The following is a 53,089-nucleotide window of genomic DNA, read 5'->3' as shown; positions in this document are numbered from 1 at the left end:
CAGCGAAGCCGCCGCCCTCAGGCGCTTGTTGTAGCCGGGTTGCTGGGGCAGGTAGGGGAACAGGTGGCGCAGTTGGGCGCGGGTGTGGCGCAGCCGGCGGGCCTCGCTGGTCAAGCCGAGCAGGGCCTGCATCACCGCCAGGGTGACCAGTTCAGCGTCGCTGGGTTTGGGTGCTATGCCCACCTTCGCTCGCCACGGGCCCAGGTGCGGAGCTGCTTTCAGTAGGCCGGCGGTTCTCACGCAGAGTGCGGTTAGATGTTGCCGCAGAGCCCGCGGTTGTCCTGACGCCGATTCACTTTGCGTCCTTTTTACGCCGGTTTCCCTACGCCGGCCGCACACCGGCCGGTGTGCGGAAACCGGCGGACGGAGCCCGCCCGGGACAGGGCAGGGCCCCGGATTGGAATCATCCGATCCGGGGCCACCGGCGCCGCCTCCGCGCCGGGATCCGCGGTCCTGGGCCAGCCCCGTCGGGGGATTACGGGGCTGGCCGGTTCTGGGGGGCGCCGTCAGTCGCGCCCGGCCTTCGGCAGCTTCAGCGCGGCGAGACCGCTGATCAGGCCGCCGGCGACGACGAGCATCGCGGTGACGTGGATGGCGTGGGCCGACGTGGCCGGCGCGTAGTCGCCCGCGCCGCTCAGGTACACGCTGCCGTAGGCGGCGATCCCGAGCACCTGGGCGATCTGCGCGGACGTGGTCATCACACCGCTGGCGTCCGCCGCGTCGGCGGGCAGCACCTTGGCGAGGGACACGGTGAGCAGCGGGCTCGTGATGTACCCCATGCCGATGCCGACCACCAGCTGGAGCACCGGGAGCGCGAGGCCGCCGTGGCCGCCCGAGCGCATGTCGAAGCCGATGCCGAGGTAGCCGACGGCCGCCACGGCACAGGCGGTGACGATCATCGGCCGGTGCAGCCGCTCCGGCACCTTCTGCCAGGTGAGGCTGCCGGTGGCGACCCCGATGGCCAGCGGCGCGAAGGTCAGGCCGGTACGGGTGGCCGACTCGCCGAGCCCGGACTGCATGTGCTGGGAGAAGGAGAACAGGAAGCCGGCGTATCCGGCCATGGCGAAGAACATCGACAGGGCGCCGGGCGCGAGACCCGGGGTCTTCAGCACACGGCCCGGGACCAGCGGGGCGCCACCGCGGCGCGCCACCGCCCGCTCGACGAAGCCGAACACCACGAACATCGGGACCGACGCGACGAGGAAGACGCGCATCCACACCGGCCAGTCCTGCTCGTGCCCCATCACCAGCGGGACGACCAGAAGGAGCAGCGCCGCGGTCAGCGTGATCAGGCCGGGGGTGTCCAGACGCTTGGGCGTGGCGGGCCGGCCCTGCGGCAGCACCCGCAGGCCTGCGATCACCAGCACCACACCGATCGGCACGTTGATGAGGAACACCGGCCGCCAGCCGGTGCCGAACAGGTCGGCGCTGACCAGCAGACCGCCGAGGACCTGCCCGACGACCACGCCCAGGCCGATGGTCGCCGCGTACAGGCTCAGCGCCCGGCCGCGCGCGGCGCCCTCGAAGCGCAGCTGGATCAGGCTGTAGATCTGCGGCATCATCACGGCCGCGCCGACGCCCTGGGCCACCCGCGCGGTGATCAGCAGCGCGGAGCCGGACGCCAGGCCGCAGGCGAGGGAGGCCACCGTGAAGGTGGTCAGACCGAACAGGAACATGGTCCGGTAGCCGTTGCGGGCACCGAGCCGGGCGCCCGTGACCAGCAGCGTGGCGTAGGCGATGGTGTAGCCGGAGACGATCAGCTGGAGCGCGGAACCGGTGGCGTCGAGGTCCGTGCGGATGGTCGGCGTGGCGACGTTGACGATCGTCGAGTCCAGCAGGGCCATGAAGACGGCGCCGAGCATGACCGTCAGCATGCGGGTGCGCTGCCGCTTCTCCGCGGCGGCGTCGGCGCTCGGGGCGGGTGCGGCGGTTCCCGGGCCGATGACCTGGGCCCGATTCTGTGTCGTCTCGCTCATACAGCCGATGGTGCCGACCGCCATGTCCGGGTACCAGATACCCAGTTGTCCCGGTACTGGGGGTATCCGGATACCGTCCGCGTCGTACGGCACACTGGGGGCGTGACGTCTCCAGACCACTCGCACCGGGCGAGCCCTCCGCCGGGTGCCTCCGCTGCCGACGTCCCGAACAGCCAGGCGCGCCGGCGTGCCGAACTCGGCGCGTTCCTGCGGCTGCGCCGCGAGCGCGTGACGCCCGAGGAGGCGGGCATCGAGCGCGGCCCCCGGCGCCGTACGCCCGGGCTGCGCCGCGAGGAGGTCGCCCAGCTCTCCGGGATCGGGGTGGCCTGGTACACCTGGCTGGAGCAGGGGCGGCCCATCAACCCCAGCGTGCAGGTGCTCGACGCGATCGCCCGCACGCTGCGGCTGGACCCGACCGAGCGCAACCACCTCTACCGGCTGGCCGACGTCCCCAGCGTGCCGCTGGACGCGGCGGCGGCGCGCGACGGCCAGCCGCCGGAGCACCAGACCATCCTGGACGCGCTCAGCCCGTTCCCGGCGTGCCTCGTCACCGCCCGGTACGACGTGCTGGCGTTCAACGACGCGTACGGGGCGCTCGATCCGGCGATCATGCTGCGGCCGGAGGCCGAACGGAACATCCTCTGGCATCTGTTCACCAGCGACGAGCACCAGCAGCCGCTCGTGGAGTGGGAGCGCGAGACCTCGCTCATGGTCGCCCAGCTGCGGGCGGAGTCGGGGCGCCGGCTGGCCGATCCGCACTGGACCGAGTTCATCCAGCGGCTCTCCGCCACGAGCCCGCGCTTCGCCGAGATGTGGGCCCGGCACGAGGTCGCCGCGTCGGACACCCGGCGCAAGTCGTTCCGCACCGTCGACGGCGAGCTGCTCGCCGTCACCACGACGGCCTTCACGGTGGCCGCGGCGCCCGACACGAAGATGTGGATCCACACGCCCGCCGACGAGCGCACCCACGCGTTGTTCGTCGAACTGACCGACCGATACCGGGCGTTGGGCCCCGCCGAACTCCTCCGGCGGGGCACGCGTACGGGCGGGGACCGGCCGCCGCCGGGCCGGTCCCGCGACGTCAGGTCCGTACGGCCTTCGGGTAGCGGCCCGGAAACTCGCAGCCGGTGAGCATCAGCAGCGGGGCGGCCTTGACCGCGGTCTCCTCGAACTCCTCGGCGGCGTCCGACAGCGCCACGATCGCGCCGCCGACGCCGTACCGGACGCGTCCGGGGTGACGACGGCCGTGCGGATGGCGACGCTCAGGTCGGCGGCACCGGGGAGCGAGAAGTAGCCGATGGCGCCGGAGTAGACGCAGCGCGGGCCGGCCTCCAGACGGTCGATGATCTGCATGGTGCGCAGCTTCCCCGCGCCCCCGCCTCGGGGCGCCCACGACCACGGACAGGAGCAGTCCGCCGCACACGGCCCTGTTCTCCCGAAGCTACGGCGGAGTGACAAGTAGGTCTCTGTAATCAGAGTGACGCTCGGTGTCGAGCCCCTCCAGGGTCGACTCCCGGATGTTCTCCCGCTCGGTCTCCGCCATCGCCGCGAAGAACGCGAACAGCAGCTTCCCCGGCCCGGTGGGGTCGTAGATGCCGGGCAGGGGTCCGGCGAGTATCTCCAGGACCAGGCCGTGGGCGGTGAGGTGGTCGGCGAGTGCGGTGAGCTCGGCGGCGTCGCGGCCAAGCCTTTTCATCTCGTACACGGTGAAGATGACCCGGCAGTGCGGGGCGTGCGTTTTGACCTCCCGCGCCGTCCTCAGCGCCTCCTCGAGCCGCGGGCGCTCCCGCACCCGGGTGCTGATCTTCTCGCTGAAGATCTTGTCCCTCGGGATGTCGTGCTTGCTGAGCGCGTCGAGCTGGGAGTCGAGTTCCTGCCCGAGCGTCGAGCATCGTGCGTAGCCGATGCGGATGTCCGCGCTCGGCAGGTCCGGGTCGATCGGCGTCGGCAGCGGGGTGCCCGGGCGCCACCGTCTGCCCGGGCCGCGGTCGGCGGGGGTGGGCACGCGCAGTGCCTTCTTCAGCCGGGGGACCAGGGCGAAGCGGCGGGTGTGGTAGGCGGAGGCGACCACGCCGCCGCGCGAGCGGCACGGTGATCCGGGCTGGGCGTCGCACTTCGGACAGGTGTGCTGTTCGACGTCGTCGGCGTCCAACCGGTCGGTTGGGGGAGGGGGCTGAGGGTCCGTCATGGGCCCGGATTCGCACAATGCAAGTCTCAGAAGGGGGCCCGTCCCACTTTTGAGTGAGAACGGGTTGTGAGAACGAATCCGGGGTCGGCGGGGGTTCGGTGGACCGTTGTTGATCTTGCTCGCGCAAAGGACCGTTTGTGAAAGCTGCTGTGAGTTGCGCCTGATCTTTGTCCGCAGGTCGTCGGCGGGCTTCCGCGCGGAGGGCAACGTCCAGGTGTCGGTGTTCACGCCCCGGCGCTCCCGCTGCCCCGCTCGACCGGGATCCACAGCTGGGAGTCGGTCTCCACACCGATCTCCACCGGCTGCGTCCGCAGGAGCTCTGGACCTGTCCGGCTCGTGTACGGGTTCGAGGGGAACCACTGCGTGAACACGTCTCGCCACAGCTCCTGGAGGGCGCTCGGATAGGGCCCGTGGTTGTCGAAGACCGCCCAGGTCCCGGTCGGCACGTCGAGGGCGTCGAGCTCCTCGGCGGCCACCTCAGGACCGGTCACCACGCCGATCCAGTAGTCCGCCTCGGCGCCCTCTTCCCGGCTGTCGGTCAGGTACACCACCGCCGACAGGATCCCGTCCGGCTCCTGGCCGGCCAGCTCCTTCATCCGTACGATTGCCTGCTTATCCAGGCTTTCCATGTGCGCCGCGGCGGCCGCGTTCACCCCCTCGCGTACGAGCGGGAGCCGGGCCTTCTTGCCGAGGACCCGAAACGACTCCTTCTCCACGATCCGGTAGCGCATGGTCGTACTTCCTTCGACGACGACACGGAAGGACATGCGCGGCTGTGCCGTGAGCACCGCACCCGTGCGCCGGGCCTCGCCCGGCCCGATGCCATGCACCGATCGGAATGCCCGGGCGAACGCCTCGCCCGAGCTGTACCCGTACCGCACTGCGACATCGAGCAGCGTCAGGTCCCCGGCCAGCACCTCGGCCCCGGCGAGCGTCATTCGTCGCCGCCGCACGTAGACCGGGAGCGGCATCCCGGCGAGCGCGGAGAACAGCCGCCGGAGGTGGTACTCCGACACCGCGGCGATCCGGGCTACCTCGGCCATGTCGACCTCCCGGTCGAGGCAGGCCTCAAGGTGGTCCAGCGCCCGATTCAGCCGCTCCAGCACGCGTATCCGTCCTTCCTTCTTGCGTCTCCACGGAGGAACGCCCACCCTGCCAAACAGCCGCACGCAGTGCCGCAGGAGCCACAGCGGCCGGCCCCCGAGCCCAAGCCGGAGTCGCTCGCCGCGCGCGGTGCCTTGGCGGTCATCGGCGCTGCGGTCTGGGACGCCGACCGGGCCATCAGACACCGCCCAACGTCTTACCGCGCCATTAGGAGCGGTGGACCGGCGGCCCGACCGGCGGCCATCAGGCCGCCTTGCTGGAGTATCGAAAACTTGATCGCGCCCCGCCCGACAAAACCAGTGCGGGAATTGTTGGGCAGGAAGCCCTGGCGTTACCTGAGGCTTACCCCCATGACTGATGTTAAGGGGTTTTGCGAGCCGCGGTTTGAGGCAGTCCGGGCGGCCCTTGCAGCTTTGCTCGGCAAGGACGACGTGGGTGCCTCGGCGGCCGTCTACGTTGACGGCGAGCCGGTGGTCGATATCTGGGGCGGGTACGCCGATGCGGACCGCTCCATCAGCTGGGAGCGCGACACCATCGTCGGCGTGAACTCGACGACCAAGAACATGACCGCCCTGTGCGCGCTGATTCTGGCCGACCGGGGCGAGCTCGATCTGTCCGCGCCGGTCGCCGCCTACTGGCCCGAGTTCGCCGCGGCCGGTAAGGAGGACGTGCTGGTGCGGCACGTGCTGTCGCACACCGCGGGGCTGCCGGACCTGTCCGGGCCGACGACGGTAGAGGAGCTCTACGACTGGGAGAGCGTGACGGCAGGGCTGGCCGCGCAAGCGCCCGAATGGGAGCCGGGAACGGCCGCCGGCTATCACGCGCTCACCTTCGGCTTCCTTGTGGGTGAGATCGTCCGCCGCATCACCGGCCGCAGTCTTGGCGAGTTCTTCGCCGAAGAGGTGGCCAAACCGCTGGGCGCGGACTTCCACATCGGGCTCTCCACCGAACATGACCACCGCGTCGCACCGCTCATCCCGCCGCCGTCACTGACCGACGAGTACGCTGCCAGCGCACCGCTCGGACCGGATGGCACGCGCCGGGAAAATACCGGTATGGCGATCCGGGTCAAGGACTCCAACTCCGTGGCCTGGCGCCGTGCGCAGATCCCTGCGGTAAACGGCTTCGGTAACGCCCGCTCTGTCGCCCTGGCTCAGTCGGTATTGGCGAACCAGGGTTCGGCCGGCGGCGTGCGGCTGCTGTCCCCCCAGGGTTGCGAGCCCGCGTGGCAGGAGGTGTTCCGGGGCGAGGACCGCTTGCTGGGGACACCGATGTGCTGGACGGTGGGTTTCGGTAAGTTCGGCAACACTTTCGGCTGGGGCGGCTGGGGTGGCTCGCTGGTCGCGAGCGATCCCGGCTCACGCCTGACGGTGGCCTATGTTATGAACCAGATGATCGACCGGGACCAGCAGGAGGACAACCGCGGCATGGAGATCATCATGGCCGCCTACAGCGGACTGCACTGACAGGCAACGGGGCAGTCTGGGCCCGCACAGGCGGAGCCCGTCGTTGATCTCGCGCCGCAGTTCCGCGTCGGCGAGGTAGTCGCAGATGAACGCCGTGCGCACCGCCCGGCCCAGTTCTTCGATCGCCCGGTACGTCGGATGCTTCGGGCCGCCGCGGGTGAAGCGCCGCAGGACCTGCTCGGCCTCGGCGGTGCCCATGCGCAGGGCGGTGGTGTATTTCACGATCTGGTCGTACCGCTGGCGGATCAGGTCCCAGTCGATCGTCTTGGTCGACAGCACCGGCGCCAGGTTCGGCCACTTCTCGTCTTGTCCGGCAGCCGGCCGGTACAGCCGCGCCGAGCCGACGTTCTTCAGCCGGGGCAGCAGGTTGAAGCCGAGCATGTGGGCGAAGGCGAACCCGATGATGGAGGCGCCGTGCGTGTCGGTGTACTGCCGGTCGAACTCCACGTCCGTGCAGTGCCGCAGCACCCCCTCGATCATCGCGGGCTCGAAGTCCGGCGGCAGATCGTCCTCCGGGTTCCGCCACCGGTTCGCCCCCGGCACCCAGATCTCCCGCCGCCGCAGCGCGTCCCGCAGCGCCACGAGCACAGCGGCCGGCCGAACCAGGCCCGCATCTGGTCCAGGTGCCCGACGTCCCCGCAGATGGTGCCGTCCGCCAGGCCCGCCGAGGCCCGCGCGAGCACGAACCCGGCAAGCACGTCGGTCTCGAACTGCTCCAGCTCCTCCGCCGAGACCGGATCCCGGGACTCGCGCAGGTCGCGTACGGCTGCCAGCGCCAACCCGAGCCTCCTCACCTTCACCCCGATCACAGATCGATCGGACAAAGTGAGAATGCTTCAAGAATCCTGAAGTTACGTCACCAGCTCGAAGGACACCCCCAAGGGGACAGAACACCCTGGCCACAGAGACAAGGGCTCAGCAGGGCTCAGGGGAACTCGCGGGATGTCGCACACACCGCTGCCGAACGCCCGGACTGCGAAGGCTTCTCGGCTTCGGAATGACCCGAGGTGCAACCGGCGAGCGGAACGAGCAACGCGGCACACGCGATGCTCAGCCCTGCCAAAGTCCGGCGGGACATGTCAGCCCTCCCAACGACAGACATCGCGCCGCGATCGGCTCCTCGCTCGCGACTGACGGGATCATGCCAGCGCCGAGCGCCGGACTGCCGAGTTCCGCCTCTTTCCTGAGCAAGACGTGAGCTTCCGTTCTGGTGAGGGGTTCCGTTCTGTGAGGGGGCACACGACGTCGTGAGGTGGTACTCCCGTCTCCGGGGTCCGAGGATGCTCGTATGAAGGTGCCGATCGGCCGCCCGAGTCTGCGGCCCTACCTGTCTTACCAGCAGAGCGCCGCAGCACACGGTGAGGGGCTGAGCGCTCACTTCCTGGGCACCAGTTCGGTGCTGCTGTCGGACGGGCAGACCTCGGTGCTCAGTGACGGGTTCGTCACGCGCCCGGGGATGCTGCGCGTGGGCATGGGCAGGATCGCCCCGGACCGCGCGCTGGTCCGTGCCGCCATCGAGCGGCTGCGGGTGGACACCCTCGCCGCTGTGGTGTGCACGCATTCCCACTACGACCACGCCCTCGACGCACCGGTGTGGGCGCTGGAGACCGGCGCCGAACTGGTCGGGTCGGATTCCACCGCCAACATCGGGCGCGGCCTGGGGGTCCCCGAGTCGTCCCTGCGGGTGGTCGGCGACGGCGACAGCGCCACCTACGGCGACTTCACGCTGACCTTCCTGGACTCCGTGCACAGCCCGGGCGACCACTACCCCGGTAGCGTCGACCAGCCGTTGGTCCCGCCGGCCCGCGCCGGCGCCTGGAAGACCGGCACCGCCTATTCCGTGCTCGTCACCCACCCGCACGGCCGCGTGCTGCTGCAGGCCAGCGCCAACTACCGGCCCGGCGCGCTGCGCGGTCACCGCGCCGACGTCATCTACCTGGGCGTCGGCATGCTGGGCAAACAGCCCGTCGAGTTCCTTCACACCTACTGGGACGAGGTCGTGGCCGCGACCGGGGCCAGGCGGGTCATCCTGGTGCACTGGGACGACTTCTTCCTCGGCCTGGACCGGCCACTGCGCCCCATGCCCTACCTGCTCGACGACCTCGACACCACCATGAGCCGTCTCCTGCCCCTGGCCCGCCGTGACGGCGTCGACGTCGTCCTACCCGTCTCCTGGCAACCCAGCGCTCCGCTCGCCGACCTCCCGTGAACAGGTGGGGTGCTTGACCATCTGGTCGTACTGCTGCTCAATCAGTTCCCAGCGGATTGGCCGGGTCAGCGAGGCGCTGAGCGTCGGCCAGCCGGCCGGGGAGTCGTCGGGGTGGTACAGGCGGATACTGCCGATGTTCTTCAGCCGAGGCAGCAGACGGAAGTTCAGCAGTTCAGTGAAGGCGAACCCGACGACGCTGGCGCCGTGCGTGTCCACGTAGTTGGACTCGATCTCGGCGTCCGTGCAGTGCCGCAGCAGTCCCTCGATCATCGCCGCGACCTCGGACGATGAACAGCTCTTGAGCCGGGACTATGCGCGAGCCGTCCGCGTCCCAGGCCGTAGCACGCCCGTCACTGCGCCCGGTCCTGCTCGCGGGACAGCCAGGGCACCGGGCGGGGAGGGGGCCCCGAGGAGGGGCGGATCCTGGTCACGGGGACAGTACTGGGTCGTTGGTCGCGGGTGCCGGTGGTGCGTGGGTGCTCTGGGTGTGGGTGGTGGTCTGGGGCGGTGAGGGCCGAGCGGTGTGTGGCCGCCGGTCGCTGACAGGTCGGTTGCCGGGCACCTCTGGCACATTTGACGCGCCACCGGGCTCGAGGGCCGATTTCCCTCCCGGCGGGACGCGTTCGAAGGTTCTTTCTCGGGCCCTGGGAGGTTCGGGGCGCCGCGCCGTGCAGCGCCCGCATCACCCTGTTCCGCAGTGATCGTCTGGCGTCGTGGGGATGGCGGCGAAGGGGATCACAGCGGGGCGGGAGCGCTACTACCGGCGCAACATCGCCCTCGGTGACGGTGCCCAGGGCAGCGCACTGACGGTGTCCTCCGCCGTCCCGGGGGTGCCACCCGGCGTGTGGCACGGGCAGGCCGCCCGCGCTCTGCTCGGCATGTAACCCGACGCCGAAGCGCTGGTGGCCCGGGAACTGAGCTGGACACGGCTTCGCATGCGACGGCTTCTTCACAGGGAGCAGCGGCAGGCGCAACGCGACCGGGCTCCCGGCGAGCGCATCCAGACACCCACGCCCGCGGCCGGCTCCCCGCACAGCGACGACCCTGCGGCCGAGCAGCAGCGGCACACGCAGCACGGGACGACACCGCAACCCGTCCGCGCCGCCTGACGCCACCAGGCTTTCTCTGCCGCAGCCATCGCCGAGAGCCGCTTCACGTATCGGAATCAGGATGCGCCCTCACCGCCGACGCTCCAGTCCCGAAACACGTGACATTGCCGTCCAGCCGCACCTCAGCGCCGCGGCGTCAGGACCCCACCCCGACCTTCTCTCCCTCTTCGCTCGCCGGGGTGTCAGCCGACTCGGCCGCTGCGGACGCCGTTGTGTCAGCGGCACCAGCCTGCTGGAGCGCGGTGTAATACACGGTGCTTCCCTGCTTCGTCCGCTCGACACGGCTCTTGGCGACGAGCCGCTCCAGTGTGTTGCGCACCGTGTTGATGTCACGAGCGCGCTCGGGAAACGTCTGCTCCAAGGCGCTGACGACCTCGCCGGCGGTGCGCGGCTCGCCGGGCTGCTTGGCCAGGATGAGCAAAAGGAGGTCGCCCAGAGGGGGCTCGCCGCTCCTGGCTGCGGTCTTCTTGACGGCCGCCTTCTGCGCGCTCTTCTTCGCCGGGTCCTTGGCCGTGGTCTTCTTCGCCGGAGCCTTGACGGTCTTCTTCGCCGTGCCCTTCCTGGTGCGGGCCGTCTGCATGGCAGGATCTGCTTCTTCCTGCCGCGGCTGCGGGACCGGCGCTTCCTCCTGTGCGGCCGGTGCCTGGGCGGACGACTGCGCCGCGCCGGCGGAGTCCTCTTGGACCTGAGCGTCAGGCAGAGAGCCCAGCACGCCGCGCAGCCACTCCTCCTCCGCCCTGAGCCGGTCCAAGCGCGCCTGGAGCTCTTGTTGTTCGGAGAGGATCTTCTCGAGGTCGGCGGCAATCTGAGAGGCGTACCGCTCCTGGATGGTGTCGGGCTTGTCGGCCACGGCAGTTCACGCTCCTTGGATCCGTGGTGTGTTGCGCCGGATGCTACCCATCTCAGCTGCACATGGCTGATGTCCCGCCCGAACGCACCCGTACGAGAACACACCAGTGATGGCTTCACCATGCGGGCTGGTCCAGGTCTTTGCTTCCCACGGCGTTGAGCAGACTGGACCCCATGAGCGTGGTGTTCGGTGGGCGGCGTAGGGTCGCTGAGGGAAGTTGAGGGGGAGCCATGACCAGCGCGCAATGGGTTGAGCTCGCGGCCTGCCGGAGCACCGACCCCGACGAGCTCTTCGCCCAAGGCGCCGAGCAGAACCGGGCGAAGAAGGTGTGCACGGGGTGTGTGGTGCGCACGGAGTGTCTGGCCGAAGCACTCGACCATCGCATCGAGTTCGGCGTGTGGGGTGGCATGACCGACCGCGAGCGCCGGGCCTTGCTGCGCCGCCGACCAGACGTTGTCTCCTGGCGGACGGTTCTGGAGGACGCTCGTCAGGCGTACGAGCGGTCGCCTGCCCGCTGACTTCCCCCCGGGGGCGCCCCTTTCCGCCGGTGAGTCCTTCCCCCACCGCGGCCGCCTGCGCAGCCACACGACCCCCTCCGTCCGTACACGCACTACCCACCGTCGCGCGGTGGGCTGTAGCCCGCCCCAGCGCGTCCACTGCCGTCTGACCCGCCTCGCGCCATGGCGGCCATCAGCGCGCAGGTTTTGAAGTCGACGCGAAAGTCACCAAGCTGCCGGCGGACCGGCACATCCGTACTGCGGACCGCTGCGGCCGATTGTGAAGCATCGGTTCCCGCCAGGGGGGAACGGACTGGGCAGCCGGACCTCGCCACCTCCTGCAGGGGCTGTCCTGTTGTGCATGAGGGCACACGACGGCGACTGCCGGAGGGCCGGCCGCTTCCGAAGCCGTGAGTACAGCGGGGGAGCGGCGCTGGATTTCCTCGCCCGGGCCTGGCCCGGCCTGGTCGCGCAGGACTTTGCCGCGACGGCGTACCAGGATCCGGCCTGGCTGCTGGCGTGGGCCCGGCAACTGCCCGTCGGCTGCGAGCTGTTGGTCCTGGCGATCCTGGACGAAGAGCAGCCCGTCGCTGCCCTGCGCTGGTCCGGGAGCTCACCCGCGGCGGACGCACCCGGATCACCCCGCTGGCCTGGCCCGCGTCCGAGCAGATCCGGCCCGTGGGCGAGAGCGCGGAGGCGGTGAGCACACTTGTCCACCGGCTGCCCGGCCTCATACGACGTGGTGGTAGCCGACCTGCCGGACAGCTCCCTCCTGGCCCGGCAGGCGGCGCACAGCCGGTGGGGCGATCCCGACTCCCAGACCCTGTACGCCACCGTCCCCTGCCCGTGGAGCTGGCGGCCCTGTCCCGGTCGACGCGGCGGGAGCACACTCGCCGCCGCCGGACCGTGCAGGCCCTGGGAGACCGGGTCGGATACCGCCGAACCGGCACCCGCACCGAACTCCTCGCCGCCTTCGATGCGCTGGATGACCTGCACCAACGACGCAACGCCCTGCGGATCCCCACCCCTCACGCACCGGACCTCAACCTGCCCTGGCGAGACGTCCTCAAAGAATGCGCCGGCATCGCCTTCATCGCCACGCTGACCCTGGACGCCCGGCCCGTGGCCCCCCAGCTGTGCCTGGCCAGGGGCACCCGTGCGTACTCCTTGATCACTGCCGTGGACGTCGCCCACCGCGACCTGTCACCGGGGCATGCGCAGCTGCACTTCCTGTGCGACGACCTGACCGAGGAGGGGTACACGGCACTGGACCTCGGCCGCACGACAGGCGAGGACGGCCAGCGCTCTTACAAGGCCTCCCACGGCGCCACCTGGACGACCCCCCGCACTGCACCGCCCCGGTCGGCAACCGCCCGGCCTGCCCGGCGACCTCCAGGACATTCCTGCCGCCTGCACGTCGGTCCCCGGCGAGTTGACGAAGCGTGCCCACGAGGCCCTGGCGTCGTACACCGGCAGTTCCCCGTCTGCCAGCGGCAGGATCCGGAAAGTCACGTGTTCCGGCCGCCGTTCCTCCGCGTCGAAAACCGCCTCATGGGCGAGGTCCTCGAAAGCCTCGGCTTCGGTGGTGCTCCACGCCGAGTCGTGCGGCAGGTTCCCGTAGCCGATGTGGTTGAGCAACATGTCGGCACGTATGACGGCGTCACCGCCGGCGTTGTGTACGAGGCGGTGCAGTCCGGGCGGGAGGAAGAGCCGCATCCCGCCATGCAGTTCGTGGAGCGCCGGGTCGGGTCCCTGGGCGTCGGGTTCACGGAAGTACGGGGCGTACTGCTGGGCCTCGGACTCCATGGGCTCGCCTGCGCCGGGCCGCCCTAATCGATCAAGTTCAGGGCGCTGTGCGGCGGGGCCCGGCGGCATCGACGCCCGGCGGTCCGCGTCGGGCGGGTGACGGCCTTCGGCATGGCGGCGGCCAACCGCGGATCACGTGCCGGAACCGGTGCCGCCTGCGCACCGGCGGATCAGGTCGGCACGCGAGGTGATACCCAGGCGCTCGAAGATGCGGCGCAGGTGATAGTCGACGGTGCGTGGGCTCAGGTACAGCCGGGCTGCCACCTCCTTGTTGGTCGCGCCTTGGGCGACCAGCCGGACGATCTGGTGCTGACGGGAGGTGAGTGTTCCGGACTGGACTTCAAGAGCGGGGCACTCGTTCTCCGCGGGGTCCCAGTCGTCCCCGGTGGCGCGCAGCTCGGCCCGGGTCCGGTCGAGCCACAGCCGCGCTCCATGCCTGCGAAAGATGTCGGCCGCCTCCCGGAGCTGGGCGCGGGCGTCCGAGCGCCGGCGCTCGCGGTTGAGGTACTCGCCGTAAAGCAGGCCCGTGCGGGCCAGTTCCAGTTCACGATCGCCGATCGGGTGCAGACGCAGAGCGCACCGGAAGTGTTCCTCTGTGTCGCCGGTTTCCAGCAGCGCGCGGCACCGAGCCGCCAGCGCGGTCGGCCACCCACGGCCGATCGCCTCCGCCCAAGGGGCGAAAGTCGCCGCGGCGCGCTCCGCCCGCGGCCGGTCCCCGGCTCGGACCGCGGCCTCCACGTAGCTGGGCACGGCCTCGATTGCGACACCGGGATGTCCGAGCCTCGTCCGGGCGACTCGGCGCAGCTTGGCAGCCGCCTCGGCCCAGTTTCCGGAGGCGAGATCCAGGTGGGCCAGGCCCCACAGGCCAAGGGCGGAGGCGAGGCCCAGGCCGTGCGCCTGTGCTTCTCCGACGACGCGGTCCGCGTACTGCCCGCAGGCCCCCGAGTCTCCGGTGATCCCGGCAGCGAGCATCAGTATCGCCATCAGATTGCGGACGCAGCTGAGCTGGCCCGTTTCGCGGGCGAGCCGCAGTGCCTCGGTGGCGGTGACCGTCGCGGCTTCCGGTCCGCTCAGCCAGCATTCCGGATACGAGAGGTACTGCATGGCGTGCGCCATCGTGGGTGTGTCCCCTGCCGTGCGTGCCAGCGTCACCGCTCGGGTGGCCAGCGCACGCGCGCGGGCATCGTCGGCGATGAACAGCGCACCGTGCGACGCCCATGCGAGCAGGAGCGGATCGTCGACCTGCGTCGCCGTGCCGAGGCGCTCGCGTAACCGGGGCACCGCGGCCGCGAGCCGTCCTTGCAGAGAATCGGCGACCGCGAGCAGAACATCGGCGGCCAATCGGCTCGACGGCTGATCCTCCCGCGCCGGGCTGTTGAGCACCGCCAGCGCGCGGCGGCCGGCCTGCACGGACAAGGCCGCGTTTCCCGCGTACAGGCCCGCCTCCCCCGCTGCCACCAGCGCCTTGATGGCCAGCGATGCGTTGTCACCGGCCAGTAGGTCGGCGGCGGTCAGGAGTCCGTCGTAGGCATCCGGCGCTGCGGCGTGTTGGAGGGAGATCACGCCTTTCAGGTATGCGATGTGCCCCCGTAAGGACGGCCGGTCCTCACCGACCAGGGTCTCCGCGCGTTCCAGCAGCCGGGCTGCGCGCCGCGGCTGTCCGGCGCGCCTGCTGCAGTCGGCCGCGGCGACCAGGCGGTTTCCCCGGTGGCCGTCCTCGTGGGTCAGCTGGGCCGAACGTTCCATGAGCGCCGCTGCCTTTGCCGGGCTGCCGTGCCGACCGGCGCGTGCAGCCTGACGTTCCAGCTCGTCGGCCAGTTCGGCGTTGGCCTCCGACAACAGGGCAGCCTCGTGCCAGCAACGACGATCGTCGTGCGTGTCGGCGAACGCTCGCGCCAGCATGTCGTGCGCCCAGTGCCGCTCGGCGAGATCGGATCCCTGGTAGACGGCCTGGCCAAGGTCGTCGTGCCGGAAGGAGATCACGGTCCTCGAGATGGTGAGCAGGCCTGCGGCCTCGGCCGATTTCAGGGCCGACGGCTCGATGCCCGTCCGTTGGGCGACACGGAAGAGTGTCAGGGGGTCCAGGCCCGGTTCCGCGGCCAGCAGCAACAGCAACCTCCGGCAGTCGCCGGGAAGTCGGCGGAATTCGGCGAGCCGGAGGCGGGCCAGGCGAGGTGCCAGTGGCAGGGGATCGGGCAGCCGGGACACCTGGCTCAGCTCCGCGGGTGTGAGCGTCCGCAGTAACTCCAGCAGAATCAGGGGATTGCCGCCCGCCGCATGGAGGAGCACCTCCCGAACCGGGGGCGCCACCGGAGAAGACCGGGTCCGTGCGATGAGCCGCAGGCAGTCCTGGTCGCTCAGACCAGCCAGACGGAGTACTGGCACTCCCGACACGGCGGCGCACCCGTCGCTCTCCGTCCCGGCCAGGATCAGGACCCGCTCGGTGCTGATCCTGCGGGCCACGAAGCCGAGGGTGTAACGGGACTCGGCGTCGACCCAGTGCAGATCGTCGACACCGACCAGCACCGGACTGTGGCCGCTCGCCCTCGCCAGGAGGGCCAGCACGGCGACGCCGATGAGCGATCGCTCCCCGGGCGAGGGGACGTGCCCGAGCAGCAGCCGCTCCAGCACCTCACGGGACTGCGGGGGCAGTTGAGGGATGTCGGGGACCAGCGGCCTGACCAGCCGCTGCACCGCCCCGTACACCAGGTTCTGTTCCGCCGGTACCCCGTCGGCCCTGACAGCGCGGAAGTCCTGGGCCAGGTGGGACGCGTACCGGAGCAGCGCGGTCTTGCCGATCCCGTGGTCACCGGTCAGGAGCAGGGCGCCGCCGTCCGCTCCGCGGCAGGCTTCCACCGCCGCCGCGAGCTGCCGGCGCTCGGCCTGTCTGCCGATGATGGGGGGTTGCTCGGTGCCGTACGTCATGACGCACGCCTCCCGACTCGACGCCTCAGGTCGAGAATAATGACTATTCTCGACCGTGAGCGCAATAGTGGCGCCACGCGAAGTGGTGTTCTGCGAGGGCCCCTTGGACCCTCCCTGCGCGGCTACGCTTGGGTCGTGGCAGAGCCTGATTCCCTCTCAAGGCAGTCCGGTGCCCTGATCCGTGACCGGCTGATCGAGGCAGCCGTTCACGAATTCGGCGAGCAGGGTTACGACCGTGCGCGGGTACAGGACATAGCCCGTCGTGCCGGGCTCTCCACCGGCGCGATCTACGGCAACTTCCGGAACAAGGCCGACCTTCTTGCCGAGGCGGTCGACCGTGGTCTGGCAGCTGCCGCGCGCAAGCTGGTTGAGGCACTCGACCGCGGGGCGGCCTCCACCGACCTGCTCGAGATGATCACCACCGACCTCTCCGACCCCCGTCGGCGAACGTGGGCGCCTCTGGTCAGTGAGGCGCTCACCGCCGCGCGGCGGGACGACGAGGTCGCCCGCAGGGTCCACGCTGCCTTGCGCAGGGCGGAGACCAAGGTGACGGAACTGGTCGAACTCGCCCAACAGGACGGCTCGCTCACCCCCGAGGTCGACGCCGCCGCCTGCGCCCGCCTGGTGCTGTGCGTGTCCCTCGGGGTTGACGTACTCACCGCCTCCAACTTCGAGGGCCCGGACCGCAAGGCGTGGACCGCGTTGGTGCGCAGGATCTTCACCGGGCTGGCCTCGGCCACCGTCCGCACCGCGACCGCCGGCCGGCGCTCGGCCGGGCGCCTTTCGTGGCGGAGCAGCGACTGAGTCACCGACGCACTGCGCGAATCGGTGAAGTCACCGGTGTTGCGCCGGCCCGAGGGGCGAGTATCCCGAGTAGGCGCTGGTCAGCAACTCAGCGGGAATTTCCCTGTTTCTGCCGCAGCCGGGACCGGTTGACAGTGGAAAGTCCGCACGTCACTCTACGGTCAGTCAAGCGAGGCAACTATCGGTGAGGGGGACCCCCTCGATATGCGCTGTCCGCTCTTGAGGCGTTGACCGTCATACGTTCCTGTCCAGATAACTACATCGCCTGCCTTCGCGATGTCGATCGGGTCTACCGACGCTCCCGCCATTGCGCGGCGAGGCGAACCGCGTCCAATTTCCTTGCGCATCGGCCGATTCCGAAGAACTTCTTTCCGGCAATGGAGGAGAACATGCTTCAGCGAAAACTCGCGCTGACCGCCGTCGTCGCCGCGGCACTGGCGGCCGGCGCCATGCCCGCGGCCGTCTCCGCAGCCGCTCCCGCCCCTGACACAGGGCGGCAGCACCGCGGCCCGCAGGTCACGACCGTACGATACGGGCCGTTCACCATCCCGGCCGCGTCCGGGCACGACCACGGGGAGACGGGCAACCGACTCTCCCTGAACGTCCAGAAGCCGTGCGACGACTGCTTCATCACCGGATTCAAGCCCAATCTCGTGTACGCGGACGGGTCGAACGCCAATGTCAACACCGGGCCCATGTTGCACCACATGGTGATGGGCAATCACTGGAAGAACGATGTCGTGTGCAACGGCCCGCAGCGAATATTCGCCTCCGGCAACGAGCGGGTGGAGAGCACCCTGCCCTCCGGATACGGCATCAAGGTCGGCAGGGGCGAGCGGTGGAACATGCTCTATGACCTGATGAACCACGCCCCACAGAACAAGACGGTCTACATCTCGGTGACGTACACCCATGAATCCGTCACTGGTTCGCGACTCAAGCCGGTGACACCGATCTGGATGGACGCGGGCGGATGCCTCGGCAGCACGTACGACGCTCCCGAGGGAGTCAGTGAAAAGACCCGGCGGTGGCGATCCACGATCTCCGGGACGCTGGTGCACATGCGCGGTCATCTCCACCATGGCGGTCACTCAGTGCGGACCGAGAACCTCACCACCGGCAAGCTCCTGTGCAACATCGTGGCGGAGGAAGGCGGCAGCCCCGAGTTCATCGACCTCCATGGACACACCGAGATCTCGGACATGCCGCCCTGCGGCGGTGATTCCCTCGGCGCGATCCACCGAGGGGATGTCCTGCGGATCACCAGCAGGTACGAAATCGACGGGCACTCGCACGACGACGTCATGGGGATCATGGCCGGCTGGGTGGCCCGGAACTGATCCGCCTCGGCAGGCGGTGGGGCGCGGGGATGCCGCCCCACCGCCTTACCACGGAGGTGATCGCATGAATCCGGGTCGGCCCGGCAGACCCCTGCACGGCTGGACGCTCATCGCCGCCGATGTGCTCATCAGCCTGGCATGGGCGGGCAGCGTGTGGGCGGCGTCACAGGTGGAGGCCGGCTCAGCGGTGCACATGGTCGCGCTGTTCCTGCATCTGGGGGCGCTGGTCATCGGACTGGGCTCGGTGCTGACCATCGACTACTACGGCATGCTGTGGCTGCTGGGGAGGCGGAGTCTGCGTCAGGCACTGGAGTTCGCCGGCCCGCTGCACGTGCCCATTTGGACTGGCCTGGCCGGCCTGGTGCTGAGCGGTATCGCCCTCGATCCCGACCCACGGGCACCTCTCACACGGGTCAAGCTGGTACTCGTTCTCCTGATCGCGCTCAACGGAGTGCACGCGCAAGCTCTGCACCGCACCCTGGTCGGTCGGGGAGGCGCACGGCCCCCGCGGCGGCTGCTCGTGCGTGGAGTGATCTCGGCCGTTCTCTCCCAACTCGGGTGGTGGGGGGCCGTGACGATCGGATTTCTCAACAGCCAGTCATGACCGGCGTGGGAGTGCGCTTCGTTGGCGGACAGGTCACGTGGCCAGGAGGACAGCCGCGGGGGAGGGCGATTTCGCACGGCGCCGCCACCAGGACCAGGCCGACGGCGCCCACCACCACGCCGACGCAGCCGCTTACTTACGCGGCCTGGGCGCCAGGGCGCGGCTGGGTATTTCCCCACCGCAGCCGTTCCGGTTCGCGGGGGTCACGCAGCGATGCCGCACACGAGGGACGTCGAGGCGAGCAGGAGAACGCCCGAGGCAGAGGCCACCACGGCGAGCGGATCCCTGGCCCGCAGGTGCGTCAGCACGGCGCCGAACATCAACGCGCACAGTCCCGCGCCGGCCGCGATGCCAAGCGGCCGGACCGCCAGCCCTCCAAGCAGCCCCAAGCCGCCCGCGGCCTCCAGCGCGCCGATCGCCCGCCACAACGAGGGCGACATGCCGAAGTGGTCGCGGTACTGCAGGGACCGGCGCAGCCCGTAGATCTTGATCCCTCCCGTGAAGACGAATATCGGGCCGATGGCTACAGCCAGGATGTTGCGCAGGACGTCCACAGATCGCCTCTCGAGCAGTGGGGCAGTCGCGGATGGGATACTGCTGGGGCGATGACCGATCCCACGACAACGACCGGCCCCCTCCCGACGATGCGCGATGACCAGAGGGAGGCCTCCCGGCGCAGACTGATCGACGCGGCGCTGGGGATCCTCGCCGAGGAGGGCTTCCGCGGCCTCACGGTGAAGAAGGTCGGTGATCGCGCCGGGGTCAGCCGGGGCATGGTCAACTACCACTTCGAGTCCAAGGCGGGTCTCGTCGAGGCGGTCATCAACGACATCCGCGAGGTCTTTGTCGACCGTCTCCGGGCGCTCCCCGGATACCACCGGATGACTGGGCTCGAGGCCGTGCTGGCCAAGCTGGAGCAGTACTTCTCACGTCTGGCCGAGCCGGGCCCCAGTGTCCGGGCACGTGCGCTGCTGGTGCTGCTCGTCGAGGCGGTCGGCAGCCAGGGGGACACCGCCAAGGGGTCCCTGGGCGGCCAACTCGACCTGGTCCGCACCGGCCTGGAGGACGACATCCGGCGTGGCGCCGCCGACGGCAGCGTCCGCCCCGACTGGACCCCCGCGCGCAGGCATTCCTTCTGGAGAGCCTGGCGCGCGGCGTACTGCTCCAGTACCAGCTGGAATCCTCGCGCGCACGCCTGGAGGAGATCGGCCGCGCGGCCCACGACATGGTGCTGCTGGCACTCACTCCGGACCGGAGGACCGGCTGACGCCGGCGGCCGGAGCTGACTGCGGGAGTCTGCCCGGGCACCGGCCGGATGGCTGCGCAACCGCGGTCAGACCGCACTCAGGCCGCCGTCCACCACCAGCTGCCGGCCCGTGATGTTGGGCACCCCGCCTCCCGGGTGCCGCGGAGCGGTGGTCAGAAGCCCGCGGAACCGCGCGTCCCAGCGGTCCTCCTGCAACGGCGCGACGCGGGGGAGGTGGTGGCCACCCGGGACGTTGTCGTGAGGTGCGTCAGGTACTTCCGTCGTGGCGTCGTCCATACACGCGGAGTAGAAACTGGCTGAACGCTTAGCAAGTGAAACAGTCGTTGGTGTGCAGAAGCCGGGCCGCCACGCCGAGGCGGTCCCGGCCATCGCTCACCCGCTCGGATCAAGATAATTGGCCGCGTCCGGGGGAGTGGCGCCGCCGGGCGCCACACGAGGACGGCGCCTCCCCCGGCCCGGAAGGGGTGTGGGGAGACGCCGCCGCGGCAGCTCCCGGTCCGGGTCAACGTTGCACGAAGACGTAGTCGGCCTGGTAGGGGACGCCGACGATCGTGCCCGGAGCGCACGAGCCGGTCGGAGCGACTCCGCCGACGGTGTTCAGCCGCAGGATCTCCGGGGTCCTGGCGAGCAGTCCGTGGTGCTTGCCCGACCGGGTGGCCTTGAGGTCGAGCTCGGGGATGTTGCCGTCGCCGTTGGGCGTCTTGCTGATCAGGGCACCTGTGACGGCGCTGCCGTCCGGCGCGACCCACTGCGGGGTGCCGGAGTTGGGCTTGACGAAGGAGTGCCGGATGTTGCCGCCGAGCAGGGCACTGACGTCCCGCTGGGTGAAGGAGTAACCGCCGTCGGCGGCCGGCTTGCACTCGTAGATCTGCTCGCCCCTGACCACGGACGCCTGGAAGCTGTGCGCCGCGTGGCCGAACTTGACGGCCGTGTTCACGTTGTGGAGCTGGCCGCGGACGGCGCCGCCCGGGAACTCGGCGGTGTGCAGGTTGGCGTAGAAGGAACCGGGGTCGGTGGTGAGCTTCTTGAGCAGGGCCGTGTCGTTCACCTTCACGGTGCCGGTGACGGTGTGGCCCGTGGCCTTGTCCAGCAGCTTGCCGAAGTCGATCTTGACACCGCCGTTGGTGCCCTTGGCGCCCTGGTGGATGTGGAGCGAGGTCGGCTTGCCGGTGTGGCGCCAGGCCACGGCGACGGACACCTTGTTGCCCTGGACCTTGAGGAACTCGAGCGCGGCGCCGTCCTTGTCCCCGACGGCGGGCCCGCCGGCGACGGGTACCTCGTTGGCGCCCCGCAGGCTTGCGGCGAGGATGGTGGCGGCCCTGCCGGCGTGGCCCGTGGTGGCCTGGGCCGGGATGGCCGTACCGGCGATACAACCGGCGGCGGCCACCGCGACTGCGGCGACGGTGAGGCTCTTGCGGCGTGCAGCGAACGTCGCGTTCGTAGCCATGATTCTCTTGTCTCCCCCTATGTGAGCCGACGCCCCCTGCGTCAGCTTCTGGGCATGGGTACGGACGCAATCTTGGGTTGGACTCAGTCCAGGTGTGTGATGTGCGTCGCACCGGCTGCCGCTGGAGCGCGGGCTCGGTGGCCGCGTGGGCGACGAGCCGCCTCGTCACGAAGGCCCAACTGCCGCCGAGGTCAGGGCGGATGAGTACGCTTCGGCACGTTCCGAAGGTCGCGGCGTGAGGAGGGGAGGCGCCGGGGTGGCTGCGTTCGAGGAGTTGACGACGGGCGATCCGCGACGGGTGGGCCGGTACCGGATCGTGGCCCGGCTGGGGGCCGGAGGCATGGGCCAGGTGTATCTGGGCCGGTCGCCCGGGCGTCGCGCGGTGGCGGTGAAGGAGGTGCGACGACCCGGACGTCCTCATCGTCGCGGACGCCGGATACGACGCACCCCGCCTGGCCTTCCTGCTGCAGGACCTGCCCGTGCAGGTGCTGGCCCGGATGCGCTCGGACCGCGTTCTCTGCAGGGCCGTTCCGCGCCGCAAGCCGGGCACGACGGGGCGGCCGCCCCGGCACGGCGGCGAGTTCGTCTTCGGCCAACCCGGCACCTGGGGCACCCCGGACACCGAGACCGTCACCGACACGCGCCTTTACGGCACCGCCACCGCCCGCTCCTGGGACCGGCTCACCCCAGGCTCACCCACCGCTCCTCCTGGGCCGCGGCCGATGGCACCCTCCCCATCGTCGAGGGCACCGTGATCCGCCTGGACATCGACCACCTGCCCAGCGGCGCAACACCCAAGCCGGTCTGGCTGTGCTGGTCGGGCACCGGCGCCACCCCGGCTGACACCGATCGCCTGTGGCAGGCCTACCTGCGGCGCTTCGACATCGAGCACACCTTCCGCCTGTACAAACAGACCCTCGGCTGGACAACCCCGAAGATCCGCACCCCCCAGGCCGCGGACCGGTGGACCTGGCTGATCCTCACCGCCTACACCCAACTGCGCCTCGCCCGGCCACTGGCAGCCGACCGGCGCCGACCGTGGGAAAGGCCGGTTTCCCCGGACAGGCTCACTCCCGCTCGGGTCCGCCGGGACTTTCGACACATCCGCCCCAAGGCCGCCTGCCCGGCCAGAGCACCGAAACCCTCCCGCCCCGGCCCCGGACGGCCACCAGGCCGCAAGAACACCCAGCCCACTCCACGCCACGACGTGCACACATCCCGCACGACGCATTCAACGAAACGACAAACGAAGAAGTCGGCTCTTCCCCGGCCCCGCCGCACAGGTTAAAGATCAAGCTAAGTGCTGTCCCGTAAATGATCTCCGGAGCGGTGGCTGCCTGCTCGCTGTGGTGGTTTCTGGGCACCGCTGGGGTGGGGCAGGGGCGGTGATGCTGACGCGTCAGTGCTGGTTGACCGGCCAGATGGCCGCCGGATCGCAGCGGGCCGGGCACGCCAGCAGGTAGACCTCGTTGCCCAGGAACAGCCAGTAGGTGTCGGCCCTGACGCTGTAGGGCTGTTCTGGCTGGCCGGGGTGGACAGCGAAGTCCATACCCTCAGGAACCTGGCAGACATACACCAAGTCCGCGCCGCACGCGCACCTGTAGTACTCGGGATCCTGCGCCCAGGAGGGGGTACCGCCCACCTTGAAAGTCTGGGCCCCGGCGCCCTCGTGGGGGGTATCCACGAAGGGCCGCAGAGCCAGCGGCAGCGCGCACAAGGACGGTTCGGCTTCCGGGTCCGGCAGCGCCGCGCGGCTCTGAATCAGTACACGCCAGAACGGAGCCGGGTAGGGCGGCTGCGGAGCGTCCCAGTACTTCGGTACGAGTCGGCCATCAGCAAACTGGGGGTCGGACGCGTCGTTGTGCGAACGGCAGTGAAAGACGAGGAGGTGGTCTCCGCCGAAAGGCTCCAGGTCCCAGGGGATGTCGAACTGGAAGAACAGAGCCATCCGCTCACCACAGAAGCACTCGGGCCAGTCCTGGGCCTGGTCGAGGAAGGGCCAGCCGCCCACCGAGTTCCGCGCCGGACGGACCAACGGTTCGGTTCCAACCTCGACCGTGTAAGCAGGCAGCACCGTCCGCATCCTCCTCGTATTGCGTTCGAAGATCCGCTCAGCCTAATAGCTGTCCTGTGACAGCTGGTCGCGGATGAGATGGTCTTGATGTGGCTGGTGTGATCACGGCGTCGGAGCCGTCTTGGATAGCCCCGTTCACCGGGCTGAGCCCTCGCTTGTTCGGCAAGCTGGTGGGACTGCTGCGGCGCGAGGGTGCGGATGCGGTCCGCAAGGGCCGACCGTGGGGCATTCCGCTGGAGGACCGGGCGCTGCTGGTCGCGGCATACTGGCGAACAAACTTGACGATGCGTCAGCTCGCCCCGCTGTTCGGGGTGTCCAAGTCGTCGGCGGACCGCGTCATCGATCACCTCGGGCCGATGTTCGCGCTCCAACCCCGCAAGCGGTTCGCCAAGAACACCGTCCTCATCGTGGACGGCACCCTGGTCCCGACCCGGGACCATGCCGTCGCCACGCAGTGGGTGGGTCATGTCCTCTGTGGTGGTGTAACCGCGTCGGGGGTGATGCCGCGCGTCCCCCACCCGATCGCTCACACAACACCAACGACCCAGAACCCAAACCATTCGGGATCAATAGGGCGTTGAGTTGCGCACAGAGCCCCGGGGGGTTGCTTCTGGGGTGTCTGTGTGCGCTCCGTACCATCGGGCCGTGACAGAGATCGACTACGCACTGTTCGCCGACCGCTTGGAGCGAGCGCGCCGGGGAGGGACCACGGCGCGCTGGGAGTTGCTGCGCGAGTTCCAGGAGGAGTGGGGGTACCGGCCCAGCGGCCGACCGCCGGCGGCGGACGACCCGGACGAGGAGCCGTCGGGGGGTGTGGACCCGGCGCTGCCGGTCCCTGCCGCGCTCGCCGAATGGTGGGACCTGCCGTACAACTCCTTCGTGGACCGGCCACGGCTGTACTGGACCAACCCGGAGTGGCCGCCCACCGTCCGCCCCGACCCGTCGGGTTACGGTGGCTCCGAAGGGCTGCCCCGGAAGAATGCTTTCGTCAGGCCGGACGAGGACCTGCGGGTCTGTGTGTTCATGGCCGAGAATCAGTACTGCAACGAGTGGGGTTACCCGGCGGCCCGCAGCGCTCTGGCCGACCCACCGGTGCTGGTCGCCGCCCATGACGACGACGGTGAAGACGGCTGGCAACCGCAGAGCCACTCGGTCTCCGAGTTCTTCCTGCACCTGGCCGTGCACCGGCTGCCCGCCTCCCTCGGCTGGACCGCCTGCCTCAACGGGCTGACTGGCGATACCGAGGAGCGGCTGCGTACACGGCTGCGTCCCACAGGTCTGCTGCCGTGGCGTGAGCTGGGCTCACGTACCGAACACTTCGGCGGACCGGACGTGCTTGTCGCGCACGACACCGGGTGGGGAGACTGGGAACTGACCGCGTATGGCCGCAGCCCACGGGCGCTGGAGCGGCTCGCGGAGACTCTCGGGGTGAGCTGGACGGAAGGCGTCTGCGAGCCGGAGGAGTCGTCCGGGCTGTTTCCGGAACGCCCGTAGCGAGAATGACGGCTCGGGGGCAGGCGGTCCCGGCCGGGAGGCGGCAAGGCGTTCGGCGGAGCCGTCGGCGCGGGGGGCGCGACTGCCGGACCCCGTAGGATGGCGCTGGGAAGGGGCGACTGTTCGGTGAAGCGCCCCCGCGTCGGCTGAAACGATCCACCACACGGCGTCTCACGCGGCCCGTGGAGGCGACGATGTCGCGCCCTTCGTCGTCCCCGGTCCGGCGATGCGCCGAGTTTTGAGACAGGCTTTACGCGACGCACGCAACTGCGGCACGCGCTCTCGCTGTCTGACAGGGAGCCGGGCTCGTCAGGGCCGGGGAGCGAGAGAGCGGGGCAGGTCTTGGGACGGCGGCGCAAGAGCGGCATAGGGATCGCACTTGTCACGGGAGCAATGCTGGTGGGCGCGAGTGCCTGCGGTGGGGGCGGCAGTGACAAGGCGAGGGGGGACGACCCGAAGGCGTCGGGCAAGCCGAGCGTGGGCGCCTCTGCGTCACCGACGAAGCCCGCGGGCCCGCCGATGCTGCTGGAGACGATCACCCCACAGACGGGAACCACGGTCGGCGTGGCCATGCCGATCTCGGTGGTCTTCACGGACCCGGTGGCAGCAAAGGCACGGGCCACCGTGGAGAAACACATGAAGGTGAGCGCCTCGCAGCCGGTGGTCGGTGCCTGGCACTGGTTCGGCGACAAGCGCGCCGACTGGCGGCCGGAGGAGTACTGGCCCTCCGGCACGAAGGTGAAGATCGACGTCGATATGAGGGGCGTCAACAACGGCAACGGACGCTACGGCGTGCGCCGCTACGCGCACGACTTCAAGATCGGCGACGACGTGCGCGCTGATGTCTCGGTGACCGGCCACACCATGAAGGTGACCCGGAACGGCAAGGCCGTACGCACCCTGTCGATCAACGCGGGCAGCGCCGAGTATCCGACGTGGAACGGCACGATGGCCGTCATCGACAAGCAGGAGAAGGTCCATATGACCTCCTGCAGCGTGGGCATCAGCTGCGACAAGGGCAGCCCCAACTACTACGATCTGACGCTGCCGTGGGACGTCCACCTGACCCAGTCCGGCACGTACGTGCACTACTCGACCGGCGACCCCACTCCGGGCAGCGGCAGCGCCCGCGGATCGCACGGCTGCGTCCACCTGTCCATGTCGGACGCCAAGTGGTTCTACGGCCAGGTCAAGCAGGGTGACCCCGTCACCGTCACCGGCTCGCCCCGTGCCAAGGCCGCGGCCGACAACGGCTACGCCGACTTCAACCTGGGATGGGGCCAGTGGCTGGCGGGCAGCGCGTCCGGGAAGGGGACCACCGGGCCGCTGTGATGTGCTGCGGTGGCGGCGCCAGTCAGCACTCGAGGATGCCGACCGCGAGGCCACCGTCGTACACGCCCTTCGGGCCGATCGGAAACGGCCCTCCGGCACACCCCACTCGTCCCACCGCTGGCCGAGGTCGCGAACAGCGCACAGAACTCCCCCACGAGCACCGTCGCCCCGGGTCGCCACGCCTGCTCCCGGCGCGGCTGGCCAGGAGCAGCACGGCGACCAGTGCTGCGGGTATGCGCCCTTGGTCGAACCGTGCGACCGCCGGGGCCACGAAGAAAGTTTTCCAGGACCGTGGGCAGCCATCCGACCGCATGCTGATGGGGCCACCAGGTGCCCAGGTGGGCATGGCAGTGGCTCACGCTGCGGCTGCCATACATTTGTTCCGACATCGCAAGCCGGACAGGGCAACCTCGTGGGCAGGTTGTGAGTCTTCTGGTCGATCACGCCGTGATCGGATTCACGAGGAGACCATCATCAGCGCCATACGCAAGACCTTGACCGCCACCGCCGTCGTCGGTGCCGTCCTCGCGGGCTCTGCCGCCTGCGGAACGGTGGAGCAGCTCTCCGCCGGCAAGAAGCTGGACCGGGCCTTCGAGAAGCTCGGCAAGAAGAGCACCCTCTCCTTCGAGCTCGACCTGGACACCGACGTCACGTCCCTGAAGGCGCTGGACGCCAAGTCCGAGCCTGCGCCCGGCGAGGAAATCCCGGATGACGCCGCCGAGCTGATCAGCGGCGCGAAGATCACTGTCACCGTGCAGTCGAAGAAGCCGATCGACGAGTCTGGTGAGAAGGACTTCATCGGCATGGCCATGAAGATCAGCAGCCCGGACGGCGACCTCGCCGAGTACCGGTTGATCGGCAACTACGCCTATGTCCGTGCCGACGTCGACACCATCGGCAAGATGATGGGCAGCCCGGTACCGGCCGTTGAAGACCTGCCTCCGGAGGCCGGGGCGTTCAAGGACGTCATCGAGGGCAAGTGGGTCAAGTTCGACACCAAGGAGATGGAGAAGGCCGCCGGCGAGGGCCAGGGGGCCCAGGGCAGTCCCGCGCCCGACCCGTCCCTCGACGCCAAGACGCAGAAGAAACTCGTGAAGGCCCTCCGCGAGGTCGTCGCCCGCGAGGTGAGTTTCAAGACAGCCGACGGCGGGGACGGCACCGAGCACATCACCGCCACGGCCCCCTTCCGCACGCTGATCACCGAGCTGTTCGGCGAGATCCGTCCGCTGGCGAAGGAGATGCCGCCCGGCATGGAGCTGCCGACGGACAAGGACCTGAAGGACGCCCCCGACACCAAGGTGACGGCGGACTTCACGCTCAAGAACGGTGAGCTGGCCGAGGTCGACGTGGACCTCGCCAAGTTGGCCGAGAACGCCAAGGTCAAGAAGCTGGTCCTGACCCTGCGGATGGGTGAGGGCACCAGGCCCACCGCCCCGGCCGGTGCCACGAAGCTGGACCTGCACGAATTCATGGAGGACTTCTTCGTCGGCCCGGGGACGAGCGATGCCGACTTCTCCGATAGCGACCTCGCCGACCAGGACTTCCCAGAGGACGAGCTCTGATCACGCCGAGCGCGTGAAAGCGGTCATGAAGCGACCCCCGTCACCATGGGCGGGCTGTGCGGAATGCACCGCCCGGCGTAAAGGGGGGGCACCCGTTGGGTCTCCACGGGCAGGTCGCCGTGCTGCTCCCCGCACGCGCGGGGAGAGGGAAGACGCCGTAATCGCCGTGCCGAACCCGAATGGAACGCACCCTGTCCCGGCTGAAGATCGCCGCACGCTTCTACCGCGGGCTCACTGCGCGCGGTGTGGCTTGTGCCGAGCGACGCGCAGTCGTACCTCGCTGGCCCAGTCGACGCCGGTGGAGCGGCGAGCGTTCTGCAGCGGGCCCGCGCTCAGCTCATGGAGTATGCGGCCGGGCGCACCGTGCGCAGTGAGGGTGACGTCGATGTGGTTCTTCGGATGGTGCGACGTGCCGGTGATACGGGCTTGCGGCAAGGCCTCGTTGGAACCCCTCGGAGGCCTTGCCGCTTCCCTGTCCTGCCGCGCGAGGGGTTCGGGCCGAACGGAGGGATCTGCCGGCTAGGCGACTGCGATCTTCAGCGTGCCGCCGGCCAGGGCGCTGACGCTGGCCGAGGTCCCGGGCGCAACGGTGACGCTGGCGCTGCCGCCACCGGAGAACACCAGGGTGACGTTGGTGTTGTTGGTCACCGTGGCGACTGCCGATACCTGGATACCGGTGTCGAGCGTGGTATCGGCGGAGAGCTTGAGGCCGGGAACGGTGATCGTGCCGCCCGTCGACAGGCCGATACTCACTGAGCCGGTCACGGCCGCGGTGGACTGTGTGTGGGCGATCGTGGTGGCCTGGGCGGGGGCTGCCGAGGCGGCGGGCTGGAGAGCGATCAGGGTGCCCGCGACCACGAGCGCGGCAGCGGCGATCTTGGCTGAGAGGTGATGGGTCGAACGCATGGGAACCTCCATGGCAGAAGACGAAGACCTCTGTTCCCAGACCGCGGCCGCGCCTGGCTGTACAGCTCTCACGTAACCGTATGTAGCTCTGCGGACGCAATGCGACTAATCACCCATCCGTGGGGCGCATGGGGGTGCCGGCCGGATCCCGGTCAGTGCTTGACCTTGCCCCGTTGTGACCTGCTGTTGCTCAGTTGTTCGTTTCGTGGCGGAGGCTTGTGCGGGGCCGAGGGGTCGGCGACAGGCGTTACATGCGTTGAGCTGGCTGTTTGTCCCCGGTAGCCGCGGGCCTGCATCTCCAGGAACAGCCGGGTGCCGCTGACCTCTCCCTGCGCCTCGGTGAAGCGGGCGTTCAGGTATACCTTGAACGGCTCCAGCACGCCGTTGGGACGGCGTTCGCGAGCGGAGGCGAGCAGTTGGTCGAGGTCGGTGTCGCGGAAGCGGCGGACCGTCTTGCGGTCGAGGTTCAGGCGTCGGGCGATCGCGCTGATCGTCCAGCGTTTCTCCAACAGGCGGTGGATGTCCTCGTAGCGGTGGCGGGTGCGCTCGATGATCTGTGTGCGGGGCAGTTCCGTGGGCGGTAACAGCATCGGGGCCACCTCGGGCGCCTCGGTCACCGTCTCCTCCTCAGCGCGTTTGCGCAGGCAGTCGCGGTGCTGGTGGCAGGCCTTCTCCACCGCGGCGGACAGGTTCTGAAGCAAATGCCAGCGATCAGCGACTTCGAGGGCATCGGGGGCGGCTTCCCTGACCGCCTTGGTGTAGGCGGTCGCCCGGTCCCGGCAGATGATCTCCGCGCCGGGATGCTCCTTCAGCCAGGCCGCGAACGTCTCGGAGGGACGGTCGGGCAGCACGTCCACGACCCGGCCGGCCTCGACGTCGACCAGCACGGTGCCGTAGGTGCAGCCCTTACGGAAGGCGAACTCGTCCACCCCCAGCGCCCGCGGGGCACGGTCCGGCACGCCGGCGCCGTCAGCAGCCTGAGCAACCGCGTCCGGCCCGCGGTCAGCCGCAACCGGCGGCACAGCCGTGCGGCAGGACGGCCGCCGAGCTCGATCGCGATCGCCCGCAGCCAGCCCACCAGCCCGGTGCTGGAACGGCGGTAGCGCGCGGACAACCCCGCGCCACCTGCTCGACGAACGTCGCGCGGGAGCAGCTCCCACGGTCGCAGAAGTACCGGCGCACCCGCAGCCGGACGATGACCCGGAGTGAGCCCAACGGCCGTTCGTCCAGGGTGCGTTGATACGTGCTGTGTACGCGGCGGGCCTGCTTGCGGCAGCTCGGGCACCGGCCCGGACGGGCCGTCGACACCGCCTCCACCACCAGGATGCCGGAGGAGTCGCTCACGCCCTCCACCCGCACATCGATCCCGGGAAACAGCACATCCTCAACTGTCTTGCTCACCACGGCAGGAAGTACGCTGCCGAAACGATCCCGCGTTCCCGCTGCTGACCTGGGGATTCACGGAACTGCGGACAGAGCCACTTTCAAATATCCCCGTCACCTTCCAGGCATCCGGTGCGCACGGCACCGACCTCCACGGCCGCCACGGCGCGTCCACTGGGCCTGGTTGCGGAGTCGGCCTATGAGGTCAGCTGGGCGGATTGCCGGTTTGTTCCGGCGTGGGCACGGCCGTGGTGGTGCTGGTCCAGCTGGCGAGTATGCCGAGTGCTTCGGCGGAAGGGGAGGCGGGTTCGGGGGTGTAGATGGCGAGGCTCTGCTCGGGGTCGTCTTCGGCGGCGAGGACGACGTAGTCGAGGGTGAGGTCGCCGACAACCGGGTGGTGGAGGCGTTTGGTTCCGGTGGTGTGGGCGCGGACGTCGTGGTCGGCCCAGAGCCGGCGGAAGGCGTCGCTGTGCAGGGACAGCTCACCGATCAGTTCGTTGAGCTGCGGATCATCGGCGTGGCGTCCGGCGTACAGGCGCAGGGCCGCCACGGTGTCGCGGGCGGCCTTCTCCCAGTCGGCGTAGAGGGCGGGAGCGGCCTGGTCGAGGAAGACGAAGCGGGCGAAGTTCCGGTCGCGGTGCGGGCGGGAGGCGAAGTCCGCGAACAGGGCGTAACCGAGCGGGTTGGCGGCAAGGACGTCCAGGCGCCGGCCCTGGACGACGGCGGGGACACTGAGCGCGTCCAGGGCCCGGTAGAGGGCGGGGCGGACTCTTTGCGGGGCGAGGGGGCGCTCGCGGCGGGCCCGGGCCACGGCCGTGGTGGGCTGGGTGAGGTCGAAGAGGTGGGCGCGTTCGGTGTCGTCCAGGTGCAGAGCGCGGGCGACGGCGTCTAGGACGGCTTCGGAGACGCCTTGGGTGCGACCTCGTTCCAGGCGGACGTAGTAGTCGACGCTGACGCCGGCGAGCTGGGCGACTTCCTCGCGGCGCAACCCCGGAACGCGGCGGGGCCCGGCGTGGGGGGTGACGCCGGCCTGTTCGGGGGTGATCCGGGCCCGGCGGCTGCGCAGGAACTCGCGGATCTCGCTGCTGCGGTCCATGCATCCACCGTACGGCGCACCCCTGGACCTGCCGGGCGGCGAAAGGGGTACTGCCGGACCCCCGGACGAACGCGCCCCCGTACGGGCCTCCGCAGCGCAACCCTCGATGGTTGCCTGGATAGCGGGCCTGCTGCACCGCACTGATCATGGCACTGGCAGGCCGACGGCCCTCTCACCAGCTGTGACACGCACGGTGTGGAACCACCTGCCCCGCGCAGAAGGAAGACCCATGGCTTCGAAACTGACCGGCACCGTCGCCCTCGTCACCGGCGCGAGCAGCGGTATCGGCGCCGACACCGCCCGCCAGCTCGCCGACCAGGGCGCCACCGTTGCTCTGGTGGCCCGCCGCAAGGACCGCCTTCGGACGCTGGCCGCCGAGATCATCGAGGCCGGAGGCACCGCGCCGGCGGTGGAGGCGGACATCACCGACCGGGACCAGGCCGAAGCAGCCGTACGTCAGACGGTCGAGCGGTTCGCGCGGCTGGACATCCTGGTCAACAACGCCGGGCTGGTGCTGCTGGGCCCGGTCGTCGGCGCGGATCCCCAGGAGTGGGAGCGCATGATCGCCGTCAACGTCCAGGGCCTGCTCCACACCACCCACGCCGCCCTGCCGCACCTGCTCAAGGCCGCCGAGGATGGCCCGCGCCGGGTTGCCGACATCATCAACGTCGGCTCGATCGCCGGCCGCAAGGCGTGGGCGAACTACGGGGTCTACAACCTCACCAAGTTCGGCGTAAACGGGTTCACCGAGTCGCTGCGCCAGGAGCTGGCCGGCCGCCACGTGCGGGTGGGCGTACTGGAGCCGGGCGCCGTCGACACCGAGCCGAACTCGCACAACAACGACACGATCCACGCCGAGATCCTCAACCCGTTCAACGAGCAGCACGAACGCCTCGTCCCCGCGGACATCGCCGACGGGATCACCTACATGGTGACCCGCCCCCGGCACACGGCCATCGCCGAACTCTGGGTCATGCCCACCGACCAAGCCTGACCACCGCACACGACACCACCACGGAGTACCTGTTGAAGCACGTACCGCTGGGCGGACTGGACGTCTCACGCATCGGCCTGGGCGCCATGACCATGGCCGGCACCTACACCACCGGCGGAGGACTCGACGACAGCGAGTCGATCCGCACCATCCACCGGGCACTCGACCTCGGAGTCACACACATCGACACCGCCGAGATATACGGCCCCTTCCACAGCGAAGAAGTCGTCGGCAAGGCCATCAAGGGCCGCCGCGACCAGGTCGTGGTGGCCACCAAGTTCGGACTGGTCTCCCACTCCGGCGATAGCCCGGCCACGGGCGTCACTGACAGCACCGCCGCCAACGTCAAGGCCGCCGTCGAGGGCTCCCTGAAGCGTCTGGGCACCGACCACATCGACCTGTACTACCAGCACCGCGTCGACCAGAACACGCCCATCGAGGAGACAGTCGGCGCCCTGGCCGAGCTCGTCGCCGAGGTCAAGATCCGCCACATCGGGCTATCCGAAGCCAGCCCCGCAACGATCCGCCGCGCCCACGCCGTGCACCCGGTCGCAGCCCTGCAGACCGAGTACTCGCTGTGGACCCGCGACGTCGAGGACGAGATCCTCCCGCTGCTGCGCGAGCTCGGCATCGGTTTCGTCCCGTACTCGCCGCTCGGGCACGGCCTGCTGACCGGACAGATCCGCTCCGTCGACGACTTCCCCGACGACGACTGGCGCAAGACCAACCCGCGCTTCACCGGCGAGAACTTCCAGCGCAACCTGGCGATCGTCGACGAGGTGCAGGCGATCGGCGCCGAGATCGGCGCCACCCCCGCGCAGACCGCACTTGCCTGGATTCTTACCCGCGGCGACGACATCGCCCCCATCCCCGGAACCCGGCGGGTCGCACGCGTCGAGGAGAACACCGCCGCCGACGGCATCGAGCTCACCCCGGCCCAGCTGGAGCGGCTGAACAACCTCACCCCCGCCGCGGGCGAGCGCCACGACGAGGTGAACATGGCCGCCATCGACCGCTAGCCCGCGCCAGCGGATCACTTCCGGCTGGGGCCGCCCGCCCGGCCGACACCGGGCGGGCGGCCCCCATTCGAACGACATGAAGGGAAGGCACCGTGAAGGGCTACGTCATCCAGGAGAAGGGGCGCGCCGACTGGCAGGAGGTCCCGGTCCCGGAGATCGGACCGTACGACGCTCTGGTCCGACCGACCACGGTGGCGACCTGCACAACAGACGTGCACCTCATCGGCTCCCTCTTTGTCTCGGTGCAGATTGATCGTCAGGCATGTTTGTCATGTGGCCCAAGGGGCCAGTGCCTGACACATATCAGCGGGTTGTTGAGGCACGTACGGCATGTTCGTGACGTAGGTGCCGACCCCAACGTCTGTTCGCCCGAACCGAAGTTGGGCGACCTTGTTTCGGCCGAAACAAGGTCGCGAATCGGGCAGGCGTGGGACTTCCAACGCTTCACGGTGTGTTAATCGGCGGCATTTGACGTAGTCAATCTGGTCTGCGGTACAGCTTGCACGGTGAAGCACCGTCGCCCCCGCCACCGCCTCGCCCTGGCCGACAGGATCTGCGGCGACTTACGGCACGGCGGCCGGGCGGGAGTCAGCGACCCTCGCCCGGCCGTGGCAGTTTCAGCTTCAGCGGGCCGCAGCCGAGGCGGGCGGCCTCGGCCTCGACATAGCGGGGGAAGAGGGTGCGCAGGTCCGCGCTCGCCCCGTCCCCATTGGCCTGTACGACGAATACCGTCTCGCCCGCCTGGCAACGGGCCTGGAAGATGCCGAGGTTTGGGCTGAGGCCGCCGTAGCCGGCGGCGGAGCGCACCCGGTCGCCCTCGTATAGCGCCATTCTTGTGAAGATCCCGGCCAGCCTCGGGTCCTCGACGGTCATCAGGCGCTGCTTCGGCTGTGAGCCGGTGATGTTCCGGTCGCAGGTGCGCACCGGGCCGTGCCCGTCGGTGATCATGGGGTACTGGTGCAGCTGGCGCTTCTTGCCCAGGGTCAGCCCTTTGATGCCGCAGAGCGCGTTCGGCTTCTCTGTGCGGGTGTAGCGGGCGGCCTTCGGCAGGCGGTCGACCGGATCGGCGATCGTGCCGGTGCAGCCCAGGTCCGCGCTGACCTTGTTGGCGAGCTTCACGACCATGCGGGCCATCCCGTCCCGCTCCTTGGTACGCGGCTCCATGTCGGTGATCCAGCTGCCCTGGGCGATGTCCACGACGGTCGGCCCGTCGAAGTCGCCGGGGCGCCCCAGGCAGCCGTCCGGGATGGCGAGCCAGGCGCGGTTGTCCGAGGCCATGCCCAGCAGGCCGCCGCCGAGCGGGGTGAGACGGGCGGAGAGGAACTCGTCGGCCCACTTGCCGTCGTCGCCATTGCGGTCGTCCAGTCGGTGCACCCGGGCGGTGAGCGCCCATGCGTCGCCGTCGCTGTTCGTCAACTGGCAACTGCCGGTGGGGCCGTCCATGGATCGCCCACCGTGCAGCACGGGAGCCTCGACCGCCTTGACGTCCTCCGGCTCGCGGAAGGTTGCGGCGAGGTCGTCGCGGGACAGGGCGCCCCAGCACACCTCGTCCGGCGCGAACGGCCCGGCCTGCGTCTGCCAGGCCATGCCGCCGGCGCCGAGCAGCATCCCGGCGAGACCCGCGGCCAGCAGCGGCCGGACCCGGCCGCGCAGCGGCCTGCGCCAGTGCCACCGGCGCAGGCGCCGTTCCCTGAGCAGTTCCCGCTCGGCGGGCAGGGGCTGCTCGTATCGGTTCGGCTCGTCCGCAGTGCTGCTCACCGGCCGGCTCCCTTGGGGGCGATGGGGGCGCAGCCCAGGCGGGCCGCGACCGCGTTGGCGAAGACGGCGAGGTGGCCGGGGTCGGTGGAGACGCCCATCAAGAAGATGACGGGCCGGCCAGCGCAGTCGGCCCGTACGATCGCGTGCTCCTTGCCTAGGGTGCCCGTGCCGCGCCAGTCACGGGCCGCGGGCCGCTCGCCCGCGATGCCGTCGAACACCGCGGCCAGCCGGGGCTGCGCGACCATCGCCAGGTCCAGGTATGGCACGCCGTCGCGATCGCCACGGACACTGCACGTCTGCAGGTCGCGGGTGACCGCGCCGATCTGGTACTCGATGTCCTCCGTGTCGAGGCGCAGGCCGCGGATGCCGCAGACGTCGTCAGAGGTGCTGAAGACGCGCTCCTGCTTGCCCGGCAGGTCGTAGAGCGGCGAGCTGACCCTCAGCGGCTCGTGCGGCGCGCAACCGGCCGCCGCCATCCCTCGGTTGGCCGCCGCGACGAGCAGCACCGCCGCCTGCCGGGCGCCGCCCAGGTCGGCTGGATCGTTCTGGGTGTACGAGGGGCCGTTGGCGTACGTGCCGGACGCGTGCATGGTGACGACGGTCGGCCGGCCGTCCTGCGTATCGCACGACTTCGGGAGCACCAGCAGGCCACCGCGCCCGTTCACCGTGCCCGGCAGGCCGTCCGGGAGAGGGACCATGTCACCGCCCAGGAAACCGTCCTGGACCATCGCGAGCCGGGCCTCCGCGGCCTTGGGGACCGGGCCGTACTCGACGGACACCTTCTGGTCGGTGGTGACCTTGTCGCCGTCGTAACTGCTCTTGTAGTCGCTGGCGATGGCGACCTCGCAGCTGCCGGTCGGACGCTCGCGGGTAGGTGCCGTCTCCCTGCCGGTGCGTGACCCGTCGTCATCATCGCCGAAGGCCTCGTCGCCGAGGAAGTCCGGACCGCTGTCCTCTTCCCAGGCGCCCCAGCAGTAGCGGTCCTTCGGCCACGGCCACGTGTCCGCCGCCCACGTACCGAGCCCGGTACCCGCAAGCACGAGCACCAGCGCGGATATCAGCAGCAACGGGCCGCGCCTGCTGTGCGACAGCGCCCGGCGCAGCCAACCAGGCTCCGCGGGCGCCTCGTCTATCTCACTCACCCCGTGATCCCCTCCGGCGCAGGAGTGTATCCACCGTCATCACTCAGGTGCAGCCCGCCCCGTACATGGGGATCTTGCCGTTCAGCAGGTAGTCGTCCGCGGCGGGCGCAACGCAGCTGGGGTGGTCCTACGGGCCGTGATCCTGGCCCATGTACGTCAGCTTCACCGTGGTCTTGCCGCCCAGTTGTTCCGCCGTGCCCGCGGCCCCCTCGTACGGGGTCTCTCCGGGGCGCCGGGGATAACACGCCGTGAAGCGTTGAAAGTCGCAGGCAGGCGGCATCCCCGCAGACAGGTACGCGGCGGCACTGCCCACTCGGCTCGCCAGTTGCTGTTGGCCTTTCAACTCCGGCCTCTCCTGCCACCGCGCTCGGCAGCGGCGGCTCACACGGTCGAGGCGGGTGCCGGCCGTAGTCGAACGGGAGTCCAGGAAGCGTTTCGGTCGAGACGCCTTACAGGAAGAGCCGCGGATACATTTCGACCGAAACGTTTCCGAACTTGCCTAACTTGCCTGACAACGGATGACCCCATCTGACCTGCGTGAAGTGCCTTCGCCCCCTGGATGACGATGACCTCCCCAACGCTTTGGGCAAGGTGATCGGCCACGAAGCTGTCGGACTCGTCGAACACGTCGGCGACCAGGTCACCGACTTCGCACCCGGGGACCGCGTCGTCCTGCCCGCCGGACCGGCCGACTGGCGCCACGCCGGGCCCAGCGCGGAGAGGGCAAGTTCCACCAGAGCAAGAGCCCCTATTTCTCTGACGATCCGACCAATGGCGGGTGGTTCTCCGAACTGGTGAGGTGCTTCGACGCCGACTCCAACCTGGCCCGCATTCCCGACGGTGTCACCGATGTCCAGGCCGTGTCGGTCGATGACATGGCCGCTACCGGCTTCACGGGCGTCGAGCGGATGGAGATCCAGTTCGGCGAGGTTGTCGTCGTGCTCGGCGTTGGCCCCGTCGGACTGATGGGAGCGGCCGCAGCCGCTCTGCGAGGGGCCGGCCGCATCATCGCCGTCGGCTCGCGATCCAACACGATGACCCTCGCCACGCAGTACGGGGGACCGATCTGGTCGACTACAAGAAGGGCGACGTCTACGAACAGATCATGGCGCTCACCGGCGGACAGCCGGTCGACAGCGTGCTGGTCGCCAGCGGAGGCAGCGCGAGCGACCAGATAGGCACGGCCATGCGGATGACGAAGTTCGCCACGAACCTGTTCACTTCCGCTTTCCATATTTCTTCAGGTCGAGGGACAGGAGCTGTTCCAGGAACCCTATGAACGTCGACGCGCGAAGTTGGAGGAGTTGTTCACCGAGTACGCGCTCGCGCCGCCTTGGACGCTGTGCCCTGAAACCGACGACGTCCGGGCTGCGCACGACTGGCTGACCTCCTGGACGGAGGTTCCTGGCGTCGAAGGGCTGGTGATCCGCGGGTAACCGCCTGCGCTGCACTAGCCGGTGCATGCCCCTGGCCCCTCAGGTGCGCTTGAGCCGCCGTGCCGCTTCAGCAGTGATCTCCTCGGCAAGCGGTGGACGCGCTACTGAGCAAGTCGCCAAGGACGATTTCCCGGCCCCTGCCGAGCGCAAGCGGCTGCGGGAGGCTGCCGGGCTCAGTCAGGCTCAGGTCGCGACCGCGTTGAAGACGCACCGAGAGACGGTCGCGTGGGGGCTGGCGTCAATCCTGGCGATGCGGGCCTCAACCTGGGATCAATCGCAATCGCAAAGCGTAGTCGTCTCGAAGGACTCGTAGCGTGCGGGAGGCCGAGGCAACATGGCCTACTTCGACGCGTGCTGATCGCTCGCCGTCGTGTACGAGGACCGGTCCGGCTATCGCGAGGAGTGGCGGCGGTAGCGCTGCGCGTCCAAGCCTCCGTCTCGCGGGTCGAGGCGGGGTCTTCGCCACGTCGACACGTAGGATCCCTGCACGTGGCACACACCTTCGAAGAACTCGTGGAGAAACAACGCGCCGCCGACCAGGCGCACGCGACCGTCCAAGCCCTACGCGACCGAGACGACCCGCCCGCGTACGAGACTGCATGGCAGGCATGGCGCGACCTCGCCCAAGACGTACAAGCCGCAGTCACCGAGCACGCGAAAGAGCAGAGCGCGATGCGGGCCGGCGTAGAGCTTGACGTGAAGAAGGCGGTCCGGCACACCGAGTAGCCAGTACGCAGCTGCGCCTCGGGCAAAGATGACGGCCGGACGCCTTGCTCTTTACCGGGGCCCAGTCATCCACGCAACGACGGCGAGTCCCGCAAGTAGCAGGCACCAGCCCGCCGGCCGGAGCGCGACCCTTCGCTGGACCCGGGCCCGCTCCCGCCGATCACGCTGCTGCGCCCTGATCGGTTCAGATTTGTCCGCACCCAGTGCAGTGCGCGAACTAGTACTCCAGCCGGACTTCTGTATTTCTCCTGGTCAACGGCTTGACGGTGGGGAGTGTAGCGGGGGCTCAGTGTGCGTGGGGCGGTCTTGGGCTGACCGTCCCACCAACGGGTGCCCGCGCCGCATGTAGTGACAGCGTCGGGCACGTGCTTGGTGGCGGCGCCTCCATCGGGACCAGTTCACCGCGTGGTCGCGGCGTGCAGCATGGCGACGGGGTTCAGTTGCCAGCAGACGACGGATTTCGGCTGGCGTGAGGTCCACGAGGTCGGGTGTGTCGGTCTCGTGACCCCCTTTTCGCGCTCCTGCACGGCCATCACGGCGAGGAAGAGGTGGGCGAGCATGGCCAACGTGATGTGCCGATACCAGCCCACGGAGCGGCGGACCTCGTACTGGTCCAGGCCGCACTCGTTCTTCGCGCTTTGGAAGTACTCCTCGATCTTCCAGCGGCAACCGGCGACGCGGACCAAGTCGGCGACCGTGGCCTCCAGCGGGGCGCAGGCGAGGTAGTAGGCGATCTCGTCGGGCTTGCCGATGCTGCGGTGAGCCAGCATCCACCGCTGCCGGGTCGCCTCGTGGCCGTCGGACTCGGCCGCGGCCGGCAGGCGGGCGGCGGCCCGATCGTACAGACGTTCGCCCTTGGCTCCCGGCCCCGCCGACAGGTGCTGCCATGCCTCGGGCGGCGCCTGAGCGATCGGATGGTCGATGCGCGGGCCGTGGACTTGCTGCTACTTGGGGACGGCGACGACGTAGGACAGCTGGGCGTCTTCCAGGAAGCGCCGGAAGTGGGAGTCCTGCCCGGAGGCGGAGTCCGCAGTAACCCAGGCCACAGGAAGCGGAGAGGCCAGGGCGCGGGATCATGTCGCGGGCGAGGTCGCTCTTGGTGGCGAACGTGCGGTCGTCGGGGATGCGGGCCGCTTGGCAGCGTTCCCGGTCCTCCGTCCAGGACTTCGGCAGGTAGAGCTCGCGGCCGACCAGGGCGTGGCCGCGGGTGGTGGCGTAGGCGGCAAACACGCCGACCTGGCAATTCTCTGTCCGCCCGGCCGTGCCGAGTACTGGCGCTGCACTCCGGCGGAGGTGGTGCCTTTCTTCACGAAGCCGGTGTCATCCAGGATCAACACACCTTCTGGTGTGCCGAGTTGTTGGGCCACGTACGTCTGCAGGTCGTCACGCAGGCCATCAGTGTCCCAGCGGCTGTGGGGGAGCAGGTGCTGCAGGCCGTGCGGGGTGGCGTGGCCGGCGTACTCGGCGAGCTGCCAGCTGTTCTTGCGGCCCACCGGGCCGAGCAGTCCGCGGACAAATTCCCGCATCCGCCGCCGGACCTCCACGCGGCAGAAGCGGGCTCCGGTCTTCAGGAAGAGTTCTTCGAGTTCCAAGTCCCAGGCATTCGTCGGTACATCGTGGATCACGACAACGGACTGCTCGCCGCGCTGTCACTACATGCGGCGCGGGCACCCGTTGGTGGGACGGTCAGCCCAAGACCGCCCCACGCACACTTAGCCCCCGCTACACTCCCCACCGCCAAGCCGTTGACCAGGAGAAATACAGAAGTCCGGCTGGAGTACTAGGCCATGGCGAAGCCGCGATCACAAAACGGACTGCACGCTGTGCGTGCTGATCGGCATACTTCCGTCTACGTCCGACCTGGACGATTCCTGCTTCCTCCAAGGACAGCCGTTGACTTGGATCTACCTCTCCCCGGCGATCTCGCGCTGGACCCCCAAGAGCGAGGGGGACCTGGCCGCGGCGATATCCGGCGGTCTCCTCGAGGAGTCGCACTACCTCGACCTGAAGGAGCAGACGGATCCCGGCAAGGCCGGCAACAAGGAACTCGCCCGGGACCTCGCGTCGTTCGCCGTCGATGGCGGCATGCTGATCATCGGCATCCGTGAGGACAAGGCCAACCGGACCTTCCACCTTGGCGGGCGAAGTCCGGGTCGCCGTCCAGGTGGAGGAGACCGATCTGCTCCAGGTCGATGATTCGCGTCGGTGACGAGGACGGTCAACACCAGACCGAACGTGTCGTGCGGCCGTGAACCCGCACTCAGGTCTTTACGGTGTCGTGAGCCCGTCGAGCACCGCCTGGAACGCGAGCGCCCAGCGGCGGTCCCTCGAGGCATTCGAGGTGCCTAGCCAACCCGCGGTCTCCTGTGCCGCCAGTCCCTGTGCGAGCGCGAGGAGTACGTGTGCGATGTCCGTCTCGTCGCCGGCGATGAGTCCGACGTCGACGCATCGGCGCACGTGTCCGACGATGTACTCCCGCACCGAACGGTTGGCGCGCAGCTCGGTCGGCCGAGGATCGAAATCGGTGAACGGCCTGGAAAACATCACCTCGGCCAGGATCGGGTTCTCCCGGACGAACGATCGGAGAACCCCGAAGATCCGGATCAGGTCGGCGCGCGGGTCGTCGGTGTCCGTCAACTCGTCGAAGCGGGCGCGTAGGTGGCGGAAGCCTTCGAAGAACACCTCGCGGACCAGCCCGGCCTTGTCGCCGAAGAGCTCGTAGACGGCGGGGATGGAGGTTTCGGCCTGCTGGGCGATCTTGCGGGTGGTGAATCCGGAGACGCCCTCGGCGGCCAGCATCGCCACCGCCGCGTGCAGGATCCGATCCCGCAGCTCCGGGGTTCGCTGCTTCGCTCTGGGCACGGCCGGATCCTATCGGCAGGTCATTGCGGATCGCGCTGGACATCATGGGCACGCGGTGTGCCGCGCACCACCGGCACCGGACGAGGGGATGCGCCTCGGGTTCGGTCCAGTCACCGGACCGGGGTGCCGGGCGATCTCCCTCGGCCGCTTCTCGGGGGCGATGTCATCCGCGTCGACTGGCGCGCTCTCGGGCTGCGGGCCCGCAGCGCCGCTCCGGCGCGAGGAATCCCCGGCCGACTGGGCGGCATCATGATGGCTGATCCGGTCGGTCTCGCCGCCGGCCCGGCAGCGGGCCTGTCCGTGCGGCGGGCCAACGACGCGCGGGTCGGGAAACGCTGGAAGCGCTGCGCCTGTTCCGCCGTCGTGGGGTCGCGCCGGTCATGCCCGCCCCCGGACTGCGGCGTGGTCGGCATCGAGGCCGGCCCGGATCGCGTTCAACGCGTGCTGTCTCGCCCGCAGCTTGCTTGTCGCATGCGCGTTCGGGTCCAGTCCGGCCGTTGCGTCGGCTACGTCGCGGGCGACGGTTTGGAGATGTCCAGGATCGACCACGCGGTCGAGGAAGCCGGCCTCCACCGCGTTGTCCGGCGAGAACGTCTCGGCGAGGGTGACGGCGCGGTTGAAGTACGCCGGGGAGAGCCGTTGCCGCAGGACCTCACACGCCGCGTGCGGCATGGTGAGCCCGATCGCCACCTCGTTCGCGGTGAACTTGTAGGAGCCACTCGCTCCCACCCGGTAGTCGCCGCACAGAAGCAGGAACACACCCATGGCGACCGCGTGACCGGTGCATGCGATGACCAACGGCCGCGGAAACGCCAGGGCCCGTATGGCCAGCTCGAAGCCGGCCTCCACCATGGCGATGGCATCGTCTCCGCCGGCCTGGAGCACTGGTAGGTCGAATCCGCCTGAGAAGATCCCCTCCCGGCCGCTGAGCAGGACGACCGCGCCATCCGCCTCGGCCCGGTCGAGGGCTGTGTTCAGCTCCGTGATCATTTGGAGCGACATCGCGTTCGCCTTGCCGTCGTCCATGGTGATAAGGGCGACTGGACCGTCCAGCTGATAGCTGACCAGCGTCATGACCGGATCCCTGTCTCTCGGTGTGGCCGTCCCGCGTCGACGCTCCCGCCGGTGCGCGTCTGTCACTTGTTTCCGGCATGGAACCTAATCGGAACGTCGTTTCGAAATCAAGTTACGTTTACGTGGCGTATGTTCGGCTGCTCGCGGCCTGGACGCTGGAGCGTGGCGGTGAGGTCCTGAAGTACCCCGGGGGACTGATCACGATGACCGACCCGACCCGCTACGCCGTGTGGTTCTACTGGCCCGCACCCTCCTACCTGGCCAATCGTGAGTGTGCGCAGTGCGGCCATTTCCGGAACCAGCACGGCTCCGCCCTCTACGACGCTCCCTGGCCGACCGCCGCTCAACGTCCTCACCGACGCGATCGAGGCCTCCGCCAACGACGGCACCGGCTACCTGATCGTGCACATCCCGGCCAGCGCCGCCGCACCGCACATGGTCGACGGCCGGTACTACGGGCGCGGCGACAAGACCAAGTACCACATGGCCGACACCGAAGTGGCACACCACCACCTCCTGTGCAAGGGGAGCGAGACGGACGCGCTCTCCCTCCTCCAGCAGGAGATCGACCAGGACGCCCTGGGCCAGTACGGGGAGCAGTCCCACTTCTTCCTCGTCGCCCAGCCCACGGCCGGACGCGGCTACATGCTGCTGGAACTCACCAGCGGCACGAACTTGAAACACCGCCTGACCGAGTTGGTGAATCGGGCGTACACACCCGAACTCAACACCATCCTGTCCCAGTCACCCCCGACCTCAGCAACGCCATCGAAGGCCATCGCCGGGCAGGCGGAGCGGCACTGGCCACCCACAACCTTGCAGACGGACGCCAGCACACGCCTACGGGCCAGTGGGGAGACGAGGACACCATCGAGGCGCAGTTTCTCGAGACGGCGGTCTGCGGCTCTACTCCAGTCGCCCGACGCCCAACCGGCCGCCCCGATCCCTGCGCCCGCCGTACCGGCCCTGGATACCGCAGAGCCGGATCAGACACCGTCCGGTCCGGCCGTCCTGCTCCTCGGCCCCATCACCATCGAGGGTGCCTCCGGCCGGGGTCGACTCCAACCGCAAGAGCGTCGCCGGCGAACTCCTGGCCTCCTCGCCCTCAACCCCGGCAGCGACCACCGCGCCGTCGACGCAGCCCTGTGGCCTGCCTCGCGGGTCAACAAAGAAATGCGCGGCCTCTCAGCGAGCGATCCGGCGACCGCCCCCACGTTCGACATGCTCTTGCCTGATCTCACCAGCCTTCTGTCCGGGCGGCTCTGCCTGGCGTACAACGCCGACTTCGACCGAACGGTGCTCGACCGCGAGCTCGGCCGACTGTTGCGCTCCTCCCATCCCCGACCTCAGCCACCGAGGCCGTGGCATTGTGCGGACGCCATGATCCCTACCTCAGTCTGGAAGGGGCTGTGGTCCGCACGCCACAGCATGTACCGCTATCAGCCGCTGGGCGGCGCCTATGACGCCGTCACGAACTGTCGGCGTCTGCTCAGCACCATGCAAACAATGTGCTGAGCAGGCAGCCCAAGATGCCGCAGCACCGCTCCGCTCGAGAACCTGGCCGAAGGGGAGCGAGGAGCAGCTGGGGGACGGACGGCGGACCGCGGTCTTGCGTCAGTTCCACCGATGAGTTTCCGGCGGTCGTGCGGCCCGACCGTCGACGTAGGGAGCGCTGAGACACAACTCCGCCCGGCCCAGAGTATGGCGGGTCCCATCCCCCCGTCGCCGTGCCGGGCCGTACGAGGCGGCGCGCCTCAGCTGGTGGCGCCGACCAGACGACGCATGATCGTCGTGAGGTCGTCGGGCGGGGAGATCCTCATCGTCCGGCTTTCCTGGTCGAAGAGCGTGATCGATGTCAGGGTGCCGGCGCGCCACCAGAACACCCGGGGGGAGAGGCGTCCGGGGCCGTCTTCGTAGGCGCCCTGCCCGAACTGTGCCAAGGCGTTGACGGCCTCGGCCACGTGCTTGTCCGTGAGCGGGTAGAACGCGAGGTTGTGCCGGTTCGGGACGACCAGCAGCACACCCTCGTCCGGTATCTCGGGGCCGTCGGCGGCCCGCACCGCCTCATCGAAGACGAGCACCTTGCTGGCCGCGAACACCGACTCCGGGTGGCCGAGGATGTGGATGACCGCGCCACCGGGAAGATCGAGGCTGTCGTAGTTGACCGGCTCGCTGAGCAAGTTGGCACGCGCGGCGGCCGCAAGGGCGTCCCACTCGACCAGGGCCACGTCGCGGTCACTGAGAACGCGGACGTTGTCAGGGCTGTCGAGGACGATGCCCGCCAGGAGGTCCGTGGCAACCGGTTGCAGGTAGCTGAACTGCCCTCGTGCCTCCTCGGGTATCGATTCCTCCGCAACCAGTCGCAGGTACACGCTGCGCAGGGGGTTCTGGCCACTGCCGTGGTCGGTGCGGGCCGAAAGGTCGCTCATACTTGGTCCTTGGTCCTTGGGGCGTGCGGCCGCGGCGGGGTGCCGGGCACATCTGAACGGATGGTCCGTCGGACGGCTCACAGGTGTAACAGTTCACCGATCAGATCACGTAGCCCCGCATTGCCGCACCGTGGTGCAGCGGCGAGCAGGTGCGGGCGCCGGTGCGGGTCTCCCTCCCGAGAGTTCCTCAGAGCCCTGCTGAGTCCTTGCCCCGTGGCCAGGGTGTTCTGTCTCCTTGGGATGTTCTTCGAGCCGGTGACGTGACTTCAGGATTCTTGGGGCGTTCTCATTTCGTCCGATCGATCTGTGATCGGGGTGAAGGTGAGGAGGCTCGGGTTGGCGCTGGCAGCCGTACGCGACCTGCGGGAGTTCCGGGATCCGGTCTCGGCGGAGGAGCTGGAGCAGTTCGCGACCGACGTGCTTGCCGGGTTCGTGCTCGCGCGAGCTTCGGCGGGGCTGGCGGACGGCACCATCCGCGGGGACGTCGGGCACCTGGACCAGATGCGGGCCTGGTTCGGCCGGCCGCTGTGGGATACGGAGCCAGCTGACGCGACGGGTACTTCGGGAAGGTGCTGCGGGGCTCGCCGAGCGGCACCCGGCTGGCCCGCGCGCAGGCGCTGACCACGTACTTCCTGTTCCTGGAGTTGCGGCACAAGGTCGAGATCCACCGGATGGCCGGTCGGGTCGTCGAGTGCCCGATCGACGAGATGAACCGGCCGCGGGGATCAAAGGACGCGGCTTTGCGGATTCCGCCGACCGAGCCGGAGATCAAGACTGTTCACCGGCTGGGGCGGCGCGTTGGCGACCTGCCGCAAGTTCGCCCCCACCGGCGGAACTACACCGCTTCGAAACTGATGTCGCAAGTCGGACTCAGGGTGAGCGAGGCCTGCAAACTCGACCTGGCCGACATCAAGTGGGACCTGGGCAGCTTCGGCAAGCTTCATGTGCGTCACGGCAAGGGCGCCCGCGGCTCGGGCCCGCGTGAGCGGATGGTGCCGCTGATCAACGGCGCCGATCGCACGCTCGGTGGTTCATCGAGGACGTCTGGGGCCAGTTCGACGACGACCACACCCGCCCCGGGGCCCCGCTGTTCCCCTCCGAGCGCAAGAACACCGACGGCTCTTCGCGCCGCGTCGGCGACGACGCCCTGCGCAACGGTCTGGCCGCCGCAGCGAAGGCCCATCTGCCCGGCTGGTCCGACACGCTCACGCCGCACGTCGTGCGGCACTTCTGCGCTCTACCTCGGGGGTCTTGATCTGCTCGGGATCCGGGAGGTCCTCGGGCACTCCTGGATCGCCACCATGATGCGGTACATCCACGTTCAGCAGACCCGGGTCGAGGACGCCTGGGTGGCCGGGCAGCAGCGGGCCGCGAAGCGGCCGGAAGGACTGATGGGATGAAGTGGAACCTGCGGCTGACCGCCGCGAACAAGGGCATCTGGAAGGCGTCCGAGCTCCAACGGAGCCTGGCCGAGCACGGGTTGGTGATCTCGGCCGGGAAGATGTCCGGCCTGTGGTCCGGCCAGCCGGTCTCCCTCAAGCTGGAGGACCTGGACGTGATCTGCGTCGTGCTCGACTGCGAGATCGGCGATCTGCTGATTCCCGAGCCCGGGAAGGTCAGGGGTCCAGGTCAGCAGGCTGGCGTTCAGGAGGCCACGACCGGCTCGGTGGTGACCCCGGCGGTCGTGCCCAAGCGCCGCGACGGCCGTTCGCTGCCGCCGATGTGACCTCACCATCAGCATGGGGAAGATCAGTGAGAACAAGCCGCGGCTTCCTGCTCGGGCTGTTTCGCCTCGGGGCAGTTGCCCGGCCGGTTCTGCCGCTGCTGCTATACCTACGGCCAGCAACACGCCGTCGGCGAGTGCGCTGGCTGCCGACGGCAGGTCCCAGCGATGACAAGCACGGCTACTGCCGCCTCTCCCGGGCTCAGGCGACCTGGGCGATCAAGGCCAGCGGCAAGGCTTCGCTGGTCGACGCGCACAGCATGGCCAACCCCTTCCTGATCACCGCCGCGGTGCTGACGGCGTACGCGCTGGCCGCCGCCCTGCTGCTGCGCGACGCCCCCGGCCGGACCGTGCCCACGGAACCGCTCGCCCACCGTCTGGCCGCCACCCTGAAGCTCCAGATCACCTGGCAGGTGTCCGCGCTGTACGCGGTGGCTTTCGGCGGCTACGTGGCGTTCTCCGTCTACCTGCCCACGTGCCTGAAGACCGGCTACGGCCTGGCCCAGGCGGACGCGGCGAACCGGATGGCCGGGTTCGTCCTGCTGGCGGTCGCGATGCGCCCGGTCGGCGGCTGGCTGTCGGACCGCGTCGGCCCGGTGCGGGTGCTGACCGCGGCGATGGCGTAGTCCTCGCCGACGCCTTCGCGCAGTCGTTCACGCCGTCCCTGGCCCCGTCCGGCACGGTGGCGTTCCTGGCGATGGCCGCCGCGCTCGGCGTCGGCAGCGGTGCCGTCTTCGCCCTGGTCGCGCTGCTGGCCCCGGCGAACAAGGTCGGCTCGGTCACCGGCGTGGTCGGCGCGGCGGGCGGGCTCGGCGGCTTCGTGCCCCCGCTGGTGAGGGGGTCGCTGTACGGCAACTACGGCTCGTACGCCGTGGGCCTGCTCCTGCTCGCGGCGGTGGCCGCGGCGGCCCTCACCTTCACCGGCACCGGGGTGCGCCAGGCGGTCGCCCACCGGACGCCCGTCCGGCAGCACTGACGGGGGAGCGGAGCCGATGTGCGAGTACTACGGCTGTCAGTCGGTGACGGCGATCGAGGAACTGACCCGGGAACACGACGAGGTCGTGACGCTGATCAGCCACGCCCGGGAGGCCCGCCGCGCCGGCGACGCCGGACGGGTGGCCGAGGTGGCCCGGGAGATAGCCGCCGTACTCGCCCCGCACACCGTGGTGGAGGAGCACGGCCTGTTCCCGGCCATGGCGGGCGACTTCCCGGAGAAGATCGCGGCCCTGGAGGAGGAACACCGCCGTATCGAGGCCGTGCTGGGCGAGGCGGCGACCGGTGTCCCGGCCGACCCGGCGTGGCCGGACCGGCTGATCGGGGCGCTGGACCTGCTGAGGCTGCACATCCTCAAGGAGCAGGGCGGCGTCTTCCCCGCCGCCCTGGCCTTCCTGGGCACCAAACAGTGGGAGGCCGTCGAGGCCGTCCGCGCCCGCGTCGGCACCAGGACACCGGCCCGCCCGTCGCGCGGCGGGTGAGCGGTCCCCGATCGCCCACGGCGCCTCGGGTTCGCGCACGGGGCAGGGGCGGCCCGTTGGCCGGGTGTTGGTACGGCTCGCAAGGGTGGTGGGACCCGGTGTCGCACGGAGCGGCCGGCCTCGCGGGGAGGCCGGCCGCCGCCTGTGCGGCGCCCCACCCACATCCTTGGCTGGACAAGATGTCACTCGACTGCGTCGTGCCGTCACGGGAACGCTCACCGTCGTCGCGACGGCCGCCGCCGCGGTGTGCGGAGCCGGTGGCACCGCCTCGGCGCACGCCTACGGGGACCACCTCGTCAAGGGCGAGTACCTCCGTGCGTGACTACGTCCAGCGGAGCGCCCTGACCGGCGGGCTCTTCACCCTGGTGATGCAGTCCGACGGCAACCTGGTCGAATACCACAACGAGGCCACGGGCCGGAAGGTCTGCTGGGCGTCGAACACCCAGTACGCCGGGGGGACGTACGTCGGCTACCAGTAGGACGGCAACTTCGTCATGTACCCCGACTGGAGCACCCGGGCCGTGTGGGCCAGCAACACCTACGGTGGGGGCGGCACCACGGTCGACATCAACGAGTTCGGCGCCCTCTACGTCGGCACCACGCCGATCACCGGTCCCTGCATGGTGTAGGGACCCACGGTTTCGCCCCCCCGCGCGCCGGCCGCCGGCTCCCCCTCGGGAGCCGGCGGCCGGCGATCCGTCACTGGTAGGCGGGTGCCGCCCACGTCGCCTTGTAGCGGCGGTCGTCGGTCACGTTCACGTACTCCAGGGTGGACGGACCGTTGGTGGGCGTGAAGCGGATGTACGCCGTGTCCCACGAGTTGGTGCCCGGCGCGTTCTGCATCTCGGGGCAGCCGGCCTGGGAACAGGTGGAGATCACACGACCGGTGGCCGGGTCGTTGCCGACGCTCTTGATCATGTGGCGCTGCGTGACCTCGGCCCGGTTCGCGTAATTGGTGCACCAGTGGTTCTGGCCGTCCGGCAGTTCGGCCACCTTGGCGGGCACGGGCCAGGTGCCGGGGGTGTCGTCGTAGCAGTCGACGGCGCCGCTCTTGGAGAACTGGACGATGCCGCCGTTGGACCCGATCCACAGCCGGTCGGGGTTGCCGTAGACGGGGGTCAGCTCGTGGCCGTACGCCGGGCTGCCCTCGGCCTGCGCGGGCAGGCGCCAGGTGTGGGCCGTGCCGAGCCTGCCGCCCGCGTAGTCGTAGCGGACCAGGACGTCGGTGGCGATCGCCCACAGCGAGCTGGTGCCGGGGTCGTACAGCACCTCGTGCGCGCCCGCGAGGGGCTTGGTCTGGACGGGCGTGGCGCTCCAGTTGCCGGGAGTGCCCTGCGCCTTGGAGTAGACGGCGAGGCCGCCCGCGATGTTCTTGCCGGTCTCGTCCTGACCGAAGACATGGTCGGCGGAGGCCGCGACGACGGTGCCGTCCGGCAGCATCTCCACGCCGTGGATGCCGGTGATCCCCGCGTTGATCGCCCAGTGGTAGCCGGCCAGCGCCGGGTAGGGGATCACGCCGATGAACTGGCTGGCGCGGTCGGCCGTGACCAGGACGGTTCCGCCGTACGTGCCGCCGGGCCGCAGCTTGTGCGAGGTGCCGCCGCCCCAGCTGTCCCCCTTGAGGCTCGGGTCGAGGACCGAGTGGTACGCGTCGGGGATCCACCGCTGGTACGGGCCCGAGGCCGGCCAGACCTCCGGGTCGGTGGAGTCGAGGAACTCCAGCGACGCGTGGGGCTGCGGATAGGTGACGTTCGGATCGCTGTACGCGTTGCCCGAGAGGATCGGCGTCGATCCGGTGTTGAACTCGACCTCCAGCGTGGGGGTGTTGTACGCGGCGTTGCACGCGTAGTCGCTGGAGAGCGGGTTCATGGAGCAGAAGTCCTTGTATCCGGTGCTGACGTCCTCCTGCGCCGAGAACCGGATGCCGTAGTTCGGGAACGAGGAGTCGTTCGCCCAGGCCCGTACCCAGTCCGTGACGTCGATGCGCTGGATCCCGTTGGACGCCGAAGGGTTGTACTTGTTCGGGATGTCCGGGCAGTCCGGGTGGCCGAGACCGAACCAGGTGCCCTTGCCCGCGCCGACGGTCGGCTGATTGGCCCAGGTGATCGTGGACTGGTCCCAGGGCTGCGTCACCGGGTAGACGCCCATCCACGCCTTGGCGGCGCAGTCGGAGACGAAGGAGTTGTACACGCGCAGCGTGGCCCGGGATATCGGCGCCCCGCGGAGTTTGGAGACGTCGAAGCGCATGAAACCGCGGTACTTCGTCACCCCGTTGTCGGGTGTGCCGACGTGCAGGAGATGTCCCTGCGAGTGGTCCGCCGTGTCCCTGTTCGTGATGTAGGTGTCCTGAAGCCGCTTGATGATGTTGCGGGGTCCGGTCTGCGCCACGGGTGACGCCGTGGGGACCGTCTCCGCGACGGCGGCCGTGCGCGGCGCCGCCTCGGCGGTGCCGGCCGGCCGGAACGCCGCCGCCGGGGCGAACAGCCCCGCCAGCAGCGCTCCTCCGCCCACGGCCGCCAACAGCCGTCGTCTCAGTCCTGAAGTCGGAGTGTGCCAGTGCACGCCAGAATCTCCCCCTCTGGTCGTCGGATGATCAAGATGATCAGGGCGACGCCAGTGTCACATGGGGGAGCGGATCGATGAGCCTAGCCTCGCCGTTTCGGTTGGGGCGGTGAGGCGTCGCTGAGGGGCAACTGTCGGGTGACCGACGCGATTTCAGTGTTCGGACATGGCGGAGTCCCGGCGCGGTGCTCGTGTTCTCCAGGGTCCTTCGGGTCGTGGCGGGCAGGGTTGCCGGTCAGTAGGCGGGACGGGGCAATGCGGCGAGGCGATGGAAGGCCGTGGCCAGTTCGTTTCTCCAGGGCCAGGTCGCCGAGATCCGCAAGCGCAGGCGTCGGCCGCCGCGAGTGAGGCGGGTGGCGACGTGCAGCAGCCGGTAGCGGAGCTTCTTCAGCTCGGCGGTGGCCAGTTCCCCAGGCCATTCGCAGATGCCCAGCGATCTTGTCGTGGCGGGTGGCGGTGATCTCGCTGGAGCGGCCGGGCCTGGCCGCCGAAATCCAGATCAGGTTGCCCTTGTCGTCGGTCAGGGCGAGGATCCGGAGCCGGAGCCGGTGCGCTGGCAGACCTCGGTTTCGTCGGCGTGGACGACGAACCCGACGACAACCCGATGATCATCACCGGCCGCAAGGCGACCCGGAACCACCGCCTCACCACGGCCGAGAAGGAAGCGAACCGCCTGCTCAACCGTGAACGCGCCGCAGTCGAGCACGGATTCGCGAACCTCAAGACCTGGCGGATCGTCTCGAAGCTCCGGATAAACGCCCGTCACGCGACCACGCTCCTGCGGGCCCTACTCGTCCTGGCGAACAGCGAAGTTCGACGGTGACAGACGATCTCCCGCCCGCGATCACGCATCCAGCCAGCACGAACACCCCACCCCGGGGCCACACCAACCCCGTGACCTGCAACTTCAAGGTGAAACGGCCTCATTGGCCACCAGCAGGTCGATCCCGCCCATCTGCTCGGCCGCCTCGTCGACGGCCCGGGCGAGCGCGTCCAGATCCGTGACGTCCGCCTGGACGCCGGGCAGTTCTGAGACGGGGTCGCAGGCGCGGAAGCATGTCCTCACCCGCACCGAGCTCGCCTCCGGCCTGGCCAAACGGCCCTACGATCTCCGGCACCCAGGTATCTCGTTCTGGCTGTGCTCCGGCGTGGACCCAGCCGAATGCGCTCGCGGAGTGGGACCGCGTCAGCCAGGACGCGGCGGTGACGCATCCGCTCCTCAAGCACAGCCCGTTGGGCATCTGTTACCGACAACGGCGGGATCTTCGGTCCACGACGATTCGCACCAAACCAGCGACGAACCTCTGACTCAGGACACCAGAAAGGGTCCGAAGCTTCTGGTTCCGGGCTGATGACGCCGTTTTCGTCCATGTCGAAGCGGCCCTGGGTCTTGCTGTCCACCTTGGTGTGCTTGAGCCAGTGCTTCGACAGGTTGTGCAGGTTGCGGTGCTGCCCTTCCCAGGGCATCGAGTGACCGGCGCACTCCGCCGTGATCAGGAACTTGTGAGGCCCCGTGATGGCGTCGTGGAGCGCGGGGACGTGGAAGTCGAGCGCGGGGTTGGAGCTGGGCGGTGTCGTGTTGGCCGTCTTGTCGTGCTCCGTTCACGATCAGCACGGGCACGTCTCCGCCGAGGACACCACCCTGCCCTGCAGTGGTGTTGTTCCAGCCCTACGTCAGGAAGTTCCAGAACCGGCTGACGCCCACGGGCCTTCCCGTCGTCGACAGGGCCTCTCCCCAGGTACGGCCGATCGGGTCGTTGTCCATGAGGGCGCTCCATACGACGTCGACCATGCCGGGTTCGCGCTGGTTCGTACAGTGCACCTCTTTGGTCCAGCCGTCTTCGAGGCCCTTGCGCGTGAGCACGTGAAGCCGGGCACCGGCAACGAGGGCGGCGGGTTCATGGGGCCCAGGGGCGGGAAGATCGGGGCGAGCAGGAACAGGCTTTCCGCTTTTGCCAGATTCTTGATGGCGTACGGTCCCACGCGAAAGCGGCCGCGGACCAGCCGATGAAGGCGACCTCTGAGACGTTGCGCTTGGTCAGGATGTACTCGACGACGGTGCTGAGCTCGTCCTGGTCGCTCTTGGAGTTGGTCAGTCAGAACGGGTAGCTCGGGTCGCGCGGACCCAGGAGCGGGGGTCGGACGGCGCTCTGCTGGTTGGAATTGACGTTGCAGGGGTCCTCCATCCTGGGACGCGGCGACCTGCCCGAGCCCTGGAGGTCCATCATGAAGACGTCGTAACCGGCCTGGGCGAGTGCTTGGGCCCACCCGTACGAGGTGTGCTGCACCGGCTCGACGACGCCGGCCTCATCGACGTCTCCCGCGTCGTCCTCGACACCGCTCACGTCCGCGCTAAGAGGTCGTTTTCACCTGATTTGCATCGCTTCAGTGGCCACAAGGAGATGCTCACGCCTCTTGGGTATCGGGTTGCTAAGCGACGCGGCGAGAGG

55 protein-coding genes and 7 pseudogenes are annotated in these 53,089 nt (G+C 69.4%); 32 read left to right on the top strand and 30 right to left on the bottom strand.

The features are described 5' to 3' along the window. Both ACIBBH_RS39025 and ACIBBH_RS39020 read right to left on the bottom strand, forming a co-directional pair. Nucleotides 1-267 (bottom strand): annotated as a pseudogene (locus ACIBBH_RS39025) (IS982 family transposase); the annotation flags it as partial. Between the two features lie 239 nt (nt 268-506). Then, nucleotides 507-1,976 carry an MFS transporter gene (locus tag ACIBBH_RS39020; protein ID WP_399413172.1) on the bottom strand — a complete coding sequence of 490 codons (1,470 nt, stop codon included), beginning with the start codon at nt 1,974-1,976 and terminating at the stop codon, nt 507-509. 102 nt (nt 1,977-2,078) lie between these two features. On the opposite strand from ACIBBH_RS39020, the gene ACIBBH_RS39015 reads away from it, so the two are divergent. Beyond that, on the top strand, nt 2,079-3,107 hold the full coding sequence (locus ACIBBH_RS39015) for a helix-turn-helix transcriptional regulator (protein WP_399413170.1): 1,029 nt from the start codon (nt 2,079-2,081) through the stop codon (nt 3,105-3,107). On the opposite strand, the pseudogene ACIBBH_RS39010 reads toward ACIBBH_RS39015, so the two are convergent. From ACIBBH_RS39010 to ACIBBH_RS39000, 3 genes and pseudogenes are all read right to left on the bottom strand, one after another. Then, nucleotides 3,058-3,350: pseudogene (locus ACIBBH_RS39010) on the bottom strand (chorismate-binding protein); the annotation flags it as partial. The gene ACIBBH_RS39015 and the pseudogene ACIBBH_RS39010 sit on opposite strands and share 50 nt — an antisense overlap. A gap of 67 nt (nt 3,351-3,417) precedes the next feature. Beyond that, nucleotides 3,418-4,164 carry a recombinase family protein gene (locus tag ACIBBH_RS39005; RefSeq protein ID WP_399413168.1) on the bottom strand — a complete coding sequence of 249 codons (747 nt, stop codon included), beginning with the start codon at nt 4,162-4,164 and terminating at the stop codon, nt 3,418-3,420. 224 nt (nt 4,165-4,388) lie between these two features. Beyond that, nucleotides 4,389-5,270 (bottom strand): GyrI-like domain-containing protein, encoded by an 882-nt coding sequence (locus tag ACIBBH_RS39000; protein WP_399413166.1) that lies wholly within the window; start codon nt 5,268-5,270, stop codon nt 4,389-4,391. Nucleotides 5,271-5,618: 348 nt separating this feature from the next. Here ACIBBH_RS39000 and ACIBBH_RS38995 point away from each other — a divergent pair, with 348 nt between their 5' ends. After that, nucleotides 5,619-6,734 (top strand): serine hydrolase domain-containing protein, encoded by a 1,116-nt coding sequence (locus ACIBBH_RS38995; RefSeq protein WP_399413164.1) that lies wholly within the window; start codon nt 5,619-5,621, stop codon nt 6,732-6,734. Here the strand turns inward: ACIBBH_RS38995 and ACIBBH_RS38990 are convergent. Next, a complete protein-coding gene (locus ACIBBH_RS38990; protein WP_399413162.1) occupies nt 6,627-7,316 on the bottom strand; it encodes a Tn3 family transposase in 690 nt (229 codons plus the stop codon). The two genes, ACIBBH_RS38995 and ACIBBH_RS38990, sit on opposite strands and share 108 nt — an antisense overlap. Before the next feature lie 706 nt (nt 7,317-8,022). On the opposite strand from ACIBBH_RS38990, the gene ACIBBH_RS38985 reads away from it, so the two are divergent. Next, nucleotides 8,023-8,943, top strand: a complete 921-nt coding sequence (locus tag ACIBBH_RS38985) for an MBL fold metallo-hydrolase (RefSeq protein ID WP_399413160.1) — start codon at nt 8,023-8,025, stop codon at nt 8,941-8,943. Here the strand turns inward: ACIBBH_RS38985 and ACIBBH_RS38980 are convergent. Further along, a complete protein-coding gene (locus ACIBBH_RS38980) occupies nt 8,896-9,213 on the bottom strand; it encodes a Tn3 family transposase (protein WP_399413158.1) in 318 nt (105 codons plus the stop codon). The genes ACIBBH_RS38985 and ACIBBH_RS38980 overlap by 48 nt on opposite strands. 449 nt (nt 9,214-9,662) lie before the next feature. On the opposite strand from ACIBBH_RS38980, the gene ACIBBH_RS38975 reads away from it, so the two are divergent. After that, nucleotides 9,663-9,827, top strand: a complete 165-nt coding sequence (locus ACIBBH_RS38975) for a hypothetical protein (protein WP_399413156.1) — start codon at nt 9,663-9,665, stop codon at nt 9,825-9,827. Nucleotides 9,828-9,878: 51 nt separating this feature from the next. Next, nucleotides 9,879-10,052, top strand: coding sequence for a hypothetical protein (locus ACIBBH_RS38970; RefSeq protein ID WP_399413154.1), 174 nt, complete (start codon nt 9,879-9,881; stop codon nt 10,050-10,052). Between the two features lie 136 nt (nt 10,053-10,188). Here the strand turns inward: ACIBBH_RS38970 and ACIBBH_RS38965 are convergent, their stop codons facing one another. Beyond that, nucleotides 10,189-10,902 (bottom strand): BlaI/MecI/CopY family transcriptional regulator, encoded by a 714-nt coding sequence (locus ACIBBH_RS38965; RefSeq protein WP_399413152.1) that lies wholly within the window; start codon nt 10,900-10,902, stop codon nt 10,189-10,191. Nucleotides 10,903-11,132: 230 nt separating this feature from the next. On the opposite strand from ACIBBH_RS38965, the gene ACIBBH_RS38960 reads away from it, so the two are divergent. The 3 genes from ACIBBH_RS38960 to ACIBBH_RS38950 all read left to right on the top strand — a co-directional run bounded on the left by ACIBBH_RS38960 (nt 11,133) and on the right by ACIBBH_RS38950 (nt 13,232). Then, nucleotides 11,133-11,420 carry a WhiB family transcriptional regulator gene (locus ACIBBH_RS38960; RefSeq protein WP_399413150.1) on the top strand — a complete coding sequence of 96 codons (288 nt, stop codon included), beginning with the start codon at nt 11,133-11,135 and terminating at the stop codon, nt 11,418-11,420. Between the two features lie 340 nt (nt 11,421-11,760). Further along, nucleotides 11,761-12,102, top strand: a complete 342-nt coding sequence (locus ACIBBH_RS38955) for a hypothetical protein (RefSeq protein WP_399413148.1) — start codon at nt 11,761-11,763, stop codon at nt 12,100-12,102. A gap of 143 nt (nt 12,103-12,245) precedes the next feature. Then, nucleotides 12,246-13,232: a GNAT family N-acetyltransferase gene (locus tag ACIBBH_RS38950; protein WP_399413146.1), complete on the top strand. Its 987-nt coding sequence runs from the start codon at nt 12,246-12,248 to the stop codon at nt 13,230-13,232. A gap of 105 nt (nt 13,233-13,337) precedes the next feature. Here the strand turns inward: ACIBBH_RS38950 and ACIBBH_RS38945 are convergent, their stop codons facing one another. Then, the gene (locus ACIBBH_RS38945; RefSeq protein ID WP_399413144.1) at nt 13,338-16,130 is read right to left on the bottom strand and encodes an AAA family ATPase; all 2,793 of its coding nucleotides are present in this window, start codon (nt 16,128-16,130) and stop codon (nt 13,338-13,340) included. A gap of 135 nt (nt 16,131-16,265) precedes the next feature. On the opposite strand from ACIBBH_RS38945, the gene ACIBBH_RS38940 reads away from it, so the two are divergent. The 3 genes from ACIBBH_RS38940 to ACIBBH_RS38930 all read left to right on the top strand — a co-directional run bounded on the left by ACIBBH_RS38940 (nt 16,266) and on the right by ACIBBH_RS38930 (nt 18,878). After that, complete coding sequence (locus ACIBBH_RS38940; protein ID WP_399413142.1) at nt 16,266-16,934, top strand: TetR/AcrR family transcriptional regulator; 669 nt, start codon at nt 16,266-16,268, stop codon at nt 16,932-16,934. 389 nt (nt 16,935-17,323) lie between these two features. Continuing rightward, the gene (locus tag ACIBBH_RS38935; protein WP_399413140.1) at nt 17,324-18,274 is read left to right on the top strand and encodes a hypothetical protein; all 951 of its coding nucleotides are present in this window, start codon (nt 17,324-17,326) and stop codon (nt 18,272-18,274) included. A 64-nt stretch (nt 18,275-18,338) separates the two neighbouring features. Further along, nucleotides 18,339-18,878 carry a hypothetical protein gene (locus tag ACIBBH_RS38930; protein ID WP_399413138.1) on the top strand — a complete coding sequence of 180 codons (540 nt, stop codon included), beginning with the start codon at nt 18,339-18,341 and terminating at the stop codon, nt 18,876-18,878. A 203-nt stretch (nt 18,879-19,081) separates the two neighbouring features. On the opposite strand, the gene ACIBBH_RS38925 is transcribed toward ACIBBH_RS38930, so the two are convergent. Next, nucleotides 19,082-19,432, bottom strand: coding sequence for a DoxX family protein (locus tag ACIBBH_RS38925; protein ID WP_399413137.1), 351 nt, complete (start codon nt 19,430-19,432; stop codon nt 19,082-19,084). A gap of 90 nt (nt 19,433-19,522) precedes the next feature. On the opposite strand from ACIBBH_RS38925, the gene ACIBBH_RS38920 reads away from it, so the two are divergent. Beyond that, entirely contained in the window at nt 19,523-20,164 is a 642-nt protein-coding gene (locus ACIBBH_RS38920; protein WP_399413135.1) for a TetR/AcrR family transcriptional regulator, read from the top strand. Nucleotides 20,165-20,211: 47 nt separating this feature from the next. On the opposite strand, the gene ACIBBH_RS38915 is transcribed toward ACIBBH_RS38920, so the two are convergent. Next, nucleotides 20,212-20,421 (bottom strand): hypothetical protein, encoded by a 210-nt coding sequence (locus ACIBBH_RS38915; RefSeq protein ID WP_399413133.1) that lies wholly within the window; start codon nt 20,419-20,421, stop codon nt 20,212-20,214. A gap of 226 nt (nt 20,422-20,647) precedes the next feature. After that, on the bottom strand, nt 20,648-21,592 hold the full coding sequence (locus ACIBBH_RS38910) for a CHRD domain-containing protein (protein ID WP_399413131.1): 945 nt from the start codon (nt 21,590-21,592) through the stop codon (nt 20,648-20,650). A 404-nt stretch (nt 21,593-21,996) separates the two neighbouring features. Between ACIBBH_RS38910 and ACIBBH_RS38905 the strand changes: the two are divergent. Next, nucleotides 21,997-22,880 (top strand): annotated as a pseudogene (locus tag ACIBBH_RS38905) (transposase); the annotation flags it as partial. A gap of 111 nt (nt 22,881-22,991) precedes the next feature. Here ACIBBH_RS38905 and ACIBBH_RS38900 read toward each other — a convergent pair. Continuing rightward, nucleotides 22,992-23,675 (bottom strand): hypothetical protein, encoded by a 684-nt coding sequence (locus ACIBBH_RS38900; protein WP_399413129.1) that lies wholly within the window; start codon nt 23,673-23,675, stop codon nt 22,992-22,994. An 80-nt stretch (nt 23,676-23,755) separates the two neighbouring features. On the opposite strand from ACIBBH_RS38900, the pseudogene ACIBBH_RS38895 reads away from it, so the two are divergent. The 4 genes and pseudogenes from ACIBBH_RS38895 to ACIBBH_RS38880 all read left to right on the top strand — a co-directional run. Beyond that, a pseudogene (locus tag ACIBBH_RS38895) lies at nt 23,756-24,115 on the top strand (transposase family protein); the annotation flags it as partial. Nucleotides 24,116-24,311: 196 nt separating this feature from the next. Beyond that, the gene (locus ACIBBH_RS38890) at nt 24,312-25,160 is read left to right on the top strand and encodes a hypothetical protein (protein ID WP_399413127.1); all 849 of its coding nucleotides are present in this window, start codon (nt 24,312-24,314) and stop codon (nt 25,158-25,160) included. A 393-nt stretch (nt 25,161-25,553) separates the two neighbouring features. Next, nucleotides 25,554-26,492: an Ig-like domain-containing protein gene (locus ACIBBH_RS38885; protein ID WP_399413125.1), complete on the top strand. Its 939-nt coding sequence runs from the start codon at nt 25,554-25,556 to the stop codon at nt 26,490-26,492. A 494-nt stretch (nt 26,493-26,986) separates the two neighbouring features. Further along, a complete protein-coding gene (locus ACIBBH_RS38880) occupies nt 26,987-28,054 on the top strand; it encodes a hypothetical protein (RefSeq protein WP_399413123.1) in 1,068 nt (355 codons plus the stop codon). Nucleotides 28,055-28,285: 231 nt separating this feature from the next. Here the strand turns inward: ACIBBH_RS38880 and ACIBBH_RS38875 are convergent, their stop codons facing one another. From ACIBBH_RS38875 to ACIBBH_RS38855, 5 genes are all read right to left on the bottom strand, one after another. Beyond that, nucleotides 28,286-28,489, bottom strand: a complete 204-nt coding sequence (locus ACIBBH_RS38875) for a hypothetical protein (RefSeq protein ID WP_399413121.1) — start codon at nt 28,487-28,489, stop codon at nt 28,286-28,288. Nucleotides 28,490-28,573: 84 nt separating this feature from the next. Continuing rightward, nucleotides 28,574-28,960 carry a hypothetical protein gene (locus ACIBBH_RS38870; protein ID WP_399413119.1) on the bottom strand — a complete coding sequence of 129 codons (387 nt, stop codon included), beginning with the start codon at nt 28,958-28,960 and terminating at the stop codon, nt 28,574-28,576. 152 nt (nt 28,961-29,112) lie between these two features. Beyond that, nucleotides 29,113-29,919, bottom strand: a complete 807-nt coding sequence (locus ACIBBH_RS38865) for a transposase (protein WP_399413117.1) — start codon at nt 29,917-29,919, stop codon at nt 29,113-29,115. Between the two features lie 43 nt (nt 29,920-29,962). Beyond that, nucleotides 29,963-30,268, bottom strand: coding sequence for a transposase family protein (locus ACIBBH_RS38860; protein WP_399413176.1), 306 nt, complete (start codon nt 30,266-30,268; stop codon nt 29,963-29,965). A gap of 280 nt (nt 30,269-30,548) precedes the next feature. Further along, entirely contained in the window at nt 30,549-31,439 is an 891-nt protein-coding gene (locus tag ACIBBH_RS38855; RefSeq protein WP_399413115.1) for a helix-turn-helix transcriptional regulator, read from the bottom strand. 229 nt (nt 31,440-31,668) lie between these two features. Between ACIBBH_RS38855 and ACIBBH_RS38850 the strand changes: the two genes are divergently transcribed. Both ACIBBH_RS38850 and ACIBBH_RS38845 read left to right on the top strand, forming a co-directional pair. Further along, a complete protein-coding gene (locus ACIBBH_RS38850; protein ID WP_399413114.1) occupies nt 31,669-32,433 on the top strand; it encodes an SDR family NAD(P)-dependent oxidoreductase in 765 nt (254 codons plus the stop codon). 32 nt (nt 32,434-32,465) lie between these two features. Next, nucleotides 32,466-33,452, top strand: coding sequence for an aldo/keto reductase (locus tag ACIBBH_RS38845; RefSeq protein ID WP_399413112.1), 987 nt, complete (start codon nt 32,466-32,468; stop codon nt 33,450-33,452). 588 nt (nt 33,453-34,040) lie between these two features. Here the strand turns inward: ACIBBH_RS38845 and ACIBBH_RS38840 are convergent. Beyond that, nucleotides 34,041-35,210, bottom strand: a complete 1,170-nt coding sequence (locus ACIBBH_RS38840; RefSeq protein WP_399413110.1) for a hypothetical protein — start codon at nt 35,208-35,210, stop codon at nt 34,041-34,043. Continuing rightward, the gene (locus ACIBBH_RS38835; protein WP_399413108.1) at nt 35,207-36,352 is read right to left on the bottom strand and encodes a hypothetical protein; all 1,146 of its coding nucleotides are present in this window, start codon (nt 36,350-36,352) and stop codon (nt 35,207-35,209) included. Before ACIBBH_RS38835 ends, ACIBBH_RS38840 begins: the two co-directional genes overlap by 4 nt. Before the next feature lie 537 nt (nt 36,353-36,889). Here ACIBBH_RS38835 and ACIBBH_RS38830 point away from each other — a divergent pair. Next, complete coding sequence (locus tag ACIBBH_RS38830; RefSeq protein ID WP_399413106.1) at nt 36,890-37,150, top strand: alcohol dehydrogenase catalytic domain-containing protein; 261 nt, start codon at nt 36,890-36,892, stop codon at nt 37,148-37,150. Nucleotides 37,151-37,444: 294 nt separating this feature from the next. Here the strand turns inward: ACIBBH_RS38830 and ACIBBH_RS38825 are convergent, their stop codons facing one another. Continuing rightward, entirely contained in the window at nt 37,445-37,573 is a 129-nt protein-coding gene (locus ACIBBH_RS38825; protein ID WP_399413104.1) for a hypothetical protein, read from the bottom strand. 704 nt (nt 37,574-38,277) lie between these two features. On the opposite strand from ACIBBH_RS38825, the gene ACIBBH_RS38820 reads away from it, so the two are divergent. Then, complete coding sequence (locus ACIBBH_RS38820) at nt 38,278-38,514, top strand: hypothetical protein (RefSeq protein ID WP_399413102.1); 237 nt, start codon at nt 38,278-38,280, stop codon at nt 38,512-38,514. A gap of 398 nt (nt 38,515-38,912) precedes the next feature. Here ACIBBH_RS38820 and ACIBBH_RS38815 read toward each other — a convergent pair. Continuing rightward, nucleotides 38,913-40,136 (bottom strand): annotated as a pseudogene (locus ACIBBH_RS38815) (IS701 family transposase). Nucleotides 40,137-40,407: 271 nt separating this feature from the next. Here ACIBBH_RS38815 and ACIBBH_RS38810 point away from each other — a divergent pair. After that, nucleotides 40,408-40,710: a hypothetical protein gene (locus ACIBBH_RS38810; protein ID WP_399413100.1), complete on the top strand. Its 303-nt coding sequence runs from the start codon at nt 40,408-40,410 to the stop codon at nt 40,708-40,710. Between the two features lie 72 nt (nt 40,711-40,782). On the opposite strand, the gene ACIBBH_RS38805 is transcribed toward ACIBBH_RS38810, so the two are convergent. Together ACIBBH_RS38805 and ACIBBH_RS38800 are read right to left on the bottom strand one after the other, a co-directional pair. Next, complete coding sequence (locus ACIBBH_RS38805) at nt 40,783-41,376, bottom strand: TetR/AcrR family transcriptional regulator (protein WP_399413098.1); 594 nt, start codon at nt 41,374-41,376, stop codon at nt 40,783-40,785. Nucleotides 41,377-41,754: 378 nt separating this feature from the next. Continuing rightward, nucleotides 41,755-42,450, bottom strand: coding sequence for a crotonase/enoyl-CoA hydratase family protein (locus tag ACIBBH_RS38800; RefSeq protein ID WP_399413096.1), 696 nt, complete (start codon nt 42,448-42,450; stop codon nt 41,755-41,757). 267 nt (nt 42,451-42,717) lie between these two features. Here ACIBBH_RS38800 and ACIBBH_RS38795 point away from each other — a divergent pair, with 267 nt between their 5' ends. Continuing rightward, nucleotides 42,718-43,965, top strand: coding sequence for a hypothetical protein (locus ACIBBH_RS38795; protein ID WP_399413094.1), 1,248 nt, complete (start codon nt 42,718-42,720; stop codon nt 43,963-43,965). Between the two features lie 239 nt (nt 43,966-44,204). Here ACIBBH_RS38795 and ACIBBH_RS38790 read toward each other — a convergent pair whose 3' ends face one another. Then, nucleotides 44,205-44,879 carry a hypothetical protein gene (locus tag ACIBBH_RS38790; protein ID WP_399413092.1) on the bottom strand — a complete coding sequence of 225 codons (675 nt, stop codon included), beginning with the start codon at nt 44,877-44,879 and terminating at the stop codon, nt 44,205-44,207. Nucleotides 44,880-45,215: 336 nt separating this feature from the next. Between ACIBBH_RS38790 and ACIBBH_RS38785 the strand changes: the two genes are divergently transcribed. The 8 genes and pseudogenes from ACIBBH_RS38785 to ACIBBH_RS38750 all read left to right on the top strand — a co-directional run bounded on the left by ACIBBH_RS38785 (nt 45,216) and on the right by ACIBBH_RS38750 (nt 48,706). Beyond that, on the top strand, nt 45,216-45,500 hold the full coding sequence (locus ACIBBH_RS38785) for a hypothetical protein (protein WP_399413090.1): 285 nt from the start codon (nt 45,216-45,218) through the stop codon (nt 45,498-45,500). Further along, complete coding sequence (locus tag ACIBBH_RS38780) at nt 45,449-46,279, top strand: site-specific integrase (RefSeq protein WP_399413088.1); 831 nt, start codon at nt 45,449-45,451, stop codon at nt 46,277-46,279. The genes ACIBBH_RS38785 and ACIBBH_RS38780 overlap by 52 nt, the downstream gene beginning before the upstream one ends. After that, nucleotides 46,276-46,605, top strand: coding sequence for a helix-turn-helix domain-containing protein (locus tag ACIBBH_RS38775; protein WP_399413086.1), 330 nt, complete (start codon nt 46,276-46,278; stop codon nt 46,603-46,605). The genes ACIBBH_RS38780 and ACIBBH_RS38775 overlap by 4 nt, the downstream gene beginning before the upstream one ends. A 236-nt stretch (nt 46,606-46,841) precedes the next feature. Continuing rightward, nucleotides 46,842-47,578 (top strand): annotated as a pseudogene (locus tag ACIBBH_RS38770) (MFS transporter); the annotation flags it as partial. Between the two features lie 16 nt (nt 47,579-47,594). After that, a complete protein-coding gene (locus tag ACIBBH_RS38765; protein ID WP_399413084.1) occupies nt 47,595-48,077 on the top strand; it encodes a hemerythrin domain-containing protein in 483 nt (160 codons plus the stop codon). Nucleotides 48,078-48,243: 166 nt separating this feature from the next. Continuing rightward, nucleotides 48,244-48,399 (top strand): hypothetical protein, encoded by a 156-nt coding sequence (locus ACIBBH_RS38760; protein ID WP_399413082.1) that lies wholly within the window; start codon nt 48,244-48,246, stop codon nt 48,397-48,399. Beyond that, on the top strand, nt 48,392-48,556 hold the full coding sequence (locus ACIBBH_RS38755) for a hypothetical protein (RefSeq protein ID WP_399413080.1): 165 nt from the start codon (nt 48,392-48,394) through the stop codon (nt 48,554-48,556). The genes ACIBBH_RS38760 and ACIBBH_RS38755 overlap by 8 nt, the downstream gene beginning before the upstream one ends. Nucleotides 48,557-48,571: 15 nt before the next feature. Further along, on the top strand, nt 48,572-48,706 hold the full coding sequence (locus tag ACIBBH_RS38750; RefSeq protein ID WP_399413078.1) for a hypothetical protein: 135 nt from the start codon (nt 48,572-48,574) through the stop codon (nt 48,704-48,706). A 70-nt stretch (nt 48,707-48,776) separates the two neighbouring features. Here ACIBBH_RS38750 and ACIBBH_RS38745 read toward each other — a convergent pair whose 3' ends face one another. Then, the gene (locus ACIBBH_RS38745) at nt 48,777-50,639 is read right to left on the bottom strand and encodes a DNRLRE domain-containing protein (RefSeq protein ID WP_399413076.1); all 1,863 of its coding nucleotides are present in this window, start codon (nt 50,637-50,639) and stop codon (nt 48,777-48,779) included. A 235-nt stretch (nt 50,640-50,874) separates the two neighbouring features. Then, a pseudogene (locus ACIBBH_RS38740) lies at nt 50,875-51,051 on the bottom strand (transposase); the annotation flags it as partial. Between the two features lie 141 nt (nt 51,052-51,192). Between ACIBBH_RS38740 and ACIBBH_RS38735 the strand changes: the two are divergent. Then, a complete protein-coding gene (locus ACIBBH_RS38735; protein WP_399413174.1) occupies nt 51,193-51,462 on the top strand; it encodes a transposase family protein in 270 nt (89 codons plus the stop codon). Between the two features lie 84 nt (nt 51,463-51,546). On the opposite strand, the gene ACIBBH_RS38730 is transcribed toward ACIBBH_RS38735, so the two are convergent. The 3 genes from ACIBBH_RS38730 to ACIBBH_RS38720 form a co-directional block, all read right to left on the bottom strand. Next, nucleotides 51,547-51,711: a hypothetical protein gene (locus tag ACIBBH_RS38730; RefSeq protein WP_399413180.1), complete on the bottom strand. Its 165-nt coding sequence runs from the start codon at nt 51,709-51,711 to the stop codon at nt 51,547-51,549. A 597-nt stretch (nt 51,712-52,308) separates the two neighbouring features. Then, nucleotides 52,309-52,503 carry a hypothetical protein gene (locus tag ACIBBH_RS38725; protein ID WP_399413073.1) on the bottom strand — a complete coding sequence of 65 codons (195 nt, stop codon included), beginning with the start codon at nt 52,501-52,503 and terminating at the stop codon, nt 52,309-52,311. A gap of 232 nt (nt 52,504-52,735) precedes the next feature. Next, entirely contained in the window at nt 52,736-52,984 is a 249-nt protein-coding gene (locus ACIBBH_RS38720) for a hypothetical protein (RefSeq protein WP_399413178.1), read from the bottom strand. Between the last annotated feature and the right edge of the window lie 105 nt (nt 52,985-53,089).

It is taken from the genome of Streptomyces sp. NPDC051636, assembly GCF_044453765.1.
Taxonomy (GTDB): domain Bacteria; phylum Actinomycetota; class Actinomycetes; order Streptomycetales; family Streptomycetaceae; genus Streptomyces.
The sequence above is the reverse complement of the archived record's forward strand: the minus strand, read 5'-3'. Positions and strand labels throughout refer to the sequence as shown.

What these genes read in the sequence shown, in the direction of transcription:
- ACIBBH_RS38790 (WP_399413092.1), bottom strand. Translation starts at nt 44,879, where the DNA reads ATGAGCGACCTTTCGGCCCGCACCGACCACGGCAGTGGCCAGAACCCC.
- ACIBBH_RS38930 (WP_399413138.1), top strand. Translation starts at nt 18,339, where the DNA reads ATGAATCCGGGTCGGCCCGGCAGACCCCTGCACGGCTGGACGCTCATC.
- ACIBBH_RS38900 (WP_399413129.1), bottom strand. Translation starts at nt 23,675, where the DNA reads ATGCGGACGGTGCTGCCTGCTTACACGGTCGAGGTTGGAACCGAACCG.
- ACIBBH_RS38920 (WP_399413135.1), top strand. Translation starts at nt 19,523, where the DNA reads ATGCGCGATGACCAGAGGGAGGCCTCCCGGCGCAGACTGATCGACGCG.
- ACIBBH_RS38975 (WP_399413156.1), top strand. Translation starts at nt 9,663, where the DNA reads ATGGCGGCGAAGGGGATCACAGCGGGGCGGGAGCGCTACTACCGGCGC.
- ACIBBH_RS38985 (WP_399413160.1), top strand. Translation starts at nt 8,023, where the DNA reads ATGAAGGTGCCGATCGGCCGCCCGAGTCTGCGGCCCTACCTGTCTTAC.
- ACIBBH_RS38775 (WP_399413086.1), top strand. Translation starts at nt 46,276, where the DNA reads ATGAAGTGGAACCTGCGGCTGACCGCCGCGAACAAGGGCATCTGGAAG.
- ACIBBH_RS39005 (WP_399413168.1), bottom strand. Translation starts at nt 4,164, where the DNA reads ATGACGGACCCTCAGCCCCCTCCCCCAACCGACCGGTTGGACGCCGAC.
- ACIBBH_RS39020 (WP_399413172.1), bottom strand. Translation starts at nt 1,976, where the DNA reads ATGAGCGAGACGACACAGAATCGGGCCCAGGTCATCGGCCCGGGAACC.
- ACIBBH_RS38980 (WP_399413158.1), bottom strand. Translation starts at nt 9,213, where the DNA reads ATGATCGAGGGACTGCTGCGGCACTGCACGGACGCCGAGATCGAGTCC.
- ACIBBH_RS38885 (WP_399413125.1), top strand. Translation starts at nt 25,554, where the DNA reads ATGCTGGTGGGCGCGAGTGCCTGCGGTGGGGGCGGCAGTGACAAGGCG.
- ACIBBH_RS38960 (WP_399413150.1), top strand. Translation starts at nt 11,133, where the DNA reads ATGACCAGCGCGCAATGGGTTGAGCTCGCGGCCTGCCGGAGCACCGAC.
- ACIBBH_RS38945 (WP_399413144.1), bottom strand. Translation starts at nt 16,130, where the DNA reads ATGACGTACGGCACCGAGCAACCCCCCATCATCGGCAGACAGGCCGAG.
- ACIBBH_RS38970 (WP_399413154.1), top strand. Translation starts at nt 9,879, where the DNA reads ATGCGACGGCTTCTTCACAGGGAGCAGCGGCAGGCGCAACGCGACCGG.
- ACIBBH_RS38750 (WP_399413078.1), top strand. Translation starts at nt 48,572, where the DNA reads ATGTACCCCGACTGGAGCACCCGGGCCGTGTGGGCCAGCAACACCTAC.
- ACIBBH_RS38915 (WP_399413133.1), bottom strand. Translation starts at nt 20,421, where the DNA reads ATGGACGACGCCACGACGGAAGTACCTGACGCACCTCACGACAACGTC.
- ACIBBH_RS38850 (WP_399413114.1), top strand. Translation starts at nt 31,669, where the DNA reads ATGGCTTCGAAACTGACCGGCACCGTCGCCCTCGTCACCGGCGCGAGC.
- ACIBBH_RS38910 (WP_399413131.1), bottom strand. Translation starts at nt 21,592, where the DNA reads ATGGCTACGAACGCGACGTTCGCTGCACGCCGCAAGAGCCTCACCGTC.
- ACIBBH_RS38870 (WP_399413119.1), bottom strand. Translation starts at nt 28,960, where the DNA reads ATGCGTTCGACCCATCACCTCTCAGCCAAGATCGCCGCTGCCGCGCTC.
- ACIBBH_RS38765 (WP_399413084.1), top strand. Translation starts at nt 47,595, where the DNA reads ATGTGCGAGTACTACGGCTGTCAGTCGGTGACGGCGATCGAGGAACTG.
- ACIBBH_RS38995 (WP_399413164.1), top strand. Translation starts at nt 5,619, where the DNA reads ATGACTGATGTTAAGGGGTTTTGCGAGCCGCGGTTTGAGGCAGTCCGG.
- ACIBBH_RS38935 (WP_399413140.1), top strand. Translation starts at nt 17,324, where the DNA reads ATGCTTCAGCGAAAACTCGCGCTGACCGCCGTCGTCGCCGCGGCACTG.
- ACIBBH_RS38800 (WP_399413096.1), bottom strand. Translation starts at nt 42,450, where the DNA reads ATGACGCTGGTCAGCTATCAGCTGGACGGTCCAGTCGCCCTTATCACC.
- ACIBBH_RS38855 (WP_399413115.1), bottom strand. Translation starts at nt 31,439, where the DNA reads ATGGACCGCAGCAGCGAGATCCGCGAGTTCCTGCGCAGCCGCCGGGCC.
- ACIBBH_RS38955 (WP_399413148.1), top strand. Translation starts at nt 11,761, where the DNA reads ATGAGGGCACACGACGGCGACTGCCGGAGGGCCGGCCGCTTCCGAAGC.